This is a genomic window from Paenibacillus vini (genome assembly GCF_018403325.1).
Taxonomy (GTDB): domain Bacteria; phylum Bacillota; class Bacilli; order Paenibacillales; family Paenibacillaceae; genus Fontibacillus; species Fontibacillus vini.
Genome location: NZ_BOSL01000015.1, coordinates 115,344 through 156,709, shown reverse-complemented (window position 1 = coordinate 156,709; position 41,366 = coordinate 115,344). Strand labels below are relative to the sequence as shown.

The following is a 41,366-nucleotide window of genomic DNA, read 5'->3' as shown; positions in this document are numbered from 1 at the left end:
GGCAAATGCTACTCCAGCTATCCGTCTTCTTTCCGGATCGCATCAGTAACTATTTACGTTAGAAACGCCAAATCCCCCTCGGGGGATTTGCTTGACAATGAGTTTACACAAAAATCTTGACAGACCCAGTAAATACCTAAAGAAAAAAGATGATTCATTTCATATGTTGAACTTTTTTCTATCGGTAACTTTATGGTTTTTTGGTATGCCTTTTTACTTTTTGCTAATGAGATTTTTAGTGGAAACAATAGGGGTATCGGAACTAACATCAAAGATGTTTTCATATTTTATATTAATAGAAATAAGCCTTACTTTATTTATTAGCTTAACTGAATTTATTTCATACATCTATAATGGACTATTAAAGTTCAGCAATAGGGTTCTGATATTTTACATTTTTGCGGCAATGATTGTTACCAATATTATATTTTCAGTCGTTTACTATAGTTTGTTTATACTTACAAATAACTATATTAATTTATTTGAAACTGCATATATTGCATTTGCATTGAACTTTTCTTTGCCACTCAGAGAAGATGTTCAAACGATTCTTAGTAATACATATATTTTCAATATTATCACGGTTATTCAAAGTGTCTTCGGGAAATTAATTGAACTAGTACTCATAGGACTTATTCTTACCAGATTAATGAATGCACTTATTGAGATGAAAAGCAAATGAAGGACTATTTCAATGTTCTTTCTTTCGTATCCATCATTTTCACTTAGCGGAGTCTGGAGGCTCGGATTATAGTGAAGCAAGAACAATTATATAGAATGTCATTAATATATAACAAGCTGCAATTTGTAGATGCAATAGAGGATTAGTAAATTAATAAGACACGAAAAACAAGAGGACCGCTTTATTGGGAAAGCGACTCTTCCCTTCTTGCCATTCAATATTTCTAGCTTAATCTACAACCTCAAACCCTCCAGAGGCCCTCCCCTCAATCTCCAGCAACCTAGTCTTCATCTCAAGCCCCCCACGATACCCGGTCAGCCCCCCATTCTTCCCAATCACCCGATGACAAGGAATGGTGATCAGCACCGGATTGGCGCCGATCGCCGTTCCAACGGCGCGGACCGAAGACGGTTTGCCGATGCGAAGGGCGATGTCGGAATACGAAGCGGTTTGCCCGTAAGGGATGTCGCATAACGCCTTCCAGACAGCCTGCTGGAACGGGGTTCCCGTTGTTTCGAAGGGAACGGAGAAGCTCGTGAGTTTGCCTAGCAAATAGGCTTCGAGTTCGTCAGCATAAGGTTGAAGCCGGGCATCGTCCCGGATCAGGGGACGGCTGGGGAAGCGGCGATTCGCCCAGTTCTCCAATTCCTGCACATCTGCCCCTTGGGAGCCCACATAGCAAAGCCCTTGTTCCCCGGCGGCAACAATTAGGCTCCAATTTTCGTTAAATAGATGACTCCAGTAAATCGGGTCGTTCTGCGTCATATTAACTGCCCCCTTTTGAGATCGTAGTGTGCAATGATCGATAGTTGGCCGGCGTAAGGCCGGTGAGTTTTTTAAACAAAGTTATAAAATAAGGTGTATTGGGGAGTCCGACTTGCTTGCCGATCTCCGCCACCGGCTGACTCGTTGTCGACAAGCGCGACTTGGCCTGTTCGATGCGGACTTTTTGAATATACTCCACTGGAGTGACCCCGTTCACTTTTTTGAATGTTCTGTGAAGGTGATAAGGACTACCATGGGCGAGGTCGGCGAGCAGTTGCAGGCTTAATTCCTCCATATAGTGCTTATCGATATATTCGGCCACCACCGAGATCCACTCCTCATCGGGAAGCCGCAGGCCGGTAGGCTTGCAGCGTTTGCACGGACGGTATCCGGCGGAAAGGGCATGATCGGCGTTCGGAAACACGGTGATATTTTCTCGATTGGGAGGCTTGGATTTGCAGGAAGGACGGCAGAAAATGCCCGTCGTTTTTACGGCGTAAAAGAACTTTCCGTCACTAGCGGCATCGTTCTGAATTATAGACAGCCATTGAGCCTCAGTCACTATATAGTCGGCCACATCATTCACCTCCACGCCCATTATACCCCTTGGCCTGAACGTATGTACTCATTTTAGGATGAAAAAGCAAGATAATGAAATTGCAACATATGGGCGTTATAATGGAATAAATCAAGTCTGGCAGGGTAATTTTAACTAGAATATCCACTTCAAATCCGGAGGAACCCGAACATGAGACAAAATATTCAAGTCCCTTTTGGCTATGAGCCGCCTGTCCCGAAACGAAAAGGTACGTTAATCTATTACGATACATTCGAGAATACGTCGGAAGCGGATCTGGAACGCGCCGTTTCGATTTTGGAGGAGCGTTCTTTTAGTACGCTTGTGTTGTATCCCCTTCATGAGGAGACGGTTAGACGTATGTCCAAAGAGCCAGTGCGTTCCTTTTATAAAAGGGAGGACGAGCTCCATGACTGGCGGCGGGCACGGCAGCATGCGGATATCACCGTGGAAGGCTGGGAGGGGAAACGTAAAAAGTACACGCCGATCGACTCGGCGCTCCGTTTTTTGGCGGAAAAATACCCCGCTCCTTACTTTCTGCTCATAACGCCGGAAACGGCCAATTTATTCGCCTCCTTCTCTTCTTTTGAGGAATGGATTAAAAGCATTCGGCTTATTTTGACGGAGCAGCCTTCCGTTATTCATCCCCGACTGCAAAAATACGAGCATCGCTGGGAAACGGCAGAAGGACATGCCGGATTGGAGGAATTATGAAAAGAAATAAGAAGAAATGGTTGATATGGACCTTGGTGTTAACTCTGATGATTCTTACGATCGCAGGATGTGCTCCCCGAAACTCGGCCTCTCCTGAGTCCGAGGGAACTGGCGTGAACCAGGGCGGGAGCGCGGCTCCATCCTCGCCCCCTACAAACGATCCGCAGCAGCAGGGGAACACGGAACCGACCCCACCGCAACAAGAGACGACGGACGCCGTTGCCGAACAACTGGATAAGTTGACCACTACCGAAAAGATAGGCCAGCTGGTCCTCGTCGGGATGGAAGGGACTGCACCGGACGAGCATACCCGTAAGCTGATTGAGACGTATCGTGTCGGAGGATTTATTTTTTATAAAGATAATATTGAAAATAGCGATCAGGCGCTGTCCTTGATTAACCGGTTGAAGGAGGATAACTCCGTCAACAAGCTTCCGCTGTTTCTGGGCGTGGACGAAGAGGGCGGAAGGGTAACCCGCATGCCTAAGGAATTCGCAAAAATACCGACGGCGGCAAGCATTGGGAATACAGGCAATCCGAAAGCGGCGGAAGACTTTTATCGGGTCATCGGCGACGAGTTGTCCGGTTTTGGCCTGAACCTGGATTTTGCTCCTGTATTGGATGTGAATAGCAATCCTGACAATCCGGTGATCGGGGACCGTTCATTCGGGGATACACCGGAAACGGTGAGCAAAATGGGCCTCGCAGCAATGGGGGGATTGAGCGGCAAGGGAGTGATTCCCGTGGTGAAGCATTTTCCGGGTCATGGGGACACCTCGGTGGATTCCCATCTCGGTCTGCCTGTAGTGAATCATGATCTGGAGCGGCTAAAAGAGCTTGAACTGGTTCCGTTTCAGGATGCGATTGAGAACGGCACGGATATGGTCATGATTGCCCATTTGCTGCTGCCGAAGCTGGATCCCGATCACCCTTCGTCTTTTTCCAAAGCGGTCATTCATGATCTGCTCCGGGAAGAGCTTGGCTATAAAGGTGTAATTGTTTCGGATGATATGACGATGGGTGCCATTACAGAAAATTACAGCATCGAGCAGGCCGCGGTTGAGTTCATCACAGCAGGCGGAAATATCGTACTGGTCGGTCATGACTACGACAAAGAAGAGGCGGTCATCCGGGCGATCACGAAAGCGGTCGAACAGGGGATCATCAGTGAAACCATGCTCGATGAGCGGGTTGGCGCTATTTTGAAGCTTAAAGCAAAGTATAAGTTGAGCGGGGAGCCGGCGAACGGGCCGGATGTAAAGGCGGTTAATGCCGCCATCAAAGAGGCGCGAAAGAATTACGGTTTGCAATAAATGGACTGGTTGCGAGGCGTTCTGTAAGGTGGCGGTGGATGGAGTAACGTTTGGTTTCGAGAGTTCTAACGGACACCACAGCCGTTATTGGGGGCAAATCAGCTTATTTAAGAATCTAACGGACATACAGCCCGTTATTCTGCCAAAAACAGGCCTATCACTCGGCAAAACCGCCGTTTAAGGTCCGTGGTGTCCGTTAGTTTACAAAAACAAGGGAAATGGGCCGAATAAGGGCCGCTATGTCCGTTAGCACATGAGAGGCGCCGTTAGAAGCCAATGTTGCTCCCAGAAAGCCAGAAGCTACTCTCGAGCCCTTGCCCCTCTTCCTCATACAATGGCCGCGCACACCAACCACCCCATCAAGCCACTTCGCTAGCTCCTTGCACGCACCAGACCCAACTAGTATTAATTCAACAGGGCTCGTACTGATACTCGGCGAGGTCAATTCGCCCATCTTCACCTACGATAACACCTTCCGCTTCCAAGTACATTTTTTGCAGAAAAAAAGACTCGTCATCCTTTACCGCAATCTCGCCTTGCGCATTGATGACCCGGTGCCACGGCAGACTATATTTGCTGCTCATCGAATGTAAGACCCGGACGACTTGCCGCGCCGCACGCGGGCTTCCCGCCGCTCTGGCCACTTGTCCGTAGGTCATGACTTTTCCCTCCGGGATGGATAATATCACTTCAATAACTTGCATGGTAAACGGCTGCATATGGGCACTCCTTAAGTCATTAGATGAACTTTAGAATCGAGGCGGGTTATGAAACCTATTTTACACTCGGAACGGTTGGTTTTAAAAGTGCTGGACGAAAGCAATGCAGCGGACGTACTGGAATTTGTGCTGCGGAACAAGGAGTTTCTCGAACCGTGGGAACCGAAGCGGAGCGAGGAATATTACACGCTCGATTATCAGGCGGATTTACTGGCCAAGGAATACTCCCAATTCAGAAAAAGGGAACTTTATAAGCTGTGGATGTTCCGGAAAGAGGAGCCCGACCAGGTGATAGGTTCCCTTACGCTCAGCAACATCGTGTATGGCGTATTCCAGTCCTGTCATTTGGGCTATCGCATCGACCAATCGGCACAGGGCCGCGGCTTTATGACGGAAGCGGTAGCTGCGGTGGCGGATTACGCTTTTTACGAATTGGGACTGCACCGGATCGAAGCGAACATTATGCCCCGGAACAAGGCTTCGCTCAAAGTGGCGGAAAAGGTAGGCTTCTATCACGAAGGAGTGGCCCTGAATTTTTTAAGGATCAACGGAGTTTGGGAAGATCATATTCATATGGTGCTGCGAAACGAGAGGATTGAGTGAAATGAACGTGAATATCAGGAACATCAAGGAAGAAGATGCGGGGGCTTTTCTGGAACTTTGCCTCCGTTTAGACAGGGAGACGGAATTCATGCTCCTGGAGCCGGGGGAACGGATGATCACTCCGGAAGAACAGCGGCAGAAAATCACTGCGTTGCTGGCAGCAGACGATTCGATGATATTCGTGGCCGAAATGGACGGGCAACTGGTCGGATATTTAGGAGCCTATGGCTCATCCTATCGAAGAAACCGGCATTCGGCGTATCTGGTACTCGGCATCTTGCAAACCTTCTCTGGAAAAGGTGTGGGGACCGCGCTGTTCACCGAGCTCCACCGTTGGGCGGAAGCGAGGAACCTCCATCGGCTTGAACTCACGGTGATGGCCCATAATGCGGCGGCAATTGCTTTATACAAAAAGACAGGTTTTGAAATTGAAGGTTTCAAGAAGGATTTGATCCGCTTAGGCGACAAGTTCATTGATGAGCTTTATATGGCCAAGCTGCTCGCGTAGCAGCACTCCTGTCGTAACTATCTTCCAACTCCATACGTATATAGGCTGTAAGTATGGTGAAGACATAGAGATGGATAAACAGACGGGAGGAAAGCAAAGTGCAGCAACAGCTTCGGCAATTAGGCTACCCCGCCAAACTTTTTTTATATGCGGTTATGTTTATAGCTACAGTCATAGGGATGAAATACGTAGTGGATACTCGACTGCCGGGTGGCGGAAGACCGCCTTATTTATTTCTGGTGTGGAATACGTTCTTGGCCTGGATTCCGGCCGGACTTGCGATTGGTCTGGATTTGATCAGTCTCATGAGAGCACGGTTACTCAAAGGTATACTATTTCTTGCAGTAGGACTTGTGTGGTTTTTCTTTTATCCCAATGCGGCTTATTTAGTTACGGACTTATTACATCCGTTCGCGCGTTACCCAATCTCTTCGACAGGCAGATTCTGGTCGGAAATGTTATTCTGGGACCATTTATATACCGTGCTTTTCGTGGCCTTGTTGGGACTCGCTCTAGGCTCGGTCTCGCTGGCTTCGGTTCACCGGCTGGTCCGCAATGCCTTCGGCCGGATTACCGGATGGATCTTCGCGCTTGCCGTACTCGCCTTTAGCAGCTTCGGAATTTATCTGGGCCGCTTTTTCCGATTCAATAGCTGGGATCTTGTACGTCATCCCGGTCGGTTATTGAAGGATATTGCGGTGTATTTCACGAATATGGATAATTTGAGCCATGCGATCCATTTTTGTAAATGGATGTTCATGATTACTTGTTTTTGCTATGTTTTACTTTATTTGTTTGGTTCGATGCGTGGCAATCCGGTTCTAATCAAAAAGGAGAACGAACATGGAGAAACTAGTGCATTTCCTGCAAGAAAACCAGGTTCAATTTGAAATCCTAGGCCACGAAAAACCTATCGTATCCGCCCAAGATGGCGCCGACTTATTTGGAATTAAGCTGGGACAGACAGCTCCCACGCTGATTTTGAAAAATGATGAGGAGTATGCGGCTCTGATCATCTCGGGGGATTATGGGCGGGTCGATTTTGCCGGGCTTGCACAAAAGCTTGGTCTTAACAAGCTCAAGCTGGCGAAGCCCCAGGAGGTAGAAGAATTCACCGGATTCACGATAGGGTGCGTTCCTCTATTAGGTCATGGATTGCCGGTTATTTTGGACTCTAAGCTGTTTAGGTATGAGTGGATTTTCGGCGGCACCGGGGTACCGGAAGCCACCTTGAAGATCAAACCGTCCGAAGTGGAAAGATTAAACAGGGTGATTGCCCGTCTTTAACAGATACTAAGCACGGCGGTTTGGGTAATGATGATCAGGATTCCCGCGGTGATGAAGAATCCGGGAGGTAGATCAAGATGCATTCATGGATCCTTTGGCTCAATGTCGTCGTGCTGATCGGGTTGGCGCTTCTTTTTTATTTGCTGGACAAGCGGGTAACCAGCCGGGTCATTTTGCTGGCCCCGATCCTGGTTTATGTCGCTGTTTCGCTGGAGGATCTTCTCGGCTGGGTCGATTTCGGTTCGGTGCTGAAGTCCGACGCCTTGCTTCGGGCGATCATATTGTTGTTTGTCCTTGGCTCGGTCGTGTTCTATATCCTCTATATTTTCCGCGAAATTGCCGATTCCGCAGTGAAGCGGGAGGTCAGCCTGAAATCGGCCGTCATCCGGATCAGCATCGCCACACTAAGCTGCATCGTTTTTTTTACGGTGGTGTATACTTCGATATACAAGCTATTTAAAGGCGGCAGCTTTGCGGGAGACAACTTAGGAGAGGGCACGCTTTCCCAATTGATTACGTTTTTCTATTTCAGTGTGGCGACATTCACTACAGTAGGTTACGGGGATGTAAGACCGGTAGACAATACGTCCCGCCTGGTGGTCGTCATGGAGATTTTTTTCAGCTTTATTACGGTAGCATATGCGTTGTCCATGATCGGAGTATTTCGGCAAATTTTCATGAAGGAAACAGGGAACCAGACACCGGACGAAGTTCTGGACGAGAACGAATTGGAAGAAGACGCCGGATTATAGCCGAAGAAGAGCCGGAGAGGAGACGGTCAGGATGGACTTGCGGAATCATTTAAGGGAGAAGTTTCCGACACTGGAGAGTGAAAGGCTGCGACTTCGAAAAATCGGGGCTGAAGATTCGGACGCTTTGTTTGGATGCGTCACCGATCCTTTGGTGCGCCGTCAAACTTCTTTTCAAAGGGGAACCCTGATGTTTCCCGCCCGATTGTTCCGTTATTTTGACGACACGTACCAAAGCCTGAGAGATCTTCACTTTGCGATTGAACGAAAGGAAAAGGGCGGCTTGATCGGCGTTTGCTCTCTCCAATTTTGGGCACCCGAAGCCGGGAAAGCGAGACTGGGCTACCTGCTTGCTCCCGATTTCTGGAATCGGGGTTTGGCGACGGAGGCGGCCAAATCGCTGCTTAAGTTTGGATTTGAGACATTGCGCCTGAACCGGATCGAAGCGAGATGCAGCGTCGACAATCCGGCTTCGGAACAAGTTTTGCGCAAATGCGGATTTTCGTTGATCGAGGACGGGGAAGCCACAAGTATAAATGCTTATCCGGGTAACGGGTCGGGCGAACCATTGAAATGCTATAATTTAACCCGTCCGGAACCTGCTGAGGAACAAAAGAGGATTTGTTACACAAATGAAATATACCTGTGATCAATCCCTAATAGTAAGAGGGTACACTTAATACATGACCCCCTTTTGAATATATTTGTCTTTTGGAATCCGGCGAGTAACGTGCGGGTTCCCTTTTTTTTGTCTGTTTAACCTACAGGTATTTAAAGAGGAACAGCAACCCGTTGTTTATTTTTATAATAAACCCATTCGTCAAAACCGATCTCTTTCAGACGTTTAGCTACGTCTTCCCATTCATCCGCTACACGCTTAGGCGTATGAGCATCGGAGCCAAAAGTGACATCCACCCCGAAATGGAGCGCGCGTTCCAATATGGAATCGGAAGGATACCATCCTCCGGACAGCTTCGTCTTGCCGGATGTATTGATTTCGATCGCTACACCGTTCTCCGCAATGACCTGCAAGGTTTCATCGATCGCTTCGGCGGCGGGGATATCGGAAAAGGCCGGGTAATTGCCCTTCATGGCATCGATATGGCCGAGGATCTGGAACATTCCGCTCCGGGCCGATTGCTGGATTAGTTCGTAATATGATTGTTTGTCCGCGATCCGCTGCTTTTCGCTCAAGCCCTTCCAACGTCTTTTATTGAAAATGCTAACCTCATTGACGCTATGAACGGAGCCGATGATATAGTCGAACGGATATTGGGACAGAACCTGGCGGTACGTTTCGGCGTGAGCCGGGAAAAAGTCGGACTCAATGCCAAGCAGAACATCGATCTTGCCCTCGTATTCTTGCTTCAGTTTCAATACTTCCTCGACATAATTTGCGAATTCCTTTTTGGCCATTGCGATATGGGGAAAAGGGTGCTCCTCGGGGTTACCGAAATACGGCGTATGGTCGCTGATTCCGATGACCGACAGTCCGGCAGCAATGCCGGCTTCCACGTAATCCCGGATGTTCCCGTCGGCATGGCCGCAGCGAAAATGATGGGTGTGCAGATCAAACTTCATGCTGTGTCTCCTTTCGTCTAAACAAGCGGATTAGGATTATTCAGAGCTGATAAAGTGGGTCTCCGGCATGCCTTTCAGATCGCCTAAGAACTGTTGCATCGCGGAGTTGACGTATCTGCTGGATTTATAAATAACACCTACGGGATGTGTAACCTCCAGCTCGGGAATGGACACTACCTTTAAGGATCCCTGCCGCAGTTCACGGAGAATGGATTGCCTGGAGATGATGGCCGCTCCCAGATTAATTTCGACCATCCGTTTTACTTCCTCGCTGCTGGACAGCTCCATGACGATATGTGGCTCGATGTCATGCGCTTTGAACACTTCATCGACGAAGCGACGGCCAACCGTATCCGGGGACAGCATAATGAGCGGAACTTCACGCAAGGAATCAAGGGTGGGAATGGTTTTGCCTGCCAATGGATGGAGCGGAGATACGACGAGTTCAAACGTATCGTAATAAAGTACCGAAGAAAGGACCTGCGGGTTATTTTCAATCAAATAACCGATCCCTATGTCGACCATTCCCTGCTCCACGTTCTGATAAATCAGGCTTGAGGGCATGGATTGAATTGTCGTTTTGATTAAAGGAAACTGATCCTGAAAATAAGACAGAATCCGCGGCAAAATCTGAATGGCGATGGAGGTCGTTGTACCTAGGACTATATGCCCTTGCGGCGTGTGCTCCAAGTCGGACAATTTTTGCTTGAGTTCTTCGACAATATCTAGTATTTGCTCTGCCTTTTCGAGAAATACCTGTCCCCGATCGGTCAATGTTACAGGTTGATTCCGATCGACGAGCACGGTGCGGAATTCGTCCTCCAGGCTTTTGATCTGCGCGGATACCGCAGGCTGGGTAAGATTAAGCAGTTCCCCGGCTTTGCGGAAGCTTTTTGTTTTCGATATCGTGATAAGCGTTTCCAATTGGCTGATATTCATGCCGAATCCTCCTTTCCTCCGTAGTCTTCATATTTAGTTAATTATAGAGGATTTTTCTTAATTAAATCAATTGCAGAGCCCTGACAATCATGGAATCGGAATCGAGCTATTTCGCTATAGAGGTTGCACCGTTCGATTTTTAATGACTTATATCTGGGAATAAAGTATAATATATTTCATCTAAAGTCGGGACTTTTGTATCGGTTAAGTACTTCTATGTGAAAAGGGGCGTAATAGTGAGAGCAGAAGTGATCAATCCTTTTCTGGAATCCGCATGTTCGGTAATCGAGCAGGTGATACAAGTATCTCCATCTACCGGGAGTCTGGGCGTGAAGGATATCATGCCAGTTCAAGATCATATTTGGATCCAAATCGATATGACGGGTTATTTCAGCGGCATGGTCATGTTCGGATTGAAGGAAACGGTAGCCCTGCGGATCGTGTCCGCCATGATGGGCGGATTTGTTTTGACGGAAATGGATGAAATGGGCCAGAGCGCTATTTCGGAACTGGGCAATATGATCAGCGGCAACGCTAGCACGATTCTATCCAATCAAGGTTATGTCGTAGATATTACTCCTCCGCGAGTAATCAAATCGGAGCAAGAGAACCATTCCGGCGTTCCGCGGAAAGCACTGTGCATCCCGTTGCATATGGACGGAATCGGGGAACTGGATATTCAAGTCTTAATCTCTTAAAATGGACATGAAATGTCTGAAGGGATGAAGATCATGTCACTTAACAATAAAGTAATCGTCGTGACCGGGGCATCCAGCGGAATCGGAGCCCTGGCCGCGCAAATGCTGTCGGAGCAAGGGGCGACCGTGGTGCTTGCCGCAAGATCGGCGGATAAGCTCAAAGCGGTGAACTCCGGGATGATGGGGCCAAGTATGATTCTGGAGCTTGACGTCGGTAACGATGACTCGGTGGAACAAGGATTTAAGACAGTATACGCCGAGTTTGGACGTGTGGATTGTCTGGTTAACAATGCGGGGTACGGTAAGTTCGCCTATTTTGACGAGATGCCCTTGCAGGAGTTTGATGACATGATGAATGTCAATTATATGGGCATGGTTCGTTGCACGAAAGCCGTTCTCCCTCACATGAAAGAGGCGCGCTCCGGACGGATCGTGAACATCGCCTCCATCGCCGGGAAGATCGGCACCTCGAAATCGACGTCCTATACCGCGACGAAGCATGCGGTGCTTGGCTTTAGCAGCGCACTGCGCCAAGAGGTCCGGGAGTACGGGATTACGGTTTCAACGATCAATCCGGGACCGATCGATACACCGTTCTTTAACCTGGCGGACCCGGACGGTCATTACGTCGCGAACGTCAAATGGTTCATGATGAAACCGGAACGGGTGGCTAAAGCGATGGTATCCGCCGTTCGCACCGGAACGGCCGAGATCAATCTGCCCCGGATTGCGGGAGCGGGAGCCAAACTGTATCAACTGTTTCCCCGTTTGGCGGACCTTGTGAGTTATCGCATGTTGAATAAGAAATAAGGACATCGGCTGGCGACAGCCGATTTTTTTGTGGCTATGTAAGGGTGTGTTGTGGGGGGCGAGGTTAGGGGCTAAGAGAGCCCGCTTTGGCGAAAACCGGAGAGTATTTGGAGCTGAAAAATATTTAACTGTAAAACCTACAGTTATTTTCTCGTTTTTATCGAGTTCAGCCGAATTAACTGTAATTTCTACAGCTAATTCAGTGAAACGGACGAATAATTAGTTGGTTTGGATAAATTAACTGGAGGTTTTGCAGTTAATTTGTTTTTAAAGGCTAAAAGCTAAAAATTAACTGCAGAAAATACAGCTATTTTTTTATTTTGTACTAGTTAGCGAGTCAACGGACAGCAAGTCAACGAGTTTAGGCCTGCCTTACTCAGCGGGAATAGTTCTCTTTTGTACTCAGCGTGATGAGGTTCCCCCCTCTCCACATTATTTGAACATTTTGCACGAAGGGCTGTATTTCAAAGGGAACCCACGATAGAGGTTTTTTATAATGAATTTGGTTGGATTAGGATTTTGGCATATAATGAAAATAATGATCTTTTTAAGATAAGGATGGACATTCATGACGATAACTACTTTTACCGGACTCGGAATCCATGAGGCGCTTGCCGCAAAATTAGCCGATTACGGAATAACGGAGCCTTCACCGGTACAGGCTGAATGCATTCCTGCCGCCTTGGAAGGGCGGGATGTGCTTGCTCAATCACAAACCGGGACCGGCAAGACATTAGCTTACCTTCTTCCGTTGCTGCAAAACATCGATGCGGATGCTAAAACGCTGCAAGGGCTTATTCTTGCCCCGACCCAGGAACTGGCGATGCAAATTGTCCGGGAAGCGGAAAAATACGGAGAGTCACTGGGAATACGGGTACAAGCCCTGATCGGCGGCGCGGCGATCAAGCGCCAGCTTGAGCGGCTGAAGTTGCATCCCCAGCTTATCGTCGGGACGCCGGGGCGGATCAGGGAGATCGTGGCGTTGCGCAAGCTGAAGCTGCACACGGTTCGTACGGTTGTCGTCGACGAGGTCGACCAAATGTTCCAGCTCGGCGGCACAGCCGATCTCGAGCATATCCTTCGCGGGACGCTGCGCGAACGGCAACTGCTGTTCCTTTCGGCAACGATTAACCCGGAAATCCGGTCGCTGGCCGGCAAGGAAATGCGGGAACCGGTAGAGGTCGGAATCGAACCGGAGCATCGGACCTCGAAGAGTGTGGAGCATCTATACTTTATCAGCGATCGGGACAAAATCGATACTTTGCGTCGGGTGATCCGGCACTACGATCCGGCCCGGTCCATCGTGTTCATCAACAACACGGCTGATATCGCCGAGGTCGAGGCAAAGATGAACTTCGTCGGATTAAGCGCGGGCGCGCTGTACGGCGATGCGGACAAAACGGTCCGAAGCGTAACCCTCCGCAAATTCCGCGAAGGGAAAATCCGGGTGCTCGTGGCTACGGACGTTGCGGCACGGGGACTCGACATCGAAGAGTTGTCCCTTGTTGTCAATCTAGACCCACCGATCGATTCGGAGCATTATGTGCATCGGGTTGGCCGGACCGGACGGATGGGCCGTAAAGGGCTGGCCGTGTCGATCATCGCGCCGAAAGAGCAATTTATTATGCGTAAGTTCTCACGGGAGCTGGGTATCGATATTTTGGAGCGCGGGCTCTTTGGCGGCCGGGTCATAGATCCGAGTGATCAATCTGGCGGACGCAAGGGCGGACAACGGCAGGGGCAGAGCCCAGGCCAGGATCGTGAACAGGGACGAGAGCAGCAAGGACGAGAGCAAGGACAATACCAAGGACAATACCAAGGACAATACCAAGGACAATACCAAGGTCAAGAACAAGGAAGAGACCAAGGAAGAGACCAAGGAAGACGAGTCCAATCCGGAGGAACTGCAAATGGCGGAAGAGCCAAGGCTCAATACGGCCACGTTCCATCCGGGCGCGAAAATGGCGCACCTAAGGAATCTGCCGAACGCGATGCGGTCCGACCGGCCCGCACCAGTTCCGCCGGAACGAGAAACCCGGCTCCGGGAAGTGCCCGCAAAAACGACCGCAAGCAGGACCGCAAGAATAAAGGCGCTCCTAAGTGGCTGAAAGATAAACAGTCGCGAAGCTAGCTTTTGCAGAAAAATCAAACTGGAATCGGATGAATCAATATTTATTGAGGGGGAGCCGTTTTGAGTGAGACGCCCGTATTGCAAATTGAAGAGCTGACCGGGGGGTACAGCCTCGGGCGCCCGGTGCTCCATAATATTAACTTCGAAGTGAAGCCGGGGGAAATGGTTGGCCTGATCGGATTGAACGGGGCAGGGAAAAGCACAACGATGAAGCATATTCTCGGGCTGATGACTCCGCATCGCGGCGGGGTAGCTGTACAGGAGAAGACCCGGGATGAGGACCCGGAAGGATACCAGAGCTCGCTGGCTTTTGTCCCGGAGTCTCCGATGCTGTATGAGGAGTTGACCGTACGGGAACATCTTGAGTTTGCCGCCCGGGCTTACGGGGTGGGAACCGAGGATTACCGTGAAAGAAATCAGCGGCTGCTTAAACTGTTTCATATGGAGGAAAAGGCGGACAGCCTGTCCATCCATTTGTCCAAAGGTATGAAGCAGAAGGTCATGATCATGTGCGCGTTCGTCGCTCGGCCGCCGCTGTATATCATCGACGAGCCGTTTCTCGGGCTTGATCCGCTGGGCATCCGTTCGCTGCTTGATTTCATGATGGAAATGAAAGAGGCGGGAGCTTCGATCCTGCTTAGCTCGCATATTTTATCCACGATCGAGAATTACTGCGACCGCTTTATCGTGCTTCACCGCGGAGTGGTTATCGCGCAAGGATCATTAACGGAAATCGCTCAACAGGCCGGCATGCCCGGAGCGGCGCTTGAGGATATTTTCTACAGTTTAGTAAAGGGCGGAGAATAAACCATGAAGCTTCGAGAGCTGCGCAGCCGGCGCAAGTCGTCCTTCTGGAGTAAAGTGCTCCCGTATCTGCCGTACGTCTTTCAGAGCGGAGTGGCGGTCCTCTTCCTGCTGCTGCTGATCGCATTTTCCGCCTGGTATACGACTTTCCTGCAAAATATGCCCGCAGGTCTCCCGGTCCAATGGATCATGCTGATTCTGCTGGGCCCATTGACTGTATATTCCAGTTTTCGGACGTATGTGCAGCCGGCGGACGTTGTTTTTCTGTTGCCCCAGGAAACCGGGATGAAGGAGTATTTCAAGCCCGCGTTTCGCAGCGGTATCATTTATAAACTGATCGGGCTTTATATCGTTCTTATGATCTTATGGCCTATGTACATCCGTAGTGAGGCCGAAGTGAAGCATCCGCTTTGGGTCGTTCTGCTCGTTCTGTTGTTTCTCAAGCTATTGAGTGCCTATGGAGCTTGGCAGGAGCTGAGAATTTCGACGGCCCGCGCCAGAACCGGATACAGGCTGCTCCGGTGGAGTTTTATTTTGCTGCTGCTGGCGGCCTGGTTATGGCAACCGGCATGGAAGAGCGTCTTGTTCATGCTGCTGGTCGGTATCAATTATATACTCGCGTTGCGGTTCCCGATGAAGCATGCTGTTCCCTGGGAGAACCTCATCGCGGCGGAGAAGTCCGGCGCTGCCCGGGTGATGCTGTTGCTCGGCTGGTTTGTGGACGTTCCCGCAGAAGGACAAAAAGTCGCCCATCGGCGCTGGCTTTCCAAGATCGGTAACGGTATTTCCTGGTCGCGCGAGGGAGCGTATCGCTTCCTGCTCGTCAAGACGTTTCTGCGCGGCGAGCTGCTTGGTATCGTAGTCCGTTTGACCTTGCTGGGCATGTTGGTCGTAGGTTGGAACGGGAAAAACTGGCTTGGCGCCGTGCTGTACCTGTTCTTTATTTTCCTGGCGGGTACGCAGTTGACCGCCCTTCGCCATGTTCATGGAGATACTCCCGCAGATGCTTATTACCCGATTCCCGCCGGCTCCCGGCAGCAGGAAGTCGTGGCTCTTGCCTCGCGCGTGCTGCTGGCGATCACAGTGTTGATGTGGGTACCGATGATATTTGCTCCTGGGGGCAATCTGACGATCCTTATCGGCAGTCTTGTTGTCGGGGTCGGCTTGGCCTTCGGAATGAAGTCTTCCTGGAACCGTAAATGGAAGGAAGAAGAAGAGGATTGAAACATGCGCGAGCATGTAAGAGTAGGCAAGAGCAGGCAAGAGCATGTAAGAGTAGGCAAGAGCAGGCAAGAGCATGTAAGAGCAGGCAAGAGCTCAAAAGCATGCAAGAGCACAAAATCATGCAAAAGCATTCAAGATCACAAAAACATGCAGAAGCATGCAAGATCTCAAGTACATGCAAAAGAAGACCGCCGGAACTTACTCCGGCGGTCTTCTTTACGTTTATAAATTTCTTATAAGAAAATGGTGCGGCTGATAATTACCAACAGAATAAAGAGTACCAAAATTACTCCTGTGCTAGTAAAAGCGCCGCCGTAGCCGCCTCTTCCTTCATCTCCAACTCCGCTCATGTACAATTCCCCTTTCTCAAAGAATAGATCGTTCGTACAAAATATTCTATGAGCAGGGCGTACTGAGTGCTTGGGCGGATATAACGGGAAGTTGCGTAAATGGGTTCAGCCTAGCCTTGCAAATCCTGAACGCCCCGGTATATGAGATCGAACAGATCCTCCAGATTCTCCTCGGCGATGCAGGAGAAGGCAATCCGAAGATCGGTATCGCCGAGGGCGATGGTGCCTACGCCATATTCGCGGATCAAATGCTGACGCAATTCTTCCGCATTCACCGTGCTCAGCTTGAGGCACATGAAGTAACCCGAATTGAAAGGGTAGTATTCCCATACATTTCCGTATTTGCCGCTGTCAAGCAGGGCTTTGACTTTGTTGGCGCGGCCTTTCATGACCTTGAATTTATCTTCCTTCTGAGCTTCAAACTCCGGAGACTTCAAGGCTTGAAGCACAAAGGTCTGGGAAGGATGGGCGCCGCTGGATACGGTCGCACGGATAATGCCGATCGTTTTTTGCTCCAAGGCGGCCAGAACTCCCGCTTCCTCGGCGGCATAAGTGATGAACCCGACCCGGAATCCCCATACGTATTCCTCTTTTGTAGCGCCGTCCACCTTGACAGGCAGAATGCGTGGATGGCGTCCGGCCAGCTTGCCAAACAGCGATTCCGACAAGGAGTCCTCGAAGAACAGTCCGAAATAGGCATCATCGGTAACCACCACGACGTTGATTCCCGCTTCGGCGGCTTCCGTGACGGCGTCAATGATCTCTTCGCCTTCCTTGGCTCCCGGCGTGTATCCGGTCGGGTTGTTCGGGAAGTTCAGAATTACGATCGCTTTCCCCTTATCCTTTTGGGCAAGGAGAGCTTCGCGCAGGCCTTGGCTGTTGAATCTCATATCGTCGGTGAACAGCGGATAGTTGACGATCGAGCCGTGACGACGGATGCCGAACGTTAATTCGTAGTTCTCCCAGTTTTTATCCGGATAGATGACCGCATCGCCTTCATCGACGAACAGGTCGGCAACGATGCTGAGGCCGTGGGTAAGCGCGTTGGTAACGACGGGATTGCCGAAGCTGCGGTCAGCGAGTGACGGGTTTTCCCGAATCATTTTTTCGCGCCATACGGTGCGAAGCTCCGGTTTGCCGGCCGGAGGCGCATAAGGGTACAAATCCTGCGGCTTATAAGCGGACAGGGTGTCTTGAATAGCGGCCAGATGCATCGGTCCGCCGTTCTCGGTTGCGATGCCGATCGTGGCATTGTATTTTTTCGCTCCGGCCGTCGCTTCAGCGGACTGGCTCAGAATGCCTTCTTTCGGAAAATAAATTTCCTTGCCAAGAGTGGACAGCATCTCGTACACATGGATATTGCCGGACTTCAAATTCTCGTTTAACTGCTCCGCGAGTGGGTTCATCACGTTTCATCCTTCCGATCGGGTTTGATAATGGACAGTTCCGTTTTGACTGCCTAACATTATATCATTTCGTCCCATTACCGTCACGGTCAAATCGCGCTCTACCCGGGAATTCAAGCATGCCGCGGACAAAATTTCTTCATTAATTCAATCGTTTCGGGATCGAGCGGAAGGTTCCGCTCCTGAAGCCCGTCCATAACCCCGGAAAACTTTCGTTCGTTCATATTTTGTCCAAATTTGAATTTGGCGCTGATCGTTTCGGGAACGATTTTAAATAATGCGACGCTCTTAAGCTGTCCCGTATACTGAGGATCATCGGCCCGAATAGGGTCGTAGCCGCCTTCCGGCTGAAGCTTCTCCATGAACAGCGTCAATGCCGTCGCTTTTTCCTCCGGATCTTGAACTTTTTCCGCTCTGCCTCGGACCATTACGCTCTTGAAAAAGGCGGAAGCCGGACAAGCCAGATTCGGATCGGTAAAATAAGACGGAATGATCGCATATTCCTTGGCTACCGTAAAGCTCACCCTCGGATCATGCGCAAGATGCTTCATCTTCTCCCCGGCCAGACTTCCGTGAAAATAAAAATTTTGGCCGTCATACGCAAAGTTGAGCGGGGTTACCCGGCTCCATCCATCCTCTCCGACCGTGCCGAGAAATCCGAAGCTCATCTCCTTCAAAAAGGCCTCGACTTCCTGTGCTTCCTCTACCGCAAATTCTTTTCTTCTCATTTCTGATCCCCTCCGTTTGAATGGGTTGCATTTCGATTTCGAACAACCCGTATATTTCTAACAGTTTATTTCCGCAATTGACATAAAAAAAGAACCAATTTACATTAATTTTAATAGTCCACTTTAAAAGTTAGAGGAGGGTTTGGTTTGAACTTCTCCATTCCGTTAGATGTTTATAGCGAGCAGTACCGGTATAAATATCTCGCTTTATATCATGCGATCCGGGCTGCCATTCATGACGGGACTCTCCCGGCGGGCACGCGTCTTCCTTCTTCTCGGGAATTGGCTGAGATCTACGGCTTGTCCCGGGGAAGCGTGGCCCATGCTTACGACCTGCTGCAAGCGGAGGGTTACGTCCATTCCGAGATGGGAAGCGGAACGTTCGTGTCCAAGGTAATGCGGCCCAGTGCAGAGCCCGGCGGGGAGGCGGCGGATATCTGCTTGTCCCCCTGGGGGACAAGAGTGATGGAGCAGGCGCCGCCGGATGATCCGGGCAGTGGCGAGCCGGAGAGCGGTCCCGCGGGCGGCGTCATTTCGTTCAAGGACGCCGGACCATCGGCGTCCGAATTTCCGCACGCCGAGTGGAAGAGCGCGCTCGCCTGGGCCGCCCGGGAGAAGCGCGGCCCAGGCGGCGGACCCGCCGCGGACACGGCGGCGGGCGATCCGGAGCTACGCGCCGCCATCGCGGCGTACTTGCGGCGTAGCCGCGGCATTGCGGCAGATGCGGAGCAAATCTGCCTGTTCAATGGCTCGATGCAGGCGATTATGCTGCTCACCCAGCTGCTGCTGGGTGAGGGCGAGCAGGCCGTGCTGGAGGACCCGTGTTACCACGGGATCTCCAAGGCGGTGGCCGCCTGCGGAGGGATCGCCGTCCCCGGGACGGTGGACGGCAATGGCATCATCCCGCGCGATTGGGACGCGCGGGTGCTGTTTGTAACCCCCGGTCGCCAGTTCCCGACCGGGGCGGTGCTCTCGCCTGAGCGGCGGCAGGAGCTGCTGGCGTGGGCCGCGGCGCGGAATGCCGTCATCGTCGAGGACGACTATGACACGGAATTCCGCTGGGGCGGCCGCCCGCTGGAGCCGCTCAAGGCGCTGGACCGCGATGAGCGCGTCGTCTATATCGGCTCGTTCTCGAAGACGATGTTCGCCTCCTTGCGCATCGGTTATGCCGTGCTGCCCCGCAGCCTGGTCCCGCCGGTCCTGCTGGCCAAAGGGCTTTACGAGCCGGTGCCCCCGGCCCGGCTGGAGCAGCGGGCGCTGGCCCGCTTCATGCGCCGGGGCGATTACGAGCGGCATCTGCGCCGGATGCGCAGAATTTACAGCGCGAAGCAGGAGCTGTTCCGCCGCACGCTGGAGGCGGAAGTCCCTGGTTTATTCGCGCTTAAGCAGGCGGATGCGGGCCTGTTGTTGTTTGCGGATTGGCGGCGTTCGCCGGAGGAATATACAGCTTTTAAGGAGGCGGCCCGGAATCGTGGCGTGCAATTTAGGGACGGCGACGTTTACCGGTTGACCCCCGGCCCGCCTGCCGCTTGCTTCAGCCTTTCCCATCTGGAAGACCACCAAATCATAGAAGGCGTATTTCGAATGGCTCTTGCGTGGAAGGATATTTAAGAAATTTGCGAATAGGAGTATAATCGAAATAATACTTGTTGTATTTTTATGCAGGTATCATTCAAATTCTAAGAGTGCGAGTTCAAAAAGTCAGGTTTTCAGGACCAAGAAGGTTGGATAAAGCTAGGGACTGAGTAGCGGAGCGTACATAAGGTACGTGAGCAACGGAAGGCCCGGCTGAATTCAAGATTCGACGTCGAATCCGCTTCATGATCTGCTACGTCGTGGAAAGATGACTTTTTGAACAACCTCTAATAGTCTTCAGGAGGTAAGGAGATGCTCCATATATCCCCGTCCTCGTTCATTTTGAAGCCGGCCTTTGCCAAGATCGTATGCGAACCAGGTTGGAAATGGCATAAGCGGGAAAAAGCGCTGCAAAACTACGATTTATTCTATGTATGGAGCGGCGAAGGTACGGTGGTTTTGAACGATCAACCCATTCAGGTCGGCCCGGGAAGCTGTTTTTTGTTCCGCAAGGGCGATCATACGAGCGCTACGCATAATCCGCAGCGTCCGCTAGTTTTAACTTATATTCATTTTGACGTCGACGAGCCTGTCACCGAGGTACCTTCATCTTACCGGAAGCTGGAGGATAGGCTGGATTTTGAATACATGCTTTCGCGTTATGTCCGGCTGTTTTTGGTTAAGGCGTACGGAGCCGAAGAGGAAGCGCGCCTCATTTTAAAGCAGCTGCTGATTTATTTACTACGGGAAGAACGGGAAGTGCCCCGGGAGAAAAAAGTAAGCCATCAACTGAACGAAGTGATTCAAGAGGTGGCGAATTATTGCTCGCAGCACCCGGGTCTGCCGCATAAAGTGGAAGATTTAGCGGCGCGTGCCGGATTGTCGCCAAGATATTTCTCGATTAAGTTCAAGGAAATCATCGGGTTATCCGTGCAATCCTACATTATCAAGACCCGGATCGACCGGGCCCAGCATCTGCTTTTGCACGCCGGCATGAACGTTACCGAGGTGGCCGACGCGCTTGGATACCGTGATATTTTCTTTTTCAGCCGTCAGTTCAAGCAGTATACCGGAAAAAGTCCGTCCGAAATTCGCTGATTCTTGTTTCACCTTTATTCTTGGCGGGTAATTGTTTTTTATAGCCGAGGTCCGGGAGGAGGTGTACAGCAATGAGTAAGAGACGGCGGATGCGCAGCAGAGCATGTTCAGTACCGGGAAGCGGTATTTTTCGTTACCGTTTTCGTCGGCCAAGACGGTCCGACCGGGATGATGAAACCTGGTTTTAAGCCGATTGGCTGGGATATGATATGTCATTTCCAACATTAATTTCATGCGCCGGGAATTACGATTCCGGTGTTCAAATAAGATATGATTGATAAAGACGGTCGATCGGAGCTTGCTCTGGACGGCTGTTTTTTTATGGGGTTATTTAGAGGCGGCTGTCCTTCCGACTTTGGTCCAGGAGGAATCTGGTCTGCAGCCAGTGTTCATTTATCCTCCGTGGGAATACGATAGTAGCATCGATTTAAATGAGCGCACAAGAATACATAGAGAACCCCATATGAGGAGGACAAAGAATGAATACAAAATATAAACCGTTAGCGATTGCGGCGGCGACAGCAGTATTGGTTATGCTTACCGCTTGTTCAGGAGCGAACGAAAAAGCGAAGGAAATCGCCGAAGCGGCGACAGGGGCGATCGGGCAAACGGTAGAAAAAACCGTCGACGGTCAGGTAGAAAGACTGAAGGAAAACGGAACGACGCTGGAGCTTTCGGCTTCGGCACAAGGCGATTCGGCTTCAAAGCTTACGCTGGATAACAGTGTGGGAAATGTGGATATTCAGGGGACGAAGGGGAACGAAGTTACGGTAAAAGCGAAGATTTGGGCGCACAAGAGCACCTTCCGTAAGGTTGATCTGCAAGAAGTGCTTGACCAGGCGGCCGTATCCATCACCCCTGAAGGAGAAGGGCTTATCGTATCTACACATGCGAAGGACGATCCGGACCGAAGTCTTTGGGAGTGGGCAAAAGAGAAATACAATTATTCCGAGTTCAGCATTGATTACACGATCGGTCTTCCCGAACATATTACCGATTTCCGGGTGACCAACAATGTCGGAGACATCACTCTTACCGGGTTGAGCGGAAGCTATGATGTTGATAATGACGTAGGCCGAATTGTAATTGTGGATGCGGGAATTACGGGTGAATCGAAGGTGAACACCTCAACGGGCAGTATCGAGCTTAGCATAGGACGGATGGAGAGCGGCGGGAATTTATATGTTAATGCGGATATTGGAAGCATTGAAGCCACGCTGGCCGATTCGGTGAACTGCGATCTGGAAACGAATGCCGATATCGGCGGGGTTGATGGGGCACCGAAAGGCAAGAGCAAGCGGGGAGACGGAGGTCCGCTTCTGTCGCTGAAGTCATCCATAGGGGCCATTACCGTAAAGTAACTGGCCCCTCGGGTAATTTGGAAGGCGGGTAGAAGCGCCCCAGGAGTTCGCCCATCTTGACCTTTTGGCCGATGGCGTGCTCCGGGGACGGCTCGAAGGTGCCGTTCTCGGTCAAGAGCACCACTGTGGAACCAAATTCGAAGTAGGCCAGATCGTCGCCTTGATTCCATATCTCGGCTTGATCGTCGGTATAGCGGATGCTGCTTACGTTCATCGCTCCGACCTTGACCACGGCAATCTCTCCGCGTTCATGCGATATGTAGGTTATCAACCTCTCGTTGCGGCTGAGCACGTATTTCATGTTCCGCATGCTGAAATCATTGACGGGATACACACGGCCTTTAATATGCTCGCTTTCCACCAAGGTACCGGCTACGGGAGCGTGAATCCGATGATAGTCGGTCGGGCTCAGATAAAGGACAAAGGCGTATCCATGCTCATAGGTCTGCGCATGCGGTGAATGGTTAAGCAAATCTTTCAGGGTGTAATCCTGGCCTTTGACATTCAGAATCGTACCCGATCGGATTTCCCCCATAAAAGTAATCAGCGCATCGACCGGACTGATCAGCCCGCCTTCCAGCTGAGCAATCGGCCGCATGCCGCTCTTTAGTTTTCTCGTAAAAAATTGGTTTAGCGTACGGTATTCTTTCAATTCCTTCTCTGCCTCATGCAGCGGAATACCGTATGATTTTGCGAACCAAGGAATTAAATAGCGGCTCGCTTGCGAATGAGAGAACCGGCCCATTAGCCTGGAAATCCACTTTCGGGAGGTCAGTTCTGTCATCCATTTCATCCAGTTTGCGGCCAAGTCGTATCCCCCTAACACCATGATCAACGGGACAATAATCCCTTTTCCACTTCCGCTAATATTGACATAGAATAGGCTTGAAATCAACTGCGAAAGTGCCTTCTTGTTTTTTTGCTTGATTATTTGGAAGGTTCTAGAGTATATTTATTCCAATCGCATAAGGGATACGGGGGCTTGAGTGAATCAGGCTGAGATGGCAGCTTAACCCGCTGCAGACCGTTAATCTGAACTGGATAATGCCAGCGTAGAGAATCTAACGTTCCGGAATGCATGTTTATTACTCATGCTTTCTCCCGTGGACCTAGCAACCGTCTGAGCTTATTCAGCCGGTTTTTTTGCGTCCAAACCACTATTTAGTCAAAAGGAGGATTTATCATGCAAGAGAGTTTGAATCAAGGAAATCGCCCTGGAGCGCCTATTCCCGCCCAGAGAAGGGGGCTGAAGCTGAGCGACATTCTGGTGACGATACTGGTATCGCTTGTGCTCGGAGTAATCTATCACTTCTGGTCTTCCGTCTACAAGCTGTTTTCCCCGTTGTTCTTTCAAGCGGACGAACTGGTCTACGGCATGTGGTTTATTGCTGCAACCCTCGTCTTTCTGCTGATTCGAAAACCCGGTGTAGCTGTTCTGGCCGAAGTTGCGGCGGCCCATGTGGAAATTTTGTTCGGGAGCGAATGGGGGATTCAACTGGTGCTTTACAGTGTGCTCCAGGGGTTAGGAGCTGAGCTCGTGTTCGCTTTGTTCCGGTACCGTAAATTTTCCGGCTCCGTGGCTGCTCTGGCGGGAGTCGGCGCCTCCGTGGGCTCTCTGATCCCCGATATTTATTACGGTTACGTCGCTGACTATAGCACTTGGATGCTCATTGCCAAATACTCGATGCGAGCAGTCAGCTCGGCTTTGATTGCCGGTTATCTGGCCTATGCTTTGGCTAAGGCGGTAGAAGCGACCGGCGTCACCTCGCTGCTTCGGCCCGTTGCGGCGAAGGATTACGCCGCATTGGAAGATTAACGATGGAACTTTTGCGGAACAACGCCACAGCATCAAGTACATACACGGAATTCAATACGGCTGCGGCGGTTCGGGATTTACGTCTCAAATATCCTGAGACGGACTCCTTTGTGTTTAAAGATCTCTCCTTCTCGGTCAGACGCGGAGAAAGACTGCTGCTGCTTGGGCCAAGCGGCAGCGGAAAGTCAACGCTGCTGCAGGTGCTTGCGGGCATCATTCCGGGGCTAGTGGAGGTGCCTATGAGGAGCTCGGAGCAAGTGATTCCCCCATCGTGGGGAATGCTGTTCCAAGATCCAGATACTCAGTTTTGCATGCCTTTTGTTGATGAGGAACTGGCCTTTGTGCTGGAGAATCGGGGAATTCCAAGAGAGGAAATGCGACCGCGGATGGTAGATGCTCTAGAACAAGTCGGGCTTCATCTGCCGGAGATTCATCTTCCGATTGATTCGTTGTCCCAGGGAATGAAGCAGCGGCTGGCCCTCGCTTCAATTCTGCTGATGGATCCGGAGGTACTGCTGCTTGACGAGCCTTCCGCTCTGTTGGATCCAGAGGGGCGAAGGCAAATCTGGGAGGCAGTTTCCCGGGTGGCCGAGGGAAGGACACTCATTATTGTCGAGCACCGGATCGAGGAGGTGCTTGATCTGGGGCTGGTGGATCGGGTAGCCTTGTTCGGCCCCCAGGGACAATTGTTGGGGCAAGGGGCTCCGGAGGAGTTGTTTGTCCGCTGCCAAACGGAATTGGAGGAATACGGGATCTGGCATCCCGGCGTCTGGGATCGTTTTCGGGCATCGGAAGGCCAAGCACAGGAAGCGGAAAAGGGGATCATGCCTTGGGCCAATCCCACCCGGCTGACTGACGGGGAACCATTACTCCGGCCGGTTATCGAACTTTCCGAGTTCCAAGGCTTTCGCGGGGACCGCACGGTTATTCAGATCGAGCGGGCTGAAGTGTACCCCGGGGATTTCATTGCGGTTACGGGCCCGAACGGGGCCGGAAAAAGCTCGCTCCTGCTTGCACTGATGGGACTGCTTCCCTCCGAGGGAAGCTATCTTCTATGCGGTGAACGGTTCGGCGGAAAGAAGACTCGAACCCGGCAAATCCTGGCGCTGTCGAAAAAAATAGGATTCGTCTTTCAAAATCCCGAATTTCAGTTTGTCGAGAACCGGGTCGACCGGGAAATCGGTTTTTCGTTAATAGAAGAAGGGTTCTCTTCGGATGAGATTCAGCGGCGAGTAGATCATGCGCTGGACCAGTTCGGTCTTGTCGGATTAGAGCTGCGTCATCCGTATCAATTATCGCTCGGACAGAAGCGGAGATTGAGCGTGGCGGGAGCAGCCGTCATGGAGAGACCGGTGCTGCTGCTTGACGAGCCGACGTTCGGGCAGGATGCCGTGAACACTTTTGCTATTTTGAATTTGTGCGAGGAAATGCGGCGTAGAGGAACAGCGGTCGTGATGGTAACCCACGAGGAACAGATTGCGGAAGCGGTAGCGACACGCCGATGGGAAGTCAGAGAGGGGACCCTGACCGATTGCGGATATACGAATCGGGGATCCTCACTTCCGCATAAAGTGTGCGAGACCGGCGCGGTAGAGGTATTGCTATGAAGAAATGGCTGAATCCTTCCTTTACGACATGGATGCACAGAGCCAATCCGGTACTTAAACTGGTGCTTGTCATCCTGCTCTTTTTCGTGGCTTTGTTTACGCATCGGCTTGATTTTATGTTCTACCAGGCGGTGATGTTCACGCTGCTGCTGTTCTGGCAAAGCGGATATGCCTTCTGGAAGGTGTTGTTGATCGTGCTGTCTTTCGGATTGGTGTTTATATCGTCTTCTTCGACGATGATCCTTTTCGGTAAAGGGGATGAAATGTGGTGGGAGTGGGGGTTGATCCGGATTACGGAGGAAAGCTTCTACCGCGGCATTCATATCGGGTTTAAATCCGTAACCTTTGCGTCGGAGGGGCTGTTGTTTGTTCTCACGACATCTTCTGTGGATTTGTTCTATGCTTTGATGCAGAAAGTAAAGCTTCCCCCCAAATATGCGTACAGCTTTATGGCCTCGATCCGGCTGCTACCGATGGTTTGGGAAGAATTCCTGATCCGGCGGAACGCCCTCCGTATCCGGGGAGCGCGGAGTCTGAAAGGGCCGCGGGGATGGTTTGCCGGCATCAAGATGTACGCGGTCCCGTTGCTGTCCCAGAGTATACGGAGAGCCCATCGCGTGGCGGTAGCGATGGAGGCGAAGGCTTTCAACGGGAACGGCCGGAGATCCTACTATTATCCTTCGCTATTCACGCGCTATGATCCGCTGGCCGCTGCGGTATTCGCAGCGGCAGTAGTATTGGCCCTGATGCTTAGCGACGTTTTCCCGCTGTTTCACATTGCGGATGTCAGGTATTCCGCCAATCCGTAATAAGCGTTCATCATGTATTCGCCATGTCAGGGCTTTTTCCGGTAAGACTTGTGTTTTTTGCTGTACAGAGTTATCCGCGAGGGCCTGAATGATGCTGCAGCAAATAGCGGGCAAAAGCCATAGGCTGCTGGTAGGTGTCAAACCATATTTCGTTCATGCCGGCTTTACGAAATCCGTAACGCTGGTCTCTGCCGTTGCATTCAATAATGTAAATCCGCCCGTCATTGGTAATTCCGATATCCATGCCCAGGTCGGCGAGCAGAGGCAACCGGCCGGACAGGTAAGCGGCGGCCGCAAGGGCTACAGTCTGGCTGTCCGCAAGGACGCGTGCTGCCGTGGATGGCGGAAATATGCGGCGGAATAACGAATCTGCCGGAAAAGCGCTGCCTCCCTGGGCAAGATTGGAAAGGAAACGGCCGGGAGCGGAAACCTTGGCATATAGCCCCGTTACGCCCCAGTCTCCGGTCAGTCCCCGCTGAACGGTTACGCGGACGTCCAAGGGGCGGCCATCCGTTTCAGCCAGGGGCAGTCTTTCCTGAATCAAGTATGGAATTTGCGTGATTCTTCGCTTCACCCAGATTGGTAATGGAGTTCGCTTATCAAGACGGAGCGCCTTCCACCGGTCCACTGTCCGGCGTCCCTTGTAGAGCAGGCACCATCCCCGGTTGTCCAGCTTCAGGCGCATAATTCCGCGGCCAACCGAAGCGCTTGCCGGTTTGAGCAACAAGTCGCTGTAGCGCTGCATCATCAGGCCAATATTTCCCGGCGTGGCGCGCAGGGAAGCAGGCAGATGATACGAGAGTCGGGGATGCTCAGCCAGCAGTCGGTGGATTTCATCTTTGCCATACCGGTTGTTGTGATTGTAAATGGTTATTCCCTGCTGCTGCAGGCCCCGGATTTTCCCCAGCGCGGACGGGGCTTTATAGATCGCACGATTATGAATAACCGGCGGGGTTTCAATGAGCGCTTTCCTGAATCTATCGTTTTCTTTCAGGTAAACGAGACTTTTGTCGGATTCGGGATGGATATCATCCAGACGCAGATAACAAGGTTTGAGATCGTATCGGGCGGCGGCTTCTTCGTAGAAGGGTAGAGCCTCCTGACCGGTTCTGCCTTTCCCTGCTCCCTGGTGTGCTTTGGCGTTTAACAGAATACCGACATAATCGGGCGGCATGTTCCTCCCTCCTTCTGCAAGTCTGTAATCTCCTTTAACCTTATTGTGGCTCCCTTTAATTTATGTTGTTCGTCCCGATTCAGCATGGACGGATGAGGGAAGTCAACAGCCTGATTTGACTTAGCAGGGTAATTCCACATACTTCGGGCCGGAGAATTCCGGCTTTTTTGTGCCTGCCTTTTATAGCGATTGTTAAGAGAAAACTATGGTTTGATGTTCGTACACTTTAAAAAATAAGTCACACCGGATACGCTCGCATCGTATAACTACAATATAAGTGCGTGTTCAAAAAGTTAGGTTTTTAGGACCAAGAAGGTTGGATGAAGCTAGGGGCTGAGTAGCGGAGCGTACATGAGGTACGTGAGCAACGGAAGGCCCGGCTGAATTCAAGATTCGATGCCGAGTTCTCATCATGATCAGCTTCGTCGTGGAAAGATGACTTTTTGAACAACCTCTATAAGAAAATGGAGGCAAGGAGGGAGTATTCCCGTGAGTTTCCGTAAAGTAGCGGTGGTCACCCCAGGATCGTTCGTGATTCCTTCGGGGAGGAGCAGCTCGGTGGAGCGTGTCATTGAAAAGATGGTTCCGCTAGCCTCAGACAGGCTTGATATTCGGATCTTTGGCAGAATCGGGAAGGATCCGGCTTCCCCGGAGGGGCTTGGAGGTGTTCCCTGCTTGAGAGTGCCGGGCGGGAGTTCCTATTTTCCATCGGTACTTCGCCATCTAAGGTCCTGGCGGCCCGATGCGGTCGATGTCCATAATCGGCCTCTTCTGGCTTACCGGATCAAGCAGAGGTTGCCCGGTTCGGAAGTGTTCTTGTCCCTTCACTCTACGACGTTTATCCAATCGGGAGACTTTCCGGACCGGAGCGGATCAGAGAAGCTCCGCACGCTTGACGGTATCATTGTGAACAGCGAGTTTCTGCGCAAGGAGCTGCTGCGACGTTTCCCAGGCCTTTCGGTTCCGGTGGAGGTGAATCATCTCGGGGTGAGTCCGGAGGATTTCGTGCCGAGATGGACCCCCGCAGGCGAAGCGCTGCGTCGGGCGAGACTTCACGATTACGGCTGGAACGGGCGTAAAGTGGTTCTGTTTGTAGGAAGGCTGATTCCCGAAAAAGGGGTGCATGCCTTGCTTCAAGCAGTCCCGGCCGTTGTCCAAAGACATCCGGAGGCTCTCTTTTTAATTGTCGGCAGCGCTTTTTATGGAAGCTTGCGGGAAACCATGTATGTGCGCAGCTTGAAATCGCTGGCGGACTCTTGGCCGGAGCATGTCGTTTTTCAGCCGTTCACGCCATATCCCGGGGTAGCCGACTGCTACAATCTGGCTGATATGGTAGTCGTTCCGTCAGGCAAAGAAGAAGCTTTCGGCTTGGTCAATGTGGAAGCCATGGCGTCGGGCGTACCCGTGATAGCCTCCCGCGCCGGCGGTATCCCGGAAGTCGTTGAGCATGGACAATCGGGGTTGCTGCTGCCTGCGGAGCGCCTGAATGATGAATTGCCTGCTGCAATCATCCGGCTGCTGGACAATACTGAGCTTTGCAGAAGCATGGGCCTTGCCGGTGCTGAAAGTGCGCGCAGCCGCTTCCGCTGGCATCATGCGGCTGACCGATGGGTCCGCCTCATGACCAAACAGGGTAAAGAGCCTGTTACATCCGCCGCTTCACTATATCAGTAGTTGCAAGTTTATATGAATGTTTATGGCAGCGTCACCTCGTTGCCGATCGAGCAGAATGTTTGCGGGCTTTCGCCGCGGCATTCTGCTTGTTTGCTAATTTGGGTGTGCTTCGGCTCTCCTCTGTACGTTTGCCGTTGCGTGGGACAGAGAAGAGCATAAACTATCTTATATTCCGTCTATTAATAATATCCGGGAAGGATGGGTCCTGATGGATAAGAGACGCCGGTTTCGAGCCCGGCAAACCCGGCCTGCCCGCCGTAGAACGAGGCGGGATCAGGCCACATTTCGCAGCTCTCCAGAACCGGTGGTATCTGTCATCATTCCGGTTATGAACGAGCATCGGACGCTCGGGAGGGTCATCCGGGAAGCGACCAAAGTTCATCCTAAGACCGAAATCATTGTTGTGGCGAATGGCTGTACGGACCGGAGCGCGCAGCTTGCCAGGAAGCTCGGGGCTATCGTTCTCGAATACAAAGAACCGCTCGGGCATGATGTCCCGAGAGCGGTCGGCGCAAGGCAGGCTAAAGGGGAAGTGCTGCTGTTCTTAGACGGGGATATGGTGATTCCCGCCAAAGATCTTCGGCCTTTCACTGCAGCCATTCTATCCGGCAGTGATTTGGCCCTGAATGATTACGAAGGCCCGGTTCAGACTCGGGAGGTTCATCCGGTTGTCAGCGCTAAGCATACTCTGAATACATTGCTGAACAGGTCCGATTTGAAAGGCGCGTCCCTAACCGCGGTGCCGCATGCGCTCAGCAGACAGGCGGCTAGCCGAATCGGTTATGAAAAGCTGGAGAAACCGCCGTTGGCCCAGACAGCCGCTATCCTGGAAGGATTGAAGATCCGACCGGTGCATTCCGTGGATGTCGGCCGTTTGAATCGCCCGAGGCTCCGTTCCAAACATGGAGATTTGCTGACCGGGCTGGTATTGGGAGATCACTTGGAAGCGGCAGGGTTAGCTATGAAGCAACGGGGCTCGCGCGGCGGCTTCTCTGATCTGGGACGACTCCGCGAAAGGGCAAGGTGATTAAAATACCGTGAACAAAACCGTACTTGGAAGAACGCGGAAATACCGCCAAAAGCCCGTCATTCGGGCGAATCGTCTCAAACGCGTCCGGTCGGGCAAGCGAAGATCTCCTTCTCTACCGAATCGCAAGGCCCGGGGCAAACAAAGATTGCCAAAGAAATATGTAATCCAAATTGAGCCCAAAGTCGATTTAAAAGGAGCTTATGGAGCCGGGGTCTCCGCCGGGGCGGAAGCTTTGCGATTGGAGCGGCTTGGAACCTCACTCCCTCCAAGGGAGCATTTTCGGTCCTTGTTGACTGAATGGTTCCGCAGCCGAACGGAAGATCCGTCTCCTTCCTATGATCGTGCCCTTGCGTTGGGAACAGCTTTCCGGGATGGTTATGCCGCTTCCAAAAGAGAGAATCCCCGTCTGTACGGGGTTCCGGTCCCCCTGTCAGGAAAAGCGTCGGTAGTCATCATCGCTTGCAACGAGGAGAGAACGCTTGGAAACTTGCTGGATGAATTGGAACGCATTCCGCTTCAGGAAATGGTCGTCGTGCTTAACGGGTGCACCGATAACAGCTTCGGCAAAGTGAAGGATCGGAAAAACGTGATTCTGGCCTATTATCCGGAGCGGCTTGGACATGACATCGGCCGTTCCGTCGGGGCGGCTCTGGCATGTGGTGATTCCTTGCTGTTCGTTGATGGGGATATGGCTGTACCTGCCGAAGAATTGGCGGCTTTTCTATATGAACAAGAGAGAGGTATTGACGTGGTGCTGAATGATATTTCAGGCTATCTTCCTCTTTATGAACGACAGGATGAGGTGACCCGTTGCAAGTTGTTTCTGAATCAGGTTCTGGGGCGCCAGGATTTGAAGAGCAATTCGCTGACCGCGGTTCCGCATGTACTATCCCGCAAGGCGATAAACACCATCGGGACAGGAATCCTTGCCGTACCTCCTAAGGCGCAGGCAGCGGCCCTGCTCGAAGGATTGACGGTATCCGCTCCCTGCACAGCCGATGTAATCGGGCGCAACCGGATGCGTGAAGGGAATTCCGGCGCAGGCAATAGCGTTCTCCAGCTTATTTTGGGCGATCATCTTGAAGCGTTGAACGAGGCGATGCACCGAAAAGGCGCAAGGCTGTTCTGGCAGACCTCGTCACGTCCGCAGCTCGCGAAAGAGAGGAACCGCCCATGAACGGAATATTAACGAGCATCATTATTCCTACCTATAACGGCCTTCATTTACTCTCTGACTGTGTGGAGTCCATACGTGAGCATACGGATGCCCCCTACGAAATCATTGTGGTGGATAACGGGTCGAGAGACGGGACCAAGGAATATTGCGTGAAGGAAAAGCTGATTTTGATCTCGCTGCCCGAGAATACGGGCTTCCCGGTTGCCTGCAACAAAGGGCTGGCGGTTGCTGCCGGAGACCAGCTTCTGCTGCTGAACAATGACTGTCAGGTGACCCCGCGCTGGCTTTCGCAGCTTTCGGCCGCTTTGCAAAGTTCACCCGATATCGGAATTGTGGGTCCGATTACGAACTATGCCAGCGGACAACAGCAGATAGATACCGGTTTAAGCGAACCCGATGAACTGATCGAGTATGCCCGGACATTTAACCGGACCGATGCCTCCAAGTGGACGGAAGTCAGACGGCTCATCGGCTATTGTTTTATGTTCAAACGGAGTCTGTATGATGAGATCGGAGCGCTGGATGAGGGTTATTCCCCCGGCCATTACGAGGATGATGATTATTGCTTCCGGGCGGTTATGGGGGGCTTCCGGCTTCTGATTTGCAAGGATACCTTCATTTACCATAAGGGCAGCGCGAGCTTTAAGGAGAAGCATTCGGAAGAATGGGACTGGATCATCGAGAAGAACCGCAATCGATTTATAGAAAAATGGGGTATTGATCCACGTCAGTTCATTTAAAAGGAGGAGAGTTCGTGAAAGGTGTCATTTTGGCGGGAGGAACGGGTACGAGACTATATCCGCTGACAAGGCTAATTAACAAACATTTGCTCCCCGTCGGCAATTCGCCGATGATCACTTATGGAATAGAACAGCTGAAATTGGCCGGAATATCGGATATCCTGCTTGTCATCAGCAAACAGTCCGCCGGGTTGTACACCGACTTTTTGGGCAGCGGGAGCACTATGGGCATTAATTTAACCTACAAGATCCAGGAGGAAGCCGGAGGAATCGGCGAGGCGCTGGAACTAGCCCGAGGCTTTATCGCTCCCGGGGAGCGGTTCGTGGTCTTGCTTGGCGACAATCTGTTTCTGGACCCCTTGAAGCCTTATGCGGAGAAGTTTCAACGACAGCCTGCAGGAACTGCAAGAATTTTGCTGAAAAAAGTGAGCGATCCCGGAAGATACGGGGTCCCGGTGTTCGATCAGGATCATCCGAAACTGATCTCTTTCATTGAAGAGAAACCTCAGCAACCCAAATCGGATTACTGCGTAACCGGTATTTATATGTACGATGACCGTGTGTTTGAGCATATTGCGGCCACGAACCCGTCGGACCGGGGCGAGCTTGAAATAACAGACGTTAATAACTTGTATGCGATGGAAGGAAAGCTCGAATACGATATTCTTCGCAACTGGTGGACGGATGCGGGGACGTTTGATTCATTGCTCGAGGCTTCGCGGCGGATGAAGAGATTCAAGCGGTGAGGAGATGTTTGAGGCGGAGGATGGACGATGAGGAATAAAAGGATCTCGGGCAAGAGCAAACGGGTCCCCGGAGGAATCCGGGAACCCCGTGGGCAAAGAAGAAAAAGACCAGGCAGGTTACTCAGGAGATACCGGCGGCGGAGAAGCTTGAACGGGGGATTGCTCCGTTCAAGAAACAGCTCGAGGATAAAAAGACAAGTCAGACCTGAGAAAATGGCGGCTTTGGATTTGAAGGAAATGCAGCCGACTGAGGCGCATGATGCCGGACATCTTCAAAACCGGGTGGAAGAGAACGGACAAACTCTGAATGAAGTACAACCTGATCCGAATTTGTCCGATTCTTATAAATCAGGGTTTCGTGAGGGTTACTTTGAAGGAGGGGAGGCCATTGTAACCCGCTTGCTTCCTCCTCATACGATACTCCCTGGCGTCACTGCGGAGGATTTGATCGCATCAGGGATCAGGCATCTCGCTCCCGGCTCGCTCCTTCCTCTGCTCACTCCGTCGGAGGCGGCCAGCGCTTTGCGCGATGCCTTGGACAGCGGGCAGCCTTTGTCGCTTGTCCGGCTTGGCGACGGCGAATTGCTGACGCTGGCCCATGATATTGTTATTCCTACGGACGAAGCGCGGCGGAGAGGGCCGTTTCTTCCATATGCCGGAGTAGAGCTGCCGGCATATGATATTCGTGAGAAGCTGGCTGGCGCGCTACGCCAAGCCGATATTATCGGTGTTCCCATTTCCCGCCACTCTTCATTCCAGGGCTTACTGTTTCCGGTGTTATCCCATTATGGGCTTGATCCGGCAAGACTGCGCCTCGCTTCCTCTACTGTAAACTATGAGCTTGCCGAAGAGGGGCTTATGTTGCCCTTGCTAAGAGGCAGGAAAGTACTGATTGCCGGGAATCGGGCTGAAGGACTGGCGTCAGTGCTGCAGCGGGAAGGCATTGAAGTCGTCGGCCTCGTGACCCCGATTCGAGGCGTTTATGATGCAGAGGCAGCCGTTCAGCAAGCATCCGGGTATAGTTTTGACATAGCTCTGGTGGCGGCGGGGATCGCCGCAGTTCTGATTTGTACCGAAATCGCCAGTCGGCTCGGCAAGTGTGCATTGGATTTCGGTCATTTGGCCAACAAGCTGGAGAGCGGAGAACAGGGGCTTCGCTGAAAGGAGGGCACATGCACAACCCAAATAGACTTAGACCCACGCGTGGAAAGAATAGCAGGAAAAGAGGGGGGTCTCCCCTCCCTTTATTCGATCAGGGGTATCAAGCCGGTTATGAGAAGGGAAGAGCCGTGGGATATGTGGACTTTGAGCAACCGTTTGAAGGAACCAGCATCATAATCCCGACATTCAATAAGAAGGAATTGTTGCTGCAATGTCTGGACAGCATCGAAGCCCATACCTCCTTCCCTTATGAAGTAATTGTGGTGGATGATGCATCAAGCGACGGAACTTCGGAAGCGTTGCGGCGCAGACGTAAAGTACGCTTAGCGGTGCATGCCGATAATGCGGGGTTTGCGGGCTCCGTTAACACAGGATTAATGATGGCGAAAGGGCGTACGGTGCTGGTGTTGAACAATGATGTGCTCGTTACAGAGAACTGGTTGTCCAACATGCTCGATTGTTTGAACAGCGGTCCTGATATCGGGGCCGTCGGGCCTGTTACCAATTATATCGGGGGCGAGCAGCAAATCGATGTACCTTACCGGGATATCGCGGATATGTGGGAATTTGCGGCCAACCATAACCGGAAGGATCCGCAGCGATGGAGGAGAACCGATCGCCTGGTCGGCTTTTGTTTGTTGATGAAACGCGAAACCATGATGCGGACCGGATACTTTGATGAAGGCTACCGGGTGGGCAATTACGAGGATGATGACTGGATGATCCGCCTCCGGTTGCAAGGCATGAAGCTGATGATTGCCGGAGACGCCTTCATTCACCATTTTGGCAGCGAGACGATGAAAAGCCTGGATCATCGGGATGTATCGCAAATCAGCAGAGCGAACCAGGACTATTTCCATCTAAAATGGGGAAATGTACATGAGCGGCTCGGACAGGTTGAAGCGCAGCGAGGCAAAGAAGGGGCCGGACCCGCAGTCGAAATCCGGTCAGAGGGCTGTCCTGTACAGGTTCTAGCCAGCAGTGGAACCGGCACTCTGTATTGGCTGCAACAGGGAACCAGGTACAGAATCAAGGGAGCCGATGCCGCATCGTTAGCGGTACAGTTTCCGTCCCTATCCGCCGTAAGATTGTCGCAGCGTACGTTGCAGGGAATTCCGTATGGCGGGGAATGGGAGCTGCCGGAGGCGGTGCAAGCGATAACGAAGGCAATGTCGCCAGCGGAACGGTTCGGCGAAGGCTCCGTGATGAAGCTGCCTGACGGTCAATTGTATCAAATGGATCGGGGAATGGCCCGTTTGTTCTGGACCCCGTATGCCGCCGAGGTTTGGGGACTGGCGGACAGAGCCCGTCCGGTCTCCCCGGACGAAATTGCAGCTATCCCGGAAGGACCGTATGTCCTTCCCCCGATTCAACTAAGATCGTCACTACTATAAGAGGTTGCTCAAAAAGTCATCTTTCCATGACGATGTAGATCATGAAGCGGATTCGACGTCGAATCTTGAATTCAGCCGGGCCTTCCGTTGCTCACGTACCCTATTGTACGCTCCGCTACTCAGTCCCTAGCTTCATCCAACCTTCTTGATCCTGAAAACCTGACTTTTTGAACCCAGACTATAAATTTAAGCGGACCGCGGTATTATTGCGGAACGCGGAATGACGCCCCGGCATATGCTGAAATCAGTAGAATGCCGGGGCTTTTATGTCTGAAACGACGGAGTCCCGATTCTTAGGTTAAATGGAGGGGCTGACAAGTGGAGCAGAAAATAACAGATATCATTATGCATATGGGGCATTCACACCAGCAACTGGCCCGTATCATTGACGCCGAGCGCCATATCACCGTCAGATTGTCGCAGATTGTACATGCGCTTCCGGATCAGGAACCGAATTTCGAAGGTGTGGAAGGACTGATGGATAATTCCTCGTCCATCAACAAGAGCTTGATCTCTTATTTGAATTCAATTGCCGATTTGGAAGAGGCTATGGCGGAAAATCTAAGCCAAGTCATCGCTGAGCTGAAGGGCTCGGAAGAGGAATAGCTGAAGAAGCGGAGGTGATCAAATGAGCAGGGAGCATGCCTATCTCAATATGCTGGATGCCATGGCCAAAATTCAATGGAATGTGTCCATGATGCTCGAAGCCAAAGCACTGGAGGCGGAGAAGGTGCGCAACTGGAGCTTGAATCATGTGCATGCGCATAGCTTTAGCGACCACGAGAGCCAGCTTGCAAAGCCGCTTGGCGTTCATGACGAAATGGTGGAGGTTATTGAAGGGCTGACCAAAATGGAAAATGGCTTATGCAGCAATTTGAAGTCATTGCTTTCTTCGGCCGAGAGCAGCGGGGGCGATTCGGGAGGATTCGGAGATTTATTTGGCGGGGGTTCGGGATTCGGGGATGAGGAGAAGTGATGCTTACCCCTTCTTTACTGAGCGAGAGGGAAGCCAAGCTCCAACTGATCATCTCCATCTCTAGAAGCCAAAATGCGCTGGCCCGCATTCTTGACAGCATGGCGGATGTGTCCGCCTGCTCCGAAGAAACGGCCCGTTCCTTCATCCAACAAGCAGACAGGATGACGCGGTTTCAACAGGCCATGGCGTCCATGCTTGCGAATATAGAGCTGCATCGCCAATATACAGGCATCCCCACAGCCCCTTGGCTGAACGCGGATAAGGTAACACCCTTGGAATCATTTACAAGCAAACAGGAGGCAGATGAACGAAATGGCGCTTAAAAAGAGACGTACGACATTAAGCAAAAGAAAAAGCGGAATAAAACGCTCGAAACGCCGTTTGAAGCGCGTTAGGAGAACGCTTGGAAAGAGAATGCAGGGACGTCGGATCAAATCCCGAAAAAGGAAGCTGATTCGCGGTAAAACACGTCGGAGAAAAGCGGTACGGCGGCGTCTTCCGGCTACGGAACCGGCCCCGGCCCCGGTTCCAGCTCCTGTGGAACAAGGCGACCCTGCCGCTTTATATCAGGAGGGGTACAACGAATCCTATCAAAACGGTTTCAATTCCGGGTTTGCCAAAGGCTTTGAAGACGGTCATAAATTGGCATATCAGGAGCAAGAGTTCAAGTAAATGATTCCTTACTGATTTTATCCAAGGCTTTTCTCTAATATAGGGAAAAGCTTTTTGTTTGCTTGGGACAAGCAGGGGCATTCGCCAATTTTAGAAACGTCAGGGTAGTCATCCATGCCGGTGGATTAGCCCTCCGCATATAGTTATAAGGTCAAGAGATTAACCCATAGATAGGATTGAATGCCGTGAACAGTGCAAGAAAACGACTCCGGAAAACCGGCAAATCGGCAGCACACCATCAGGGATGGGCCGAAGGATACCGATTCGGAGGCTGTCGGGCAGTCATGGAGCGCACAGGAACCCCGGCGGCTCCGAAGGGGACGCTCCGTGTGCTTTATGTTCAACAGGGATTTGAATCCGTGGATCAAGGCATGATTCGGGCTCTTCAGACATTGACGGGAGAACTGGAGGTGACGGGTCCTAAGGAAATGCTGAAAAGGGCAGAACAGTTCCGCCCGGATTTGGTACTGGTTCTGAATGCTATGCACGTATTTCCCGCCGAGCACAGCCAGCATATCGATCTGATCCGAAGCTGGGGCATACGCACGGCGGTGTGGTTTGTGGATGATCCGTATTTTACCGATCAGTCTCTGCAATTGGCAACGCACTACGACTACGTATTCACGCATGAGCTTTCCTGCGTGCCTTTCTACCGGGAGGGTGGCTGCAATAAAGTTCATTATTTGCCGCTTGCCGCCGATTCAGAAATGTTCGCGCCGATGCATGCGCCACGCTCCTACCAGTCCGACGTCTGTTTTATAGGAAGCGCCTTTTGGAATCGCGTAGCCCTGTTTGACGAACTTGCCCCTTATCTGGCGCAAAAAAAAGTGGTGATCGTCGGGAGTTTATGGAACAGGCTCAGTCGCCTCGACCTTCTCCAGCCCCATATCCGGGATGGATGGATCGAACAGAAGGAAACCCGGATTTACTATAACGGGGCCAAAATCGTAATAAATTTGCATCGGCCTACGGAAGCGGGTCAAGACAATGCGAATACGGCGAATCTCCGCGGGCTTTCCATCAATCCCCGAACTTATGAGATCGCCGCTTGCGGGGCTTTACAGATTACGGATGTGCGGGAGGACCTTCATCAGCATTACCGCCCCGGCTATGATATCGAGACTTTTGCCTCGGCGGATGAATTAAGAGCCAAAATCGATTATTACCTGGAACATGAACAAGAACGGGCCCAGATGGCCTGGAGATCGCTCTGGACGACCAGACAGCGGCATTCTTATACAGACCGTATTGCACGGATGCTTGCCATCCTGCAGTAAATCAGGCAAATCATTCAAGGAGCGTGGAAACTTTGTCAAAACATGATCGCCTCACAGGTACTGCAAGAGGAGTTGCAAGAAGAAGGAACGCAAGAGCGGTAAGAACTGCAGTAACAGCAACGCCCGTTCCTGTAATCGCTCCTGCTAGGCAGGATGGCAGAAATGCCGGCTTTCAGGCCGGATTCGATGAAGGATATTTGCGTGGAAGAATGGATGTGATAAGCAGTCGTCCAGGACCGGCATTTCCGCTCCGTCAGATTCATGTTATGTATGTGACTTCCGGCAAAGGGTATCCGTATTCCCCCGTGGATGAAGGAATCATTGAGACTCTTCGTACTCTTGCGGCAACCGTTACGGTCACGGACCCGACCCAGAACGTCTCGCAGCAAGCGGAGGAGGCGCGTCCCGATTTGGTTCTGGCCTTGGACGGGTGGCATTTGTCCGCAGAACATGTGGATTCGATCCGAAACAAGGGAATCAGGACGGCCCTTTGGCTGACGGATGATCCTTACTATACGGATATCACCGCGGATCTCGTCATGCACTATGACTACATCTTTACGCTTGAACTGAATTGCGTCGATTTTTATCGTCAGCGTGGATGCGCCAATGTTTACTACCTTCCCTTCGCCGCCTATCCGGGCTATTACCGGCCGCTTCGCGAGCGCGCGGAGAACCCCCGCAATCTGTCGTTTGTCGGCAGCGCCTTCTGGAATCGGGTAGAATTCTTTCAACCGGTTATCCATGAACTGATGAATCGGGGACTCCATATCAACGGCTTTTGGTGGGACCGTTTATTTGAACCTGGCGCTTATCCCGGACGGGTGGAAGCGGATAAATGGATGGGACCCTTGGATACGGCCGCTATATACAGCAGCAGTAAAATAGCCATTAACCTGCATCGTTCGTTCAACGATACTTCGGTCAACAATAACACGGCTATGATCGAAGCGGTGTCTCCCAATCCACGGACGTTTGAAATATCGGCAAGCGGCACGCTGCAGATTGTCGACATCCGCAGTGATATTGTGAACTTTTATACCCCGGGCGTAGAAATTGAGACGTTCAGCACTTCGTCGGAGCTAATCGAGAAAGTCGATTATTACTTGAGTCATGAGAAGGAGCGGCGTGAAATTGTACTTCGAGGGCTGGAACGGACTCTGCGGGAGCACACGTATGCCCACAGGTTGAATGACCTTCTGGTCCATGTTTTCGGCTGAGTACCGGATTCAAAAATAAATAATTCGCCTGAGGATGCCGCTTTCTTATGATTCTTTGCTCCCGTCAAAATTGATGGGTAAGCCTGTAATATAGGTGTACCTGTCAAACCAGTAAACGACACATATACTGTTGTAGAGGTTGTTCCAGAACTTCTCATTTAAACCCGTGCTCACTTACTTTAAACTTCTCGACAGAACGGAGAATGATCATGAAAGTTGTAATTCTGGCAGGAGGGTTAGGTACCCGGATCAGCGAAGAAACCGACTCCAAGCCCAAACCGATGGTTCGGATCGGTGACAAGCCGATTTTATGGCATATCATGAAGATCTACAGTTATTACGGTTTTAATGATTTTATTGTATGTTTGGGGTATAAAGGTGAGGTCATCAAAGAATATTTCGCCAATTACGTGCGAAACGATTCCGATATTACCTTCGATTACAGAAACGGACATTCTCAGTACCATAATACGCGGACCGAGCCTTGGAAGGTTACTCTTATCGATACCGGCTTGGAAACGATGACGGGAGGAAGGCTCAAACGCGTACAATCCTATGTCGGCGACGAACCGTTTATGCTAACTTATGGCGACGGAGTAAGCAATGTGCCTCTGACCGATCTTGCGGCATTCCATAAGTCACATGGTAAATTGGCTACTGTGACCGCCGTGCAGCCGCTTGGCAGGTTCGGAGCCTTGACCATCGGCGAAGACGGCAAAGTTCAAAGGTTCAACGAGAAGATGAAAGGGGACGGTAAGTGGGTAAGCGGCGGTTTTTTTATCTTGCAGCCGGAAGTGTTTAATTATTTGGCCGACGACAAAACGGTTTTCGAACAGGAACCGCTCGTTAATCTGGCCAACTCCGGACAACTGCTTGCTTACCGGCATAACGGCTTCTGGTACGCTATGGATACGCTGCGGGATAAGCAGCATTTGGAATCCCTATGGGACTCTGGGCAAGCTCCCTGGAAATTATGGTGAAATTTAAAGGAAACGCAATAAAGGCGAGTTCGAGGAAGTTATCCTTGAGCTCGCCTTTTATATTCCGAATTTCGATTCAACCAGTATTATTTAAGATGCTGTGCAATCGTACCAAATGTTCTTCAATGAGATCCGTCCGATTCAAAAGAGCTCCGTATAACAAGCCATCAAAAGGAAGAGAGAGGTAGTAAAAACGAGCTCGGTCCTTCAAGTTATCCTCGGGGGATACGCCGTAATATTGCATAACTCTATCTACAAAATTTTCTCCATACATCATCAGAAAACCGAAAT

Annotated in this window: 44 protein-coding genes and 1 riboswitch (1 of these 45 only partly in view); of the genes, 33 read left to right on the top strand and 11 right to left on the bottom strand. The window is 51.4% G+C overall.

Annotated features, from left to right (window positions below; translation table 11 throughout):
• Positions 1-910: 910 nt before the first annotated feature.
• Both KJS57_RS20510 and KJS57_RS20505 read right to left on the bottom strand, forming a co-directional pair.
• Positions 911-1,447 (bottom strand): methylated-DNA--[protein]-cysteine S-methyltransferase, encoded by a 537-nt coding sequence (locus tag KJS57_RS20510; protein WP_213656178.1) that lies wholly within the window; start codon positions 1,445-1,447, stop codon positions 911-913.
• Between the two features lies 1 nt (position 1,448).
• Positions 1,449-2,039: a bifunctional transcriptional activator/DNA repair enzyme AdaA gene (locus KJS57_RS20505; RefSeq protein ID WP_280520398.1), complete on the bottom strand. Its 591-nt coding sequence runs from the start codon at positions 2,037-2,039 to the stop codon at positions 1,449-1,451.
• 156 nt (positions 2,040-2,195) lie between these two features.
• On the opposite strand from KJS57_RS20505, the gene KJS57_RS20500 reads away from it, so the two are divergent.
• Both KJS57_RS20500 and nagZ read left to right on the top strand, forming a co-directional pair.
• Positions 2,196-2,738 carry a hypothetical protein gene (locus KJS57_RS20500; protein ID WP_213656176.1) on the top strand — a complete coding sequence of 181 codons (543 nt, stop codon included), beginning with the start codon at positions 2,196-2,198 and terminating at the stop codon, positions 2,736-2,738.
• Complete coding sequence (gene nagZ, locus KJS57_RS20495) at positions 2,735-4,051, top strand: beta-N-acetylhexosaminidase (protein WP_213656175.1); 1,317 nt, start codon at positions 2,735-2,737, stop codon at positions 4,049-4,051. The genes KJS57_RS20500 and nagZ overlap by 4 nt, the downstream gene beginning before the upstream one ends.
• Positions 4,052-4,461: 410 nt before the next feature.
• Here nagZ and KJS57_RS20490 read toward each other — a convergent pair whose 3' ends face one another.
• Positions 4,462-4,770, bottom strand: coding sequence for an MGMT family protein (locus tag KJS57_RS20490; RefSeq protein WP_213656174.1), 309 nt, complete (start codon positions 4,768-4,770; stop codon positions 4,462-4,464).
• Between the two features lie 48 nt (positions 4,771-4,818).
• Here KJS57_RS20490 and KJS57_RS20485 point away from each other — a divergent pair, with 48 nt between their 5' ends.
• From KJS57_RS20485 to KJS57_RS20460, 6 genes are all read left to right on the top strand, one after another.
• Positions 4,819-5,373 carry a GNAT family N-acetyltransferase gene (locus KJS57_RS20485; RefSeq protein WP_213656173.1) on the top strand — a complete coding sequence of 185 codons (555 nt, stop codon included), beginning with the start codon at positions 4,819-4,821 and terminating at the stop codon, positions 5,371-5,373.
• A 1-nt stretch (position 5,374) separates the two neighbouring features.
• Complete coding sequence (locus tag KJS57_RS20480; RefSeq protein WP_213656172.1) at positions 5,375-5,881, top strand: GNAT family N-acetyltransferase; 507 nt, start codon at positions 5,375-5,377, stop codon at positions 5,879-5,881.
• Between the two features lie 98 nt (positions 5,882-5,979).
• A complete protein-coding gene (locus tag KJS57_RS20475; protein ID WP_244861645.1) occupies positions 5,980-6,771 on the top strand; it encodes a DUF1361 domain-containing protein in 792 nt (263 codons plus the stop codon).
• Positions 6,725-7,168 carry an aminoacyl-tRNA deacylase gene (locus KJS57_RS20470; protein ID WP_213656171.1) on the top strand — a complete coding sequence of 148 codons (444 nt, stop codon included), beginning with the start codon at positions 6,725-6,727 and terminating at the stop codon, positions 7,166-7,168. The genes KJS57_RS20475 and KJS57_RS20470 overlap by 47 nt, the downstream gene beginning before the upstream one ends.
• A gap of 77 nt (positions 7,169-7,245) precedes the next feature.
• Complete coding sequence (locus tag KJS57_RS20465) at positions 7,246-7,920, top strand: potassium channel family protein (RefSeq protein ID WP_211023445.1); 675 nt, start codon at positions 7,246-7,248, stop codon at positions 7,918-7,920.
• A 31-nt stretch (positions 7,921-7,951) separates the two neighbouring features.
• Positions 7,952-8,566: a GNAT family N-acetyltransferase gene (locus KJS57_RS20460; protein ID WP_213656170.1), complete on the top strand. Its 615-nt coding sequence runs from the start codon at positions 7,952-7,954 to the stop codon at positions 8,564-8,566.
• 122 nt (positions 8,567-8,688) lie between these two features.
• Here the strand turns inward: KJS57_RS20460 and KJS57_RS20455 are convergent, their stop codons facing one another.
• On the bottom strand, positions 8,689-9,498 hold the full coding sequence (locus KJS57_RS20455; protein WP_211023440.1) for a histidinol-phosphatase: 810 nt from the start codon (positions 9,496-9,498) through the stop codon (positions 8,689-8,691).
• A gap of 36 nt (positions 9,499-9,534) precedes the next feature.
• On the bottom strand, positions 9,535-10,437 hold the full coding sequence (locus KJS57_RS20450; protein ID WP_211023438.1) for a LysR family transcriptional regulator: 903 nt from the start codon (positions 10,435-10,437) through the stop codon (positions 9,535-9,537).
• A gap of 236 nt (positions 10,438-10,673) precedes the next feature.
• Between KJS57_RS20450 and KJS57_RS20445 the strand changes: the two genes are divergently transcribed.
• The 5 genes from KJS57_RS20445 to KJS57_RS20425 all read left to right on the top strand — a co-directional run bounded on the left by KJS57_RS20445 (position 10,674) and on the right by KJS57_RS20425 (position 16,104).
• The gene (locus tag KJS57_RS20445) at positions 10,674-11,135 is read left to right on the top strand and encodes a chemotaxis protein CheX (protein WP_211023436.1); all 462 of its coding nucleotides are present in this window, start codon (positions 10,674-10,676) and stop codon (positions 11,133-11,135) included.
• A 33-nt stretch (positions 11,136-11,168) separates the two neighbouring features.
• The gene (locus tag KJS57_RS20440) at positions 11,169-11,945 is read left to right on the top strand and encodes an SDR family NAD(P)-dependent oxidoreductase (protein WP_213656169.1); all 777 of its coding nucleotides are present in this window, start codon (positions 11,169-11,171) and stop codon (positions 11,943-11,945) included.
• Positions 11,946-12,513: 568 nt separating this feature from the next.
• A complete protein-coding gene (locus KJS57_RS20435) occupies positions 12,514-14,076 on the top strand; it encodes a DEAD/DEAH box helicase (protein WP_213656168.1) in 1,563 nt (520 codons plus the stop codon).
• Between the two features lie 60 nt (positions 14,077-14,136).
• Positions 14,137-14,883 carry an ABC transporter ATP-binding protein gene (locus KJS57_RS20430; protein ID WP_213656167.1) on the top strand — a complete coding sequence of 249 codons (747 nt, stop codon included), beginning with the start codon at positions 14,137-14,139 and terminating at the stop codon, positions 14,881-14,883.
• 3 nt (positions 14,884-14,886) lie between these two features.
• Entirely contained in the window at positions 14,887-16,104 is a 1,218-nt protein-coding gene (locus KJS57_RS20425) for an ABC transporter permease (protein WP_213656166.1), read from the top strand.
• 233 nt (positions 16,105-16,337) lie between these two features.
• Here KJS57_RS20425 and KJS57_RS20420 read toward each other — a convergent pair whose 3' ends face one another.
• From KJS57_RS20420 to KJS57_RS20410, 3 genes are all read right to left on the bottom strand, one after another.
• The gene (locus KJS57_RS20420; RefSeq protein WP_211023426.1) at positions 16,338-16,454 is read right to left on the bottom strand and encodes a YjcZ family sporulation protein; all 117 of its coding nucleotides are present in this window, start codon (positions 16,452-16,454) and stop codon (positions 16,338-16,340) included.
• A gap of 110 nt (positions 16,455-16,564) precedes the next feature.
• On the bottom strand, positions 16,565-17,860 hold the full coding sequence (locus tag KJS57_RS20415; RefSeq protein WP_213656165.1) for an aminotransferase class I/II-fold pyridoxal phosphate-dependent enzyme: 1,296 nt from the start codon (positions 17,858-17,860) through the stop codon (positions 16,565-16,567).
• A 113-nt stretch (positions 17,861-17,973) separates the two neighbouring features.
• Positions 17,974-18,588, bottom strand: coding sequence for a pyridoxamine 5'-phosphate oxidase family protein (locus KJS57_RS20410; RefSeq protein ID WP_213656164.1), 615 nt, complete (start codon positions 18,586-18,588; stop codon positions 17,974-17,976).
• Positions 18,589-18,735: 147 nt separating this feature from the next.
• Between KJS57_RS20410 and pdxR the strand changes: the two genes are divergently transcribed.
• The 3 genes from pdxR to KJS57_RS20395 all read left to right on the top strand — a co-directional run bounded on the left by pdxR (position 18,736) and on the right by KJS57_RS20395 (position 22,622).
• Positions 18,736-20,199, top strand: a complete 1,464-nt coding sequence (pdxR, locus tag KJS57_RS20405; protein ID WP_213656163.1) for a MocR-like pyridoxine biosynthesis transcription factor PdxR — start codon at positions 18,736-18,738, stop codon at positions 20,197-20,199.
• Positions 20,200-20,475: 276 nt separating this feature from the next.
• Complete coding sequence (locus KJS57_RS20400) at positions 20,476-21,261, top strand: helix-turn-helix domain-containing protein (protein ID WP_211023418.1); 786 nt, start codon at positions 20,476-20,478, stop codon at positions 21,259-21,261.
• A 479-nt stretch (positions 21,262-21,740) separates the two neighbouring features.
• Entirely contained in the window at positions 21,741-22,622 is an 882-nt protein-coding gene (locus KJS57_RS20395; RefSeq protein ID WP_213656162.1) for a hypothetical protein, read from the top strand.
• Here the strand turns inward: KJS57_RS20395 and asd are convergent.
• A complete protein-coding gene (gene asd / locus KJS57_RS20390) occupies positions 22,609-23,430 on the bottom strand; it encodes an archaetidylserine decarboxylase (protein ID WP_213656161.1) in 822 nt (273 codons plus the stop codon). The genes KJS57_RS20395 and asd overlap by 14 nt on opposite strands.
• 156 nt (positions 23,431-23,586) lie before the next feature.
• Positions 23,587-23,698, top strand: a riboswitch (TPP riboswitch).
• Positions 23,699-23,805: 107 nt separating this feature from the next.
• Between asd and KJS57_RS20385 the strand changes: the two genes are divergently transcribed.
• The 3 genes from KJS57_RS20385 to KJS57_RS20375 are packed head-to-tail and all read left to right on the top strand — an operon-like array spanning position 23,806 to position 26,854.
• A complete protein-coding gene (locus KJS57_RS20385; protein WP_213656160.1) occupies positions 23,806-24,438 on the top strand; it encodes an ECF transporter S component in 633 nt (210 codons plus the stop codon).
• Positions 24,439-24,440: 2 nt separating this feature from the next.
• Positions 24,441-26,045: an ABC transporter ATP-binding protein gene (locus tag KJS57_RS20380; protein WP_213656159.1), complete on the top strand. Its 1,605-nt coding sequence runs from the start codon at positions 24,441-24,443 to the stop codon at positions 26,043-26,045.
• A complete protein-coding gene (locus KJS57_RS20375; protein ID WP_211023410.1) occupies positions 26,042-26,854 on the top strand; it encodes an energy-coupling factor transporter transmembrane component T family protein in 813 nt (270 codons plus the stop codon). The genes KJS57_RS20380 and KJS57_RS20375 overlap by 4 nt, the downstream gene beginning before the upstream one ends.
• A gap of 70 nt (positions 26,855-26,924) precedes the next feature.
• Here KJS57_RS20375 and KJS57_RS20370 read toward each other — a convergent pair whose 3' ends face one another.
• Positions 26,925-28,028, bottom strand: coding sequence for a YheC/YheD family endospore coat-associated protein (locus tag KJS57_RS20370; RefSeq protein ID WP_213656158.1), 1,104 nt, complete (start codon positions 28,026-28,028; stop codon positions 26,925-26,927).
• Between the two features lie 489 nt (positions 28,029-28,517).
• Between KJS57_RS20370 and KJS57_RS20365 the strand changes: the two genes are divergently transcribed.
• The 14 genes from KJS57_RS20365 (at position 28,518) to rfbF (ending at position 41,075) form a co-directional block, all read left to right on the top strand.
• Positions 28,518-29,702 (top strand): glycosyltransferase family 4 protein, encoded by a 1,185-nt coding sequence (locus KJS57_RS20365; RefSeq protein ID WP_213656157.1) that lies wholly within the window; start codon positions 28,518-28,520, stop codon positions 29,700-29,702.
• Between the two features lie 208 nt (positions 29,703-29,910).
• Positions 29,911-30,729 (top strand): glycosyltransferase family 2 protein, encoded by an 819-nt coding sequence (locus KJS57_RS20360; RefSeq protein ID WP_213656156.1) that lies wholly within the window; start codon positions 29,911-29,913, stop codon positions 30,727-30,729.
• A gap of 10 nt (positions 30,730-30,739) precedes the next feature.
• Positions 30,740-31,909 (top strand): glycosyltransferase family 2 protein, encoded by a 1,170-nt coding sequence (locus tag KJS57_RS20355; protein WP_213656155.1) that lies wholly within the window; start codon positions 30,740-30,742, stop codon positions 31,907-31,909.
• Positions 31,906-32,649 (top strand): glycosyltransferase family 2 protein, encoded by a 744-nt coding sequence (locus tag KJS57_RS20350; RefSeq protein ID WP_213656154.1) that lies wholly within the window; start codon positions 31,906-31,908, stop codon positions 32,647-32,649. Before KJS57_RS20355 ends, KJS57_RS20350 begins: the two co-directional genes overlap by 4 nt.
• A 14-nt stretch (positions 32,650-32,663) precedes the next feature.
• Positions 32,664-33,395: a sugar phosphate nucleotidyltransferase gene (locus KJS57_RS20345; protein ID WP_211023397.1), complete on the top strand. Its 732-nt coding sequence runs from the start codon at positions 32,664-32,666 to the stop codon at positions 33,393-33,395.
• A 27-nt stretch (positions 33,396-33,422) separates the two neighbouring features.
• The gene (locus KJS57_RS20340; RefSeq protein WP_244861644.1) at positions 33,423-34,556 is read left to right on the top strand and encodes a GT-D fold domain-containing protein; all 1,134 of its coding nucleotides are present in this window, start codon (positions 33,423-33,425) and stop codon (positions 34,554-34,556) included.
• Between the two features lie 128 nt (positions 34,557-34,684).
• Positions 34,685-35,950 (top strand): glycosyltransferase family 2 protein, encoded by a 1,266-nt coding sequence (locus KJS57_RS20335; RefSeq protein WP_213656153.1) that lies wholly within the window; start codon positions 34,685-34,687, stop codon positions 35,948-35,950.
• Positions 35,951-36,268: 318 nt separating this feature from the next.
• The gene (locus KJS57_RS20330; protein WP_211023393.1) at positions 36,269-36,556 is read left to right on the top strand and encodes a nucleoside-diphosphate sugar epimerase; all 288 of its coding nucleotides are present in this window, start codon (positions 36,269-36,271) and stop codon (positions 36,554-36,556) included.
• Positions 36,557-36,578: 22 nt separating this feature from the next.
• Positions 36,579-36,926 (top strand): alpha-helical endospore appendage domain-containing protein, encoded by a 348-nt coding sequence (locus KJS57_RS20325; protein WP_211023391.1) that lies wholly within the window; start codon positions 36,579-36,581, stop codon positions 36,924-36,926.
• Complete coding sequence (locus KJS57_RS20320; protein ID WP_211023389.1) at positions 36,926-37,249, top strand: hypothetical protein; 324 nt, start codon at positions 36,926-36,928, stop codon at positions 37,247-37,249. Before KJS57_RS20325 ends, KJS57_RS20320 begins: the two co-directional genes overlap by 1 nt.
• The gene (locus KJS57_RS20315) at positions 37,239-37,598 is read left to right on the top strand and encodes a hypothetical protein (protein WP_211023387.1); all 360 of its coding nucleotides are present in this window, start codon (positions 37,239-37,241) and stop codon (positions 37,596-37,598) included. Before KJS57_RS20320 ends, KJS57_RS20315 begins: the two co-directional genes overlap by 11 nt.
• A gap of 185 nt (positions 37,599-37,783) precedes the next feature.
• Positions 37,784-38,875 carry a CgeB family protein gene (locus tag KJS57_RS20310; protein WP_244861643.1) on the top strand — a complete coding sequence of 364 codons (1,092 nt, stop codon included), beginning with the start codon at positions 37,784-37,786 and terminating at the stop codon, positions 38,873-38,875.
• 134 nt (positions 38,876-39,009) lie between these two features.
• Positions 39,010-40,095 carry a CgeB family protein gene (locus tag KJS57_RS20305; protein ID WP_244861647.1) on the top strand — a complete coding sequence of 362 codons (1,086 nt, stop codon included), beginning with the start codon at positions 39,010-39,012 and terminating at the stop codon, positions 40,093-40,095.
• A 209-nt stretch (positions 40,096-40,304) separates the two neighbouring features.
• Entirely contained in the window at positions 40,305-41,075 is a 771-nt protein-coding gene (gene rfbF / locus KJS57_RS20300; protein ID WP_213656152.1) for a glucose-1-phosphate cytidylyltransferase, read from the top strand.
• A 76-nt stretch (positions 41,076-41,151) separates the two neighbouring features.
• On the opposite strand, the gene KJS57_RS20295 is transcribed toward rfbF, so the two are convergent.
• A protein-coding gene (locus tag KJS57_RS20295) for a phosphotransferase (protein WP_213656151.1) crosses the window boundary here: on the bottom strand, positions 41,152-41,366 show its end. It continues 700 nt past the right edge of the window; only the last 215 of its 915 coding nucleotides appear in the window; the start codon falls outside the window, past its right edge — the gene reads right to left on this strand; it ends in the stop codon at positions 41,152-41,154.

Bases quoted from the DNA above. Each gene is read 5' to 3' on its own strand.
- KJS57_RS20510 (WP_213656178.1), bottom strand. From the start codon at position 1,447: ATGACGCAGAACGACCCGATTTACTGGAGTCATCTATTTAACGAAAAT.
- KJS57_RS20500 (WP_213656176.1), top strand. From the start codon at position 2,196: ATGAGACAAAATATTCAAGTCCCTTTTGGCTATGAGCCGCCTGTCCCG.
- nagZ (WP_213656175.1), top strand. From the start codon at position 2,735: ATGAAAAGAAATAAGAAGAAATGGTTGATATGGACCTTGGTGTTAACT.
- KJS57_RS20490 (WP_213656174.1), bottom strand. From the start codon at position 4,770: ATGCAGCCGTTTACCATGCAAGTTATTGAAGTGATATTATCCATCCCG.
- KJS57_RS20485 (WP_213656173.1), top strand. From the start codon at position 4,819: ATGAAACCTATTTTACACTCGGAACGGTTGGTTTTAAAAGTGCTGGAC.
- KJS57_RS20480 (WP_213656172.1), top strand. From the start codon at position 5,375: ATGAACGTGAATATCAGGAACATCAAGGAAGAAGATGCGGGGGCTTTT.
- KJS57_RS20470 (WP_213656171.1), top strand. From the start codon at position 6,725: ATGGAGAAACTAGTGCATTTCCTGCAAGAAAACCAGGTTCAATTTGAA.
- KJS57_RS20465 (WP_211023445.1), top strand. From the start codon at position 7,246: ATGCATTCATGGATCCTTTGGCTCAATGTCGTCGTGCTGATCGGGTTG.
- KJS57_RS20460 (WP_213656170.1), top strand. From the start codon at position 7,952: ATGGACTTGCGGAATCATTTAAGGGAGAAGTTTCCGACACTGGAGAGT.
- KJS57_RS20455 (WP_211023440.1), bottom strand. From the start codon at position 9,498: ATGAAGTTTGATCTGCACACCCATCATTTTCGCTGCGGCCATGCCGAC.
- KJS57_RS20450 (WP_211023438.1), bottom strand. From the start codon at position 10,437: ATGAATATCAGCCAATTGGAAACGCTTATCACGATATCGAAAACAAAA.
- KJS57_RS20440 (WP_213656169.1), top strand. From the start codon at position 11,169: ATGTCACTTAACAATAAAGTAATCGTCGTGACCGGGGCATCCAGCGGA.
- KJS57_RS20435 (WP_213656168.1), top strand. From the start codon at position 12,514: ATGACGATAACTACTTTTACCGGACTCGGAATCCATGAGGCGCTTGCC.
- KJS57_RS20425 (WP_213656166.1), top strand. From the start codon at position 14,887: ATGAAGCTTCGAGAGCTGCGCAGCCGGCGCAAGTCGTCCTTCTGGAGT.
- KJS57_RS20420 (WP_211023426.1), bottom strand. From the start codon at position 16,454: ATGAGCGGAGTTGGAGATGAAGGAAGAGGCGGCTACGGCGGCGCTTTT.
- KJS57_RS20415 (WP_213656165.1), bottom strand. From the start codon at position 17,860: ATGAACCCACTCGCGGAGCAGTTAAACGAGAATTTGAAGTCCGGCAAT.
- KJS57_RS20410 (WP_213656164.1), bottom strand. From the start codon at position 18,588: ATGAGAAGAAAAGAATTTGCGGTAGAGGAAGCACAGGAAGTCGAGGCC.
- KJS57_RS20400 (WP_211023418.1), top strand. From the start codon at position 20,476: ATGCTCCATATATCCCCGTCCTCGTTCATTTTGAAGCCGGCCTTTGCC.
- KJS57_RS20395 (WP_213656162.1), top strand. From the start codon at position 21,741: ATGAATACAAAATATAAACCGTTAGCGATTGCGGCGGCGACAGCAGTA.
- KJS57_RS20385 (WP_213656160.1), top strand. From the start codon at position 23,806: ATGCAAGAGAGTTTGAATCAAGGAAATCGCCCTGGAGCGCCTATTCCC.
- KJS57_RS20380 (WP_213656159.1), top strand. From the start codon at position 24,441: ATGGAACTTTTGCGGAACAACGCCACAGCATCAAGTACATACACGGAA.
- KJS57_RS20375 (WP_211023410.1), top strand. From the start codon at position 26,042: ATGAAGAAATGGCTGAATCCTTCCTTTACGACATGGATGCACAGAGCC.
- KJS57_RS20370 (WP_213656158.1), bottom strand. From the start codon at position 28,028: ATGCCGCCCGATTATGTCGGTATTCTGTTAAACGCCAAAGCACACCAG.
- KJS57_RS20360 (WP_213656156.1), top strand. From the start codon at position 29,911: ATGGATAAGAGACGCCGGTTTCGAGCCCGGCAAACCCGGCCTGCCCGC.
- KJS57_RS20350 (WP_213656154.1), top strand. From the start codon at position 31,906: ATGAACGGAATATTAACGAGCATCATTATTCCTACCTATAACGGCCTT.
- KJS57_RS20340 (WP_244861644.1), top strand. From the start codon at position 33,423: ATGAGGAATAAAAGGATCTCGGGCAAGAGCAAACGGGTCCCCGGAGGA.
- KJS57_RS20325 (WP_211023391.1), top strand. From the start codon at position 36,579: ATGAGCAGGGAGCATGCCTATCTCAATATGCTGGATGCCATGGCCAAA.
- KJS57_RS20320 (WP_211023389.1), top strand. From the start codon at position 36,926: ATGCTTACCCCTTCTTTACTGAGCGAGAGGGAAGCCAAGCTCCAACTG.
- KJS57_RS20315 (WP_211023387.1), top strand. From the start codon at position 37,239: ATGGCGCTTAAAAAGAGACGTACGACATTAAGCAAAAGAAAAAGCGGA.
- rfbF (WP_213656152.1), top strand. From the start codon at position 40,305: ATGAAAGTTGTAATTCTGGCAGGAGGGTTAGGTACCCGGATCAGCGAA.